Origin of the sequence: Campylobacter sp. CFSAN093238, assembly GCF_012898015.1 — a bacterium.
GTDB lineage: Bacteria > Campylobacterota > Campylobacteria > Campylobacterales > Campylobacteraceae > Campylobacter_D > Campylobacter_D jejuni.
In genome coordinates this window covers 690,260-747,930 of sequence record NZ_CP040611.1, presented here as the reverse complement: position 1 = coordinate 747,930, position 57,671 = coordinate 690,260, and the positions used below count along the sequence as shown (strand labels likewise).

Below are 57,671 nucleotides of genomic sequence, written 5' to 3'. Positions count from 1 at the left end.
ACGAAGTGCAAGTATTTGGGATATAACCTGCGATAGCGATGGAGAAATTTCATACTCTAAAGATAAACCTTTATTTTTGCACGATGTAGATGTAGAAAAAGAAAATTATTTTCTAGGGTTTTTTCTTGTAGGTGCCTATCAAGAAGTACTTGGAATGAAACACAATCTTTTTACTCATCCTACTGAAGCTATTATAAGCATCAATGAAAAAGGCTATGAAGTCGAGGGGATTATAGAAGCGCAATCTATACTTGATACCTTAGAAGATTTAGACTATGATATACACGCTATCATGGATATACTTAATGAACGCATAAGTAATTCTAAGCTTGTAAATGATAAGCAAAAAAAGCATATTTTAGGCGAACTTTATCTTTTCTTAAATGATAATGGTTATTTAAAAAGCATAGGAGTTTAGATGAATTTTTGGGGTATTATAAAAGAAGATTTTTCTCAGCCAAAGGCACAAGATCCAGCTTTTAATTCTTGTATAGAACTTTTTTTTAATTACCCTGGAATGTGGGCTATAGTAAATTACCGCTTTGCACACTTTTTTTACATAAGAAATTTTAAACGCATTGCCAGAATAATTAGCGGAATTTCACAATTTCTAACTGGGGTAGATTTACACCCTGGCGCAGAACTTGGAAGGCGTGTTTTTATAGATCATGCCAATGGAGTGGTTATAGGCCAAACAGCAATTATAGAAGATGATGTTTTAATTTATCAAGGCGTTACTTTAGGTGGAACAAGTCTTGAAAAAGGTACTAAACGCCATCCAACCATAAAAAAAGGAGTGATCATAGGTTCAGGTGCAAAAGTACTTGGCAATATCACCATAGGAGAAAATGCCAAAATAGGCTCAAATGCTGTAGTGGTTAAGGATGTAGGTGCAAATTTAACTGCTGTTGGAATTCCTGCTTATATTATTGAAGAGCGTAAAAATAAAAATATTAGAGCCATAGATGCAAATTGCGATGACAAACTAGAAAAGCTAGAAAAGAAAATTTTAAAACTTGAAAATCTTATATTAAAACAACATGAATCACAAAAATAATAATTTTTTATAATACATAAAATTATATGTATTATTATGCGTATTAATTTTTCCTAAAAAATTAATACAAATTTTCACATTTATTAAAATTTATAACTCATTTTTAAATTAAATTTATTGTAAAAATGCAATTTTCTGCTAAAATTAAACAAAAACTATTAAGGATTGAAAAATGCTTACAAAAAGATCTCAAGTTTTAGAAGAATCTATCACTTTAGCCATCACTGCACTTGCCAATGAACTTAAAGCTAAAGGCGAGGATATCATTAGTTTTTCAGCGGGCGAACCTGATTTTGACACACCACAAACTATCAAAAATGCCGCTATAAGTGCTATTGAAAAAGGATGTGGAAAATACACTGCTATTGCGGGAATTCCTGAAGTATTAAAAGCTATTCAAACCAAATTTAAAAAAGATAATAATCTTGATTATGAAACAAATGAAATCATCAGCAATGTAGGTGCAAAACACTCTCTTTTTGAATGTATAGAATGCTTAGTAGAAAAAGATGATGAAGTCATTATCCCTAGTCCTTACTGGGTAAGCTATCCTGAAATGGTAAAATTTGCAGGTGGAAAACCTGTATTTATAGAAGGCTTAGAAGAAAATGGCTTTAAAATTACCGCTGAACAATTAAAAAAAGCTATCACAGCTAAAACCAAGGTTTTAATGTTAAATTCTCCTTCAAATCCTGTGGGATCGATTTATTCTAAAGAAGAATTAACTCAAATTGCTAAAGTTTTAGAAGGAACGCAAATCACTGTTTTAAGTGATGAAATGTATGAAAAACTTCGCTATGATGGTTTTGATTTTGTAGCTTTTGCAAGTGTAAGCAAAGATGCTTTAAAACGCACTGTGACCATTAACGGACTTAGCAAATGTGGAGCTATGCCAGGATGGCGTTTTGGCTATATGGCAAGCAAAAATAAAGCCCTAATTTCAGCCGTTAAAAGACTTCAAGGACAAAGCACTTCAAATATTTGCTCCATCACTCAACATGCAGCCATTCCTGCTTTAAATGGAGAATGTGATAAAGATATAGAAAAAATGCGTCAAGCCTTTGAAAAACGCCGTAACTTAGCCTTAGACATACTTAAACAAATCCCAAATATCAGTGTTTATAAACCAGAAGGTGCTTTTTATCTTTTTGTAAATATACAAAAAATAGAAAAAGATTCTATGAAATTTTGCCAAAAATTGCTTGAACAAGAAAAAGTTGCCGTTGTTCCAGGTATAGGTTTTGGAATGGATGGATATTTTAGGCTTTCTTATGCCACAAGCGATGAGCTTATCAAAAAAGGTTTAGAAAGAATAGCAAATTTCATTGCTTCTTATTAAGCCCTAAAGCCTTAAAATTACTTTAAGGCTTTTTAAGCACAGCATTTACCCTTTGAACACTATCTGATTTATTTAAACTCAATCTTATTATAGAATTTTCCAATCCACCTAAAGAATGCGCTACATTTGCCTCTAGGCTTATCATATCTAAAACATTTAATTCAAATTTTTCCTTTTCCACTTCAAACCAAATTTTACCGCTTAAAACTTGAACATGTATAGCAAAAGGAGCTTTATGCTCTTTCATCACGCTATCTTTAGCTAATAAAATTTGAATTTCTTTACCTTTTTCATTGTCAATTAAAACATTGATTTTCACTTCTTTTGGGCTAAATTCTGCTCCATTCCATTGAATGATTTTCACAAAATCTCCTTTTTTAGTTTTATAAAACTATAGCAAAAGCCAAAATATAAATTATAAACTTGTGTTAATTTATTCTTCTTTCCACCAAAAATCCTGTTTAAATTTAGCTCCTACTTCATAAGCCTCGCCCATTTTTGGTGTGATAAGGGGTAAATCTAAATTTTCATAAAGAAATTTTACCACCTCATTCCACGCATGAGTTCCTGCTAAAAATCTCCCCCAATGTATAGGCATGACAGCTTTTGCATTAAGATCTTTTGCTTCTTTTAAAATTTGCTCAGGAAAAGAGTGTGAATATGGCCAGGCGATATTAAATTGTCCGCTTTCAAGACAAGCTAAGTCAAAATCTCCAAAATACTCAGCTATTTTTTTAAAATGCGTAAAATACCCTCCATCTGCGCTAAAAAACACTCTCTTATCTACACTTAAAAATTCCATCACAAAAGAAGCCCAAAGGGTTTTGTTTTTACCATCTCCCCTACTTGAACTGTGCTGTGCAGGTGTTGCAATGATTTTTAAATCACCAAATTCTATTCCACTCCACCAATCAAGCTCTATGATTTTTTTCTCGCTCACCCCATAGCTTTTTAGATAATTTCCCACTTTTAAAGGTGTGATAAAAAATCGTGCTTTTTCTTTTAAAGCTTTTACACTCTTAGCATCTAAATGATCAAAATGCGAATGCGTGATAATCACAGCAAAAATTTCATTAAAATCATTTATATTATAAACAGGAGCATTTTTAAAAGCCTTGTTGATAAAAGAAATGGGCGAAGCATGAGTGTTAAAAATAGGATCAATCAAAATTTTATACTCTTTAAAACTTATAAAAAGCGAAGAATGGCCAAGCCAAGTAATATGTGGGGTGCTAAAATCACTCAAATCAGGCTTAAAAAAAGGTAATTTAAAAGAAGGAATGGCATTTTTAGGATAAAGATAATAATACCTCAAAATTTCTTTAAAAGACACTTTAGGAGTTATAAGACTTTGCTCATTTTCATTAAGAAAAATTTCATATTTTTTACCCTGCACTTTTTTAGCTTTTAATCTTTCATTATTTGAAATATCAAAGGTTTTAAAAAAATCTACACTCACAAACATTTATCCTTTTTTGACAATTTTATACTTTAAAAATCATTACAAACCATATTAAACATGGTATTTGCTATCTTGTCTTTAAATTCTATATTTTGATTAAATTGTTTAAAAAGTTCTAAATTTAACTCCAAGATATCTTGAATTTTATCTTTTAAAAGCGCATCAAACTCGATACGAGAATTTTGTATATCGGATTTGCTAAAAGTTTCACGTATTCTTTCATTTTTTGCTATATCATCTTTTATATCATATAAGATTTTAGCAATTTTATCGCTTTCATTAAAGTCTATATTTGCGTATTTGTTATTAAAATCTTTGATGATGTTTGAAAGTTCTTCTAATTCAGCTTCAACACTTTTGCTCGAACCATCTGCAAACGAAGGCTTTAGCTCTCCATTTCCTTGTAAAACGATGTCTTGTGTTTTATCAAGTTGCAAGCGATAACTATCAAAATCCACATTATCTAAAATTCCTTTAGCTAAATCCTCTGATTTAGGCAAGATGATCTTACTAGCAAGTTTTTTAAGTAATATATAGAGTTTTTCAAGCTCTATGTCTTCATAAGGCAATATTTGTGCAAGAAAAGAATACTCTTTAAGATAAGTTTTTGCTTTATTATAAAAATCTAATTTTTCATCATCACTTTTTTGATTAAATCTATCTAGCATTATGTCCAATTTTGCATGAATGATATTTTCTTTTTCTTTTCTTAAAATAGCATTTGCAAAATCATCTATTTCTTCTTGGGTATAAATTTCATACTCATTTAGATTTGCCTTTAAATCAAAAATTCTATTATCATCTGTGGCTTCACTTAAATAAGTTTGCTCATAAAACACACTAAAAGATTTTGCTATATCTTCATGAGTATTTACAAAATCTAGCACAAAAGTGTTTTCTTTGTTTTTGCAAGTTCGGTTTAGTCTTGATAGAGTTTGTACTGCACTTACCCCACTTAATGCTTTATCCACATACATAGTATGTAATAATGGCTCATCAAATCCGGTTTGGTATTTTTCCGCAACGATTAAAAAACGATACTCATCTTTTTTAAACTCATCTTTTAAAACATTTTCCGCAAAACCATTTAAAGCACTTTCGCTATAAATTTCACCTTCTAAATTTACTTCACCTGAAAAAGCTACAATGGCTTTAAAATGTGGATAATTTTTTCTTAAATATTCCCTAAAAACAAGATAATACTTCACAGCATTCTCTCTTGAACTTGTTACGATCATAGCTTTTGCTTTACCTTTTATCTTTTTAAAGCTGTTTTGGAAAAAATGCTCGCACATGATTTGTGATTTTTGCTCGATTGTTCTGATATTGTTTTGCACATAAGCTTTTAGTTTTGCGTTGGCTCTTTTTTTATCGTATTTTGGATTATCATTTGTACAAGATATGATTTTATAATAACTTTTATAGGTTGTATAACCTTTTAGTACATCAAGTATAAATCCTTCTTCTATGGCTTGTTTCATCGAGTAAAGATGAAAAGGGATAAACCTTTGTTCTCCATTAACATCACAAGGCATACCAAACATTTCTAAGGTTTTTGGCTTAGGCGTAGCGGTAAATGCAAAATAAGAAGCATTACTTTGGAGTTTTTTATTTTTTATGATTTCTAAAATTTCATCATCTAAATTTTGACTTTCATCGCCGCTTTTATCCCTTATGGCTTCTGCCATTTTTTGAGCATTGCTTCCGCTTTGACTTGAATGAGCTTCATCGATAATGATAGCAAAAGTTTTGCTTTTTAAAGTTTTGATTTCATCTAAAATAAAAGGAAATTTTTGTATGGTTGTGATGATGATTTTCTTACCTTCTTCTAAAGCATTTTTAAGCTGTTTGCTTCCATGAGTGATAACTTCTACTAAATTTTTTGTCTGCGAAAAGGATTTTACATTTTCTCTTATTTGACTATCAAGCACTTTTCTATCGGTTACTACGATGATAGAATCAAAGATATTTTTTTCAAGTCTATGCAAGCTTACGAGATTATGTGCAAGCCAAGATATAGAATTACTCTTGCCACTTCCTGCACTATGCTGGATCAAGTAGCGTTGCCCTGTGCCGTTTTCTTTTGCATGGGCGAGTAGCTTTTCTACTACATCGAATTGATGGTATCTAGGAAATATGATGATTTCTTCATTTTTCTTTTTTACAACTTGCACAAAATTAAAAAATAAATTTAGCAAAGTATCTTTTTTAAAGATTTTCTCCCACAAATAAGCTGTTTTTATACCATCACTTGAAGGATTACCTGCTCCATTTGCTAAGCCTATTTTGCCACTACCATTATTTAAACCAAGGTTAAAAGGTAAAAATGTAGTCGCATCTTGATCTAATTTCGTACTCATGTAACAAAGATCATGATCTAGCGCAAAATGCACTATCGTATAGTTAAATATAGCTTCTTTTGGGTTTCTGTCTTTTTTATACTGCTTTATAGCGTGAAAGACATTTTGTCCTGTGAAATGGTTTTTAAGCTCTATGGTGATAAGAGGCAAGCCATTTAAAAAGATCACTATATCAAGGGAGTTTTTATTTTGCGTGCTATAGTGAAGCTGGCGTATGATAGAAAGGCTGTTTTGCTCGTATTTTTTCACGCTTTCTTCGTTTGCATTGGTATTTGGCTTGGCAAAGGCTAGGTAAATTTTGATGCCTTTGATCTCTACATAGCCTTGCAAGGCTTTAACTATGCCTTTGGTTTTAATCTGCGAGAAAATACGATCAAAAAGTTCTTTTTTATAGTTTTGTCCGCAACGCTTTTTAAGCTCTTCAAGTGCTACACTTTGCGTAGCTTGTAAAAAATTTTCAAAAAGCTCTACATCTAAACATAAATTTTTATCGTAATTTTCATTTGTTCTTTTGATATAGGCATGGTTTTCTAACAAGTAAGACTCTATGAAATTTTCTAAATCTTTTTCTTGGTAGTTAGTCATTGTTAGTCCTTAGTATCTTTTGTGAAATCAAATAAAGTTGGTTCTAAACTTTCTTCTTTTTGTTTTCTTCTTTTCTGGCCAAATTTTGTAATTTTAGAAATATCATTAGCTTGTATACTATAAACTTTTTTTACTCTATATGATGTTTTAATTTCTTCTCCATAATCATCAAAAGTTTTACTGATTTCCAATTGACAATTAATAGTCGTTCCATTAATAAAATTATATTCTTGCCTAATGACAGCATTTTTAAAACCACTATCACCCATACTAAAATCAATTTTTTCTCCATTATAAATACCCCTCCATTTATATTTACCTTCTTTTAATACAGGTGATATGATTTCTATTTCAGCTTCTTCAATGGTTTCTATATCTTTATTCTCTTCAATAATAAAAGATTTAAATTGTTCTCGTTCAATAATTAATTCATTTGAATTGTTAAATTGATATCCTATTTTTTTAATTTTTTCATAATTTTCTACTTTTTTATAAAAATTTGATAATAATCTATATATTTTATGATTTTCTTCTATTTTTTTAATATATTCATTTTGAGTTTTTTTATTTTTTAATTCTTCTTCTTTTAATTTCAAATCAAGTTCTTTTAGCTTAAGCTCAAGATCTTTTAATTTCAAATCTGCATTTTGTAACTTATTTTGTTCTGTTAAGTAAAAAGTTAAAATATTATTTACGGCCGGAGCAAAATAACATAAAGCGGACCCTATTAAACATATTATTATATTTTCCTTTAGCCCACCTTCTTCTCTTGCTTGACTTTCAAGTTTAATTTTAATATCTAAAATATTTCCTATTTCATTAATAAAATTTAAAAAATCTTTTTCCATAGCATTACGAACAAAAGCATTCATTGAATGAGAGTTATCATCAAAATAATAATGAATTTGAAAATTTTGTTTTATATATTCTAAATTATTTTCTTCCATATTTCTCCTTTTATAAATCAATCCTACCACAAACCGCTTGGTTTATGAGTGTGGTTTTGTATTCTTTTATGAGTTTTATTTGTTTTTTGGTTTTTTCTATAATTTTATCTATTTTAGAAATTTCAGAATCTAAAAATTGTGCGATTTGCTCTTGTTCTTTTAGGGGTGGAAAAGATATAATAAAATTTTTAATATCGTCTTGTGAAATTTGCCCAATTCCATTTGAAGCAGAAAAACTAGCAATAGATTTTCTTAACATATTTGTTTGAAAAATCCAATAAAAATAATCATTAAATTGACTTTTGATAATTGCTGTAAAAGCTCCAAAAGAAAAATATCCATCTTGAATTTTTGCTGTTTTTCCTAAAAGATTTTCACTACCATTTCTGACGCACATTAATAAATCTCCACTGGAGATAATTTGTTTTTTTCCAATTTGTTTAGACTTTATATAAATTAAATCTTGATAATCTATTTTTCCATTTTGAATATTATTGGCACGCAAAACTGGATATCCTTCATCAGGATTTTCAATAATATCATCTGGAGTATAAACCAATCCTATGTTTGTAAAAGCTACATATTTAAGCTTCACAATCCTCCAATGTTGTGGAATTTCTCCAAGCCATTCTATGCCACTATCTTTGAAATTTATATTTTTATCAAGTCCTTTTGTGATAGTTTCATTTATCAGGGCTTGTTTTTGTTCTTTTAAAAGTGTGATGAGTTTTTCTTTTTTCTCTATGAAATTTGCTATTTTTTTGCATTTTTCATCTAAAAAATTTGCAATTTGCTCTTGCTCTTTTAGTGGTGGAAGTGGAATTTTAAATTCCCCTATTTCTTTGGTTGAAATATTTGGTTGTGCAGATCCATTACAAGCAAGCTCAATAAGTAATGAAAATCCTCTAGTTAAAAAATAATATTTTACAAGTTTTAATTTACTTCTAACAATGGCAACTCTTTGATTGATATAAGCTTTATTATCAGTATCACAAAATGCTATTTTTCCTGTGGTTGCTCCACTTAAAGCAATTAAAATATCATTATTACTAATTAAAAATTGTTTCAATTTTTCTTTTTCTTTTGTTTTTAGGCAATTGTCATATAAAATTTTTTCCTTTTGCATATCTCCGATACGAATCACAGGAATTTCAAAAATTGGATTAAAATCAAAGTTTTCAAAAGCATATCCATTTACAAAAGTTACTATCTTGTTGATTTTCACCACTTCCCAATGCTCCGGAATTTCCCCAAGCCATTCTATGCCACTCTCTTTGAAATTTTTCATTGCACAATCTCTCTTAAAAGATCTTGCACTTCTTTTTCTAGCTTTTCTAATTCGTTATTTATCTCTTCTAGCTTTCTTGGTGGTGTGTAGGTATAAAAATATTTGCTAAAAAGTATTTCATAGCCCACACTTACACTCTCCCACGCTATCCAAGAGTTTGCTACATAAGGCTTTACTTCTGTGTCATAATAGCCTTGTATATTTGTTTTGAGTGGAATTTTTTCAGTATTGTTAGTTTTATCGCTATCAATGATGAGATTTTCTTCGCTTTTTTTGAGCTTTACGCCTAAAAATTTGATAAATTCTTCTCTGTTTTTAAAGTCTTGTGGATTTTGTTCTAATTCTTGTAATTTTTCTAAGATTTTATCTTTGTCTTTTAGTTTTGCAAATTTTTCATCATCTTTTAAAGCTTCTATGCTTTTTGGTTTTTCTATGATGATTTTAATATAGCCAAAGTCTTCATTATCCAAAATCTTGCAATCTTTATTACTTGCATTTTCTAAAAATAATTTAGTGATTTTTTCTATATGTTCTTTAGTCATTTCATTTTGTTTAGAGCCTAAAGACTTTTTCATTTTTGAAAAATATTCTTCATTTGTAGTGTTTATAAGCTGGACTTTGCCTTTTTTGTGTTCTGACTTTTTGTTGGTGATGATCCATATAAAAGTGGGAATTCCTGTATTATAAAACATATTAGTAGGTAGGGCGACTATAGCTTCAAGATAGTCGTTTTCTATGATATGCTTTCTTATAGCTACCATACCGCTATCTGAGTTAAAAAGTGAGCTTCCATTATGCACGCTTGCGATACGAGAACCCAAAGGGGTGTCAAATTTCATCTTGCTAAGCATATTAAGCAAAAACATCATTTGTCCATCGCTTTTGCTTGTAATGCCTACACTAAATCTTGGATCATTACAAGTTGAATTTGAACCTTTCTTTTCCACGCCTAGAATTTTTTGATCATTTTCCCAAGACTTACCATAAGGTGGATTGCTAAGCATGAAATCAAATTGTAAGTTTTGTTGATCATTGCTTAAGGTAGAACCAAATTTTATGCGCTCTGGATTTTCGCCTTTTATCAGCATATCTGCTTTGCATATAGCATAAGTTTCAGGGTTGATTTCTTGTCCGTAAAGATAAATATTTGCCTTTGACTGTATAAGTCCTTCAGGATCTGTGATGAATTCTTTTGATTCTGTTAGCATACCACCACTTCCACAAGCATTATCATAAATAAGCCATGTTCCTTGTTTGATCTGCTCTTTTACAGGCAAAAATACAAGATGAGTCATAAGCTCTATAATCTCTCTTGGGGTAAAGTGCTCTCCGGCTTCTTCATTATTTTCTTCGTTAAATTTACGGATAAGCTCTTCAAAAACATACCCCATGCCAAGATTACTCAAGCCTTTATGGATAACATTACCTTTTTCATCTAAAATATCTTCTATACCGAAATTTACCTTAGGCGAGCAAAATCTTTCTATAACACCAAAAAGTATATTGGATTCTTCTAGGGTATCGAGTTGGTTTTTGAATTTAAATTTTAAAATGATATCTTTGATATTTTCACTAAAACAATCAAGATAATTTTCAAAATTTATTCTTATGTTTTTTGGATCGTTTAGAAGGGTTTGTAGATTAAATCGAGAATAATTAAAAAAGCCTAGTTTATTCCCTTGTTTTCCACCTAGCAAAGATTCTAAATTTTCAAATTCATCTTTATAGGTATTGTAGGTTTTAAGAACTTTATCTTTTGTAGGCTCTAAAACCGCATCAACTCTTCTTATGATTGTCATGGGTAAGATAACATCGCGGTATTTGCCCTTTACATAAACATCACGAAGCAAATCATCTGCCACACTCCATATAAAGTTGACAATGGGCTGGAATTGGCTTTGTTCCATAATGTGTTCCTTATATTTTTATTAATAATATATTATATAAAATCACTACTAAAAAATTTTTAAAAATTAAATAAGATAAAATAGAATTGAGTTCAAGCCTTTTAACAAGGCTTGAATGAAGATTTTAGAAGATTACTCAACTTCAGCGTCGATTACATCGTCATCTTTTTTCTTTTTATCATTTGCTGTGTTTGGCTCATCTTTTTTATACATATTTTCAGCTAACTTATGAGAAACTTCACTTAAAGCTTTCATTTTACCTTCAATCTCTTCTTTGCTTGCATTTTGATTTTTCAAGGTCTCACGCAAATCATCAAGAGCCTTTTGGATATTTTCTTTATCAGCAGCGGCAACTTTTTCACCCAACTCACTTAAAGATTTTTCTACTTGATGAGCCAAGCTATCAGCTGCATTTCTAGCATCTACAGCTTCTTTGCGTTTTTTATCTTCTTCTTTGTGAAGTTCAGCATCTTTTACCATGTTGTTAATTTCTTCTTCGCTAAGTCCGCTCGAACCTGTGATTTTGATCTCTTGAGCCTTACCTGTTGCTTTATCTTTTGCACTAACAGTTAAAATACCATTTGCATCGATATCAAAAGTAACTTCGATTTGTGGCATACCGCGTGGTGCTGGTGGAATTCCTTCAAGGTTGAAATTTCCTAAAGATTTATTATCACGACTAAATTCTCTTTCCCCTTGTAAAACATTGATAGTTACAGCACTTTGATTATCTTCAGCGGTTGAGAAAACTTGCTCTTTTTTAGTTGGAATAGTTGTACCTTTTTCGATAATCTTAGTCATTACCCCGCCTAGAGTTTCTATACCCAAAGAGAGCGGAGTAACATCAAGTAAAAGCACATCTTTTACATCACCTTTTATAACCGCACCTTGAATCGCCGCACCGATAGCCACAACTTCATCAGGATTTACAGACTTATTAAGATCTTTATTAAAGGCTTTTTTCACTTCTTCTTGCACTAAAGGAACACGAGTAGAGCCCCCTACCATAACGATTTCTTTGATCTCATCTTTTTTAAGCCCTGCATCGCTTACTACTTCATTGATTTTAGTGATGGTTTCAGCCACTAAAGAATCAATCATACCTTCAAATTTAGCTCTAGTAAGTTTTTTAACCAAATGTTTTGGCCCACTTGCATCTGCTGTGATAAATGGTAAATTAATTTCAGTTTCATTAGCTGAGCTTAATTCTTTTTTAGCATTTTCTGCTGCTTCTTTCAAGCGTTGCAAAGCCATAACATCATTTTTAAGATCTATGCCTGTTTCATCTTTAAATTCATTAGCTAGAAAATCTATAAGTTTATTATCAAAATCATCACCACCTAAGAAAGCGTTACCACCTGTTGCTAAAACTTCTACTACATTATCGCCAGTTTCAAGCACAGTAACGTCAAAAGTTCCCCCACCTAGATCATAAACCACAATTTTTTCACTATCTTTTTTATCAAGTCCGTAAGCTAGAGCTGCTGAAGTAGGTTCATTGATAATTCTTAATACATTAAGTCCTGCTATCGTTCCCGCTTCTTTTGTCGCTTTTCTTTGCGCATCGTTAAAATAAGCAGGCACAGTAATCACCGCATCTACAACACTTTCACCCAAAAAAGCTTCTGCATCTTCTTTTAATTTCATCAAAACTTTTGCTGAAATTTCTTGTGGGGTGTAAATTTTACCTGCGATTTCTATTGCGCACGCACCATTTCTTTCGGTGATGTGGTAAGGAAGTCTATTTTTAGCTTCTTTAGCCGCATCTTCATTGATCATTAAACCCATAATTCTTTTGATAGAATAAATGGTTTTTTCAGGGTTGGTTACCGCTTGGCGTTTTGCACTATCGCCTACTAAAACTTCGCCTTTATCTGTAAAAGCTACCACTGAAGGAGTTGTGTTTTTTCCTTCTTTGTTTGGGATTACTTTGCTCTCGCCGCGTTCATACACAGCAACACAAGAATTGGTTGTTCCTAAATCTATACCTATAACTTTACTCATTTTTTTATCCTTTTATTAAAATTTATTTTGCTACACTAACTTTGGTTGGGCGGATCACGCGATCGGCTATTTTATAACCTTTTTGAAGCACTTGAACCACTTCACCACTTTGATGGTTTTCACTATCTACATGAAACATTGCTTCGTGTAAATTAGGATCAAACTCTTTTTCATTTTTGATAAGAGCCACCCCATGTTTTTCAAGTTTCTTAAGAAATAAATCTAAAGTATTTTGCACTCCTTCTTTGATTTTTAAGCTAATTTCATCTTGGCATTCGACATTAACAGCAGCTTCTAAAGCATCTAAAACATCGAGCAAATCCTTAGCAAAGCTTTCATTTGCATAAGCCATAGCGCTTAACTTTTCTTTTTCCATTCTTTTTTTAATATTTTCAAATTCAGCGTTTGCACGCATATATTTATCTTTTAATTCCTCTAATTCTTTTTGTAATTCATTTGTTTCGTTTTTTTCATTATCTTGCAAATCATCCTGCAAATTTTCAGAATTTTGTGCATTTTCATTTTCAATTTCTTGCTTTTGTTCGCTCATGCCGCCTCCTTTATGTATTGTAATATCTTTTTATAATCCGTATAAACACTACCTGCTAAGATAATATTTACATCTTCGCCCAAAAACTGCGCATCTACCTTAAGCCCCATAAAACCTTCTTTAAATAAAGGTTCAAATTCAAGACTTTCTTTAAAATGACGGTGAATTTGACAATCTAAGAGCTTAACAAATTCATCATTTTGATAAATTTGATAAGCTCTTTCTTCATTGCTTCTATAGCAAATCAAATTTTGTCTTAAGCTAGCTATTTTTTCTACAAGATCTATAAAATGAACTCTCAAAGCTATTTTTTCTATACTAGAAAGATCAAGCCCTATAAGACTTTGTAAAAAATTCCACGCTTCTTTTTCGTATTTTAAAACCAGCTCTTCATCTTCAAAATCAAGCACTATAAATTTAGTATTAAGATCTAGTACTTCTTTAAGTACTAAACTTCTACCTCCATAAACAAGACAATAAATTTCAAATTCTTTACTTAACTCTTTCAAAAAGCTTTCGTTTTTGATATGGATATTTTTATCTTGTTCTTTTTCCCAAAAACTTTGCCAATAATTTTGCATCGTTAAAATAGTAGGAATTCTACCACTACTTATATGAAGCTGAGTGATCAAACCCTCATCGCTAAGTCTTTTAAGATAAACGCGTATAGTCGAAGCAGGTATACAAAGGTTTGAATTTAATTCATTAGAACCAATAGGTGCATTATCCAAAAGATAAGTTTGGATAATAGACTCTAAAATCAAATCCTTTTTATCTCGACTTTTCATCATGTTTTCCTTTATATCTAGCACTCTATTTTTTGATTGCTAGATATATTATACAACATTGAGTGTTATTTTGTCAAGTATAAATATAAAAAAATATACTTAATTTTATTTAGTCTATATAACTAAAGTTTTATTAGTTACTTTTTTATAAGGATAGGATATATTTCAATATTGGTAAACAGGGTGATAATTAGATAAGAAATTTTAAATAGATTCGATAATTTAACTTTTTTAAAAGCACAAGATGCTATAAACAAAAAACCAAAGAAGCCTTTACAAGCTCTTTGGCTTTTCTATCAAAGCTTAAAAACTACCATTAATGGAAATATATATTCTTCTTCCTTCTTCTATGCGATTGTAAGTATTGACCCAAGTAGTAGTACTGCTATTTTGATAAGATTCCCAACCATCTGTAAAACTTTTGTTAAAAAGATTATAAATAGCTGCGTTGATACTCCATTGCTTATTGATATCATAACGCACACCCATAGAAGCTAAAAAGATATCCTTATAATATTCCCTATTTATATTAGTATCACCCATATAGCGATCTATTTGCCATTCGCCTTTTATCCAAGGGGTAATTTTATTATAGAAGCTGTATTCAGTTTTCAACATAATATTATGTTTTAAACTATCCTGCTCAGGTTTACCTATCACACTTTTATCTTGTGCTTCTTTAACCTCACTATCAAGATAAGTATAAGCAAAATTTACATTTAAATTATCAAGAGGGCTTATCCCTGCTCCAAGCTCTACACCTTTGTACTCAACCTTACCATGATTGATCGCTCTAAAACATCTATCAGCATTACAAGTACCAATTCCTGGAATCATATTATTTTTGTCATATCTTTGGGTTGAAATTTTATCTTTAAAATTTGTTAAAAAACCTGTCGCAGAAACATAAAACAAATCATTATTGTAAATAGCTGCTATTTCATAATTTAAAGATGTCTCTTCTTTTAAATCAGGATTTCCATATATAGGGAATCTACCTTGACCACTATAATTATAAGCTCCATTTATCAAACGATTTGCATAAGGAGTCCTAAAACCCGTAGATACACCGCCTTTTAAAGTAAGTTCATCAGTAGGATTATAAACCAGATAAGCTCTTGGCGAAATATTATTTCCAAAAATTTCATGATGATTGTATCTTGCTCCAAAAGTCAATCTTAAGTTATCTTTTATGCTGTACTCATCCTCTGCAAATATTGCCAATAAATACTGATCAAAATTGGTCGGATTAGCTATTTTATCTTGCATTTTTTCAAGCCTATATTCACCACCTGCGCTTAAAATATGATTCTGTCCTAAAGGAATGACAGATTTTGTATCTAAGATAATATCTTCTGCGACTATATCTCTATTTTCTCCCAAAAATGGCTGCGTTGCTTGTCCTACAACTTCGCGACCATTATTGCTTACTCTATTGTATTGCAAAGTCGAGGTAATAGAAAAATTTTCATAAACACCCTCATGACTTAAGTAAGTCACAAATTTATCAACTTCCATAATATCTGCATAACCACCCGTTAAGCTACCTTGTGTACTACCTGGACTTGTGATGGTTCCTAATTGACCTTGTTTATTGTCGTAATGATTTCTTGAAAAATCTATATCAAATATAAAAGTATTATAATCATTAGCTAAATAACTAATTCTTGTTCCTATGTTAAAATTATTTGCCTTTGTAGGACTTTGAGCTTGATCCCCTTGAACTCTTTGCCCGCTTCCATTTGTAAATTCAACATTAGATTGCTGTCTATAAAATTCTCTAAAACGAAGCGTTAGACCTAATTTATCATTCATCAAAGGACCACTAGAATAAATACTTGTTCCATAAGTATTGCCCCAATCTTTATTTTCATTTAAAAGAGCGTCCAAGCTTACAGAAGTTTCCCATTTATCACTTACTTTTTTGGTAATGATATTTACCACCCCGCCTAAAGCTTCGGAGCCATATAAAGTACTCATAGGACCTTTTATAACTTCTATTCTTTCTATGCTAGAAATTGGAGGCAATAAAGAATTTGAAATTTCATTAAAGCCATTAGGACCAACTTCCCCACCAATACCCTGACGGCGTCCATCAATCAAAACCAAAGTATATCCCGTAATACCTCTCATAGTAATATTATAAGAACCTGTTTTTCCCTTGCTAGCATATAAATCAACGCCTGGGATATCTGCGATAGCCTCTGCAACATCTCTATAAGGCTTACTTTGTAATTCTTTTTTACTGATAACATTGATAGTAGCAGGAGCTTCTTTAATATCTTGAGTAAAGCCAGAAGCACTAACGATTGAGCTATCTAGTTCTACATTTTGCGATATGGCATTGGAGCTTAAGAGACCAATGGCGCAAACTGATAGACATATTTTTTTCATTTTTCTCCTTTTGTTAAATATTGATTTAGAAATCAAAATATTATGATAATAATTATTAATTTAAGATAAATTTTGTATCAATTGTGATAATTAGTATTAATTAAAAATTTATTTTTTCTTGCTATAATTCTTAAAAATATAAGTTTTTTTAGAGAAGTAAATAGCAAAAATTAAATATCTTTTAGATACAAGCTTGATTATTTGATTGTTATTTTTCTCTGTGAAATTTGTTTCAAAATTTATCTTTTTAAACAATTTATCATAGAATGTGTTTAAGAAATAAAGATATTTAAATCAAAAAATAAAATCATAACGGAGTAAAAGATGAAAACATTTATAAGCAATCATAAAAACCAATCTTCTTTTATCACTTTATTTGTTTTTACACCTTTATTTTTTGTTTTTCTTTATTCTAAAGATTTTTTACACATACAACCCAATGAAACTATTAAAGAAAATAAATTTAATATGGCAATCAAACATTTTGTACAAAATTCCTCCGATATGAAACCGACACAACCTACACAAACTATACAAGAGCCTTCGAATGTGCAACCCAAAGAACCTGTGCAAGAAATAAAAAAAATAAAACCGAGAAAAGAAAAACCTATCGCTAAACCTAAAAAAATAATCCCTCCAGCAAATGCAAAGGCAATAAGTCAACCCAAAAAAGATACAAACATGCAGCAACAAACTCCACAAGCCAGCTCTTACCAAAGCGTATCTTTAACTAGTAATAGTGAGCTTTTAAAAGAAATAAAATCAGCAATCGATGAAGCCCTAATCTACCCTAGACAAGCTAGAAAAATGCGTATGAGTGGGGAGGTTCTTGTAGAATTTACCTGGACAAAAGAAAAGAAATTAGAAAATTTAAAAATACTTAAGCCTTCAAAATATGATTTTCTAAATAAAAGTGCTTTAGAAACTATACGCATAGCTTCTAAAAAATTTCCACAATATGAAAAAACTTTTCATATAAAAATACCATTGGTATATAAATTAAGCTAAATCTTTCACAATATACTCTATTTTTAATACAAATCACTCCAGCTTTGCTAACGCTTAGAAGTAGAAGCTTCCTAGCTAAAGCTAACTAGTATTAGCTAATTCGAAAGGCTTTGAGTTTATAGTCCTCAAGGCTAATTCCTAACCCAAACGACTTTAATCCACGCTTTAAGATATTATTTGCAGCATTAATATCTCTATGTAAAGTATTGCCACATTTTTCACAAAGATACACTCTATCTTTAAACATAAGATTTTTTTTGATATTTCCACATACACTACAAGTTTTGCTTGTATATTGTGGATTGACTTTTATAAAGAATTTGCCATTATGCTTTGCTTTATACTCTAGATATTGAGAGAATTGATAGAATGAAGTATTAAGAATAGATTTATTTAAACCACTTTTAGCTTTTATATTCTTTAATTTAGCTCTTTTACACATATTCTTAATTTGCAAATCTTCAACTGCTAGCAAGTCAAATTCTTGTATGAGTTTTGAAGTTATCTTGTGATAACTATCCTTTTTGATATTTGAACTTTTTTCATAGATTTTATTTAATTTTAATTGTGTTTTTTTGAAATTATGGCTTAACTTTGTTTTCTCCTTTTTTGTTTTTAATATTCTCCTGCTTTGTTTTCTTTGCAATCTTTTAATATTCAGCTCTACTAAGTAGCTTTAATAACTCTCCACTGCTTAAGGTAATCTCATTGATATTTAAATCAATGTCAACTGCTTTTTTAATATCAAAATCTTTGCTAGATATTAAAGAAACATTTGATTCATCATAAATGATACTAAAAGCTAAATAGTATTTATTGTGATTTTTGATAATAGTGATTTGATTAAACTTATAAGTATTTGGTAAATCTCTGTGATAACGCATTTTAAAAAATGTATTCATAAGTCTAAATATCTTAAACTTAGTAGTATCACTATCTTTGATTTTGTAGGCTTGATTATTCCAATTAAAGCTTTGCTTTGCAAATTTAGAGTTTTTAAATTTGGGAAAGCCTTTTTTTTATCTCTAATTGCTTGCTCTAAGGCACGAGAAGATTAATCCTTGCTTGTTGGGTTACAACACTTTTATAGCTTAATTCTCTTGCTTTTATAAGGCTAGTTTTATTGATTATCTATCTTACTTGCCTTTAAATAACTCCTATCTTTTTTATCTAAATTCTTATTTTTATCCCACTGCTCTTGCTGTAAATTTAAACAAATATTATAGGCTTGATATAGATGAAACATTGATGATTAATAAGCTTTTGTTGTTCTTTGTTTAGGTAGAATTCTATATTTAAAACCTTTGGTTATTTGCATTGCTTTGTTCCATTAGGGCTTTTTTTCTTTTTGGTTATATATTTTTTCTTAGGGTAATTATCTTCTATGCCTTGATTTTCTGCATATTTTTTAAGAGTTTCTAGCATTATTCCGCATAGGTATTCTATAAAAATACTGATTATGTCAAATACCTAACTAGAGCCGTACAACTAACACTGTAAGCAATTCATCTCCCACTTAAGAAGTGAGAGTTTTATTGAATAAAAAAAGATAAATTTAAAGCAAGTAATCTTTTTTTAGACAACACTAAACCCTTGCATGTATTTACAGCAATATTTATTTCATCATAAACAACCCCCAACCCATAAAACCTCAATAAACACTATAAAATAAACTTGAGTGATTAAAAATCCAACCCAATTATTGAATAAACCCAACCTACATAATAAAATATAAACTAGACATATAAAGAACAATTGACACATAAAAATAGATTGAATAAATAAACCTATACAAGTAAACATAAAAGATTAATTATTGATACAAAAGATTCAATAAATAAAAAGAATAATTGAGATATAAAAACATATAAACTAAGCAACTCAAACAACCATTAAATTAACCCAAGCTAATTAAACCTATAAACATAAAAAAATAATTAAATATAAAAACAACGATTGACATATAAAAACTAAGATTTTAAATCTATAAGAATAAGATAAAGCAGAATTAACAAGTCCGCAATGAGCTACTTTCCCCCTGCCAGTAAGGCGTAGTATCATCACCCACGATGTGCTTAGCTTCTTGGTTCGGGATGGAGCAAGGCGTTTCCACATCTGTATAATCACGGACATTGTTATTTAAATATTCTTTGAAAGATTGAATTTAAGAATAAAACTTAATCTTTTATTCTCTTTCTTCTTTTCTTATCTTTTATCTTTGATAAGTTTTTATATAAAATACTTAAAAAACAATGTTAAGAGCAAGTTCTAATACAAACTTTACTTGAAAGATTTCTATTAAACTCTAAATATTATCTATATTCAAAGTCTTCTTAAAAACCTTAACAAGGAAGTGATGCTTTATTAAAGATAAGCCAAACGCTCTATTAGTACTGGTCAGCTAAAGGACTTTCATCCATTACACACCCAGCCTATCAAACTAGTAGTCTTCTAGAGAGCTTAGAGAAGATTCATCTTAGAGTTGGCTTCACGCTTAGATGCTTTCAGCGTTTATCCTTTCCAAACTTAGCTACGCTGCGATGCTCTTGGCAGAACAACAGCTACACCAGTGGTTTGTTCAACCCGGTCCTCTCGTACTAGGGTCAAATCTCTTCAATCTTCTTACGCCCACGGCAGATAGGGACCGAACTGTCTCACGACGTTCTGAACCCAGCTCGCGTACCGCTTTAAATGGCGAACAGCCATACCCTTGGGACCTGCTCCAGCCCCAGGATGCGATGAGCCGACATCGAGGTGCCAAACCTCCCCGTCGATGTGAGCTCTTGGGGGAGATCAGCCTGTTATCCCCGGGGTACCTTTTATCCTTTGAGCGATGGCCCTTCCACACAGAACCACCGGATCACTAAGACCGACTTTCGTCTCTGCTTGACTTGTATGTCTTGCAGTTAAGCTGGCTTATACCTTTATACTCTACGAACGATTTCCAACCGTTCTGAGCCAACCTTTGTAAGCCTCCGTTATTATTTGGGAGGCGACCGCCCCAGTCAAACTACCCACCAGACATTGTCCCACTTGAGGATAACTCAAGCTGGTTAGCTACCCAAATAAGAAAGAGTGGTATCTCAACAATGGCTCATATACAACTGGCGTCATATACTCAAAGCCTCCCACCTATCCTGCACATTCTTATCCAAGTAGCAGTGTCAAGCTGTAGTAAAGGTCCACGGGGTCTTTCCGTCTTGCCGCGGGTAGGAGGAATTTTCACCTCCACTACAATTTCACTGGATCCCTCTTTGAGACAGCTCCCATCTCGTTACGCCATTCATGCAGGTCGGTATTTAACCGACAAGGAATTTCGCTACCTTAGGACCGTTATAGTTACGGCCGCCGTTTACTCGGGCTTCGATCAAGAGCTTCGCTAATGCTAACCCCATCAATTAACCTTCGAGCACCGGGCAGGCGTCACACCCTATACATCCTCTTACGAGTTAGCAGAGTGCTGTGTTTTTGGTAAACAGTCGGGAGGGACTCTTTGTTGTAAGTTTCCTTGCTTTCGGAGTAAATCCTAATACAAAGCTAACCACACCTTATACCGAAGATACGGTGCTATTTTGCAGAGTTCCTTAAAGAGAGTTCTTCCACGCGCCTTAGAATACTCATCCCACCCACCTGTGTCGGTTTACGGTACGGGCAACATTAGCTAAACTTAGAAACTTTTCTTGGCTCGACGGCATCAGGGGTTCTTCTATCCATCCGAAGACTTCAAAAAGCCTTTCAGTTCTCGGAGTATTGTTATACGGATTTGCCTGTACAACCTCCTACGACCTTAGACTAGCACTTCCATCCGCTAGCCCCCTTAGCCCTAAGCGTCCTTCCATCGCACACTAATGTTGGTATTGGAATATTAACCAATTTGCCATCGTCTACCCCTTTCGGACTCGACTTAGGACCCGACTAACCCTACGATGACGAGCATCGCGTAGGAAACCTTGGGTTTACGGCGTTAATGATTCTCACATTAATTATCGCTACTCATGCCTGCATGCTCACTTCTATTCGCTCCAGCACTCCTTACCGGTATACCTTCGACGCAAATAGAACGCTCTCCTACCACTTAGTAAACTAAGTCTACAGCTTCGGTACTTACTTTAGCCCCGTTATATTTTCCGCGCAAAATCACTAGACCAGTGAGCTATTACGCTTTCTTTAAAGGATGGCTGCTTCTAAGCCAACCTCCTGGTTGTTTAAGTAACTTCACATCGTTTTCCACTTAAGTAAGATTTAGGGACCTTAGCTGGTAGTCTGGGTTGTTTCCCTCTTGACGACGGATTTTATCACTCGCCGCCTGACTGCTGTGATTACATATAAGGTATTCGGAGTTTGATAGGGTTTGGTACATTGGTGTATGCCCTAGCCCATTCAGTGCTCTACCCCCTTATATTACGACACAACGCTATACCTAAATATATTTCGGAGAGAACCAGCTATCACGAAGTTTGATTGGCCTTTCACCCCTATCCACAAGTCATCCCGGGGCTTTTCAACGCCTATGGGTTCAGTCCTCCACTAGTTCTTACACTAGCTTCAACTTGCTCATGGATAGATCACTTCGTTTCGGGTCTGCAGCATCTGACTAAGCGCCCTATTCAGACTCGCTTTCGCTACGGCTTCGCGTTTGCTTAACCTTGCCAGACACCACAACTCGCAGGCTCATTATGCAAAAGGCAGTCCATCACCCTGTATTGCTACATAGGGCTCTGAATGATTGTAAGCAAATGGTTTCAGGTTCTATTTCACTCTGATCACCTCAGTTCTTTTCACCTTTCCCTCACGGTACTTGTGCACTATCGATCTGGTATTAGTATTTAGGGTTGGATCGTGGTCGACCCGGATTCAGACAGGATTCCTCGTGTCCCGCCCTACTCAGGATACTGCTAGCTAAGGTTTGTTTTTCGCATACGGGACTATCACCCTCTATGGTTATACTTTCCAGAATGTTCTGCTAAACTTACCTCTTGCACATTGCAGTCCTACAACCCCCAGTGCAAGCACTGGGTTTGCCCTCTTGCGCTTTCGCTCGCCGCTACTGACGCAATCTCTATTGATTTCTTTTCCTGAGGGTACTAAGATGTTTCAATTCCCCTCGTTCGCTCCTATATAGGTAATGTATATCTCTATACATTGGGTTGCCCCATTCGGAAATCTACGGATCAAAGCTTCTTGACAGCTCCCCGTAGCTTATCGCAGTCTAGTACGTCCTTCATCGCCTTTACCAGTCAAGGCATCCACCATTCGCTCTTAGTAGCTTACCTTTTTTACCTTTTATTATTGATTCTAAAACGCATCACTTCCTTGTTAAAGTTTTTATGATAAGACTTCTTTATCTTAAGACGGAAAGCATTCAAACACTTAATATAAAACTAAATGATTTAGTCTCAACTAAGCAGTGAGTTTGAAACTTGTCTTTAATTTATAATCCTTAAATCTAATATTCTCTTTATTCATAGAAGAGAAGACAGCTAAAAGTTAAGTTAAACTAAAGAAAAGATAAATAGGTTTTATCCTTTAACAAGTCCTGTAAAATTGTTTTTATTAAAACTTGCTTGTGACTCTTAACAATGATAATTAAAAAGAACATTTAGGTTTAAAACCTAAAGGAAGTATATATATTAACATAATCATTATAAATATAAATGCATAATGTATATGCTACTTATATCTATTAAAGTATATTCTTTTATAGTTAAAGATAAAAATAAATCTAAGTATAGAGTTTATATTTTATATTTAATCTATTTTATATACTTGCTTTAGATTTTAAAGCTTCTTTATTCAAATCTTTTTTATGGTGGGCCTAACAAGACTTGAACTTGTGACCTCACCCTTATCAGGGGTGCACTCTAACCAGCTGAGCTATAGGCCCTTAATAAATGGTGGAGAATAGCGGGATCGAACCGCTGACCTCCTGCGTGCAAAGCAGGCGCTCTCCCAGCTGAGCTAATTCCCCATAAACAATTAGCTTTATCATCAATCTTTGAAATCTAAACAAGAATCAATTGAGTTTATATATTGAAGTAATAGTTGTGAGACTTATTACTTTGTACTCTAGAAAGGAGGTGATCCAACCGCAGGTTCTCCTACGGTTACCTTGTTACGACTTCACCCCAGTCGCTGATTCCACTGTGGACGGTAACTAGTTTAGTATTCCGGCTTCGAGTGAAATCAACTCCCATGGTGTGACGGGCGGTGAGTACAAGACCCGGGAACGTATTCACCGTAGCATGGCTGATCTACGATTACTAGCGATTCCGGCTTCATGCTCTCGAGTTGCAGAGAACAATCCGAACTGGGACATATTTTATAGATTTGCTCCACCTCGCGGTATTGCGTCTCATTGTATATGCCATTGTAGCACGTGTGTCGCCCTGGGCATAAGGGCCATGATGACTTGACGTCGTCCACACCTTCCTCCTCCTTACGAAGGCAGTCTATTTAGAGTGCTCGGCCGAACCGTTAGCAACTAAATACGTGGGTTGCGCTCGTTGCGGGACTTAACCCAACATCTCACGACACGAGCTGACGACAGCCGTGCAGCACCTGTCTCTAAGTTCTAGCAAGCTAGCACCCTCTTATCTCTAAAAGGTTCTTAGGATATCAAGCCCAGGTAAGGTTCTTCGCGTATCTTCGAATTAAACCACATGCTCCACCGCTTGTGCGGGTCCCCGTCTATTCCTTTGAGTTTTAATCTTGCGACCGTACTCCCCAGGCGGTACACTTAATGCGTTAGCTGCATTACTGAGATGACTAGCACCCCAACAACTAGTGTACATCGTTTAGGGCGTGGACTACCAGGGTATCTAATCCTGTTTGCTCCCCACGCTTTCGCGCCTTAGCGTCAGTTGAGTTCCAGCAGATCGCCTTCGCAATGGGTATTCTTGGTGATATCTACGGATTTTACCCCTACACCACCAATTCCATCTGCCTCTCCCTCACTCTAGACTATCAGTTTCCCAAGCAGTTTAATGGTTAAGCCATTAGATTTCACAAGAGACTTGATAATCCGCCTACGCGCCCTTTACGCCCAGTGATTCCGAGTAACGCTTGCACCCTCCGTATTACCGCGGCTGCTGGCACGGAGTTAGCCGGTGCTTATTCCTTAGGTACCGTCAGAATTCTTCCCTAAGAAAAGGAGTTTACGCTCCGAAAAGTGTCATCCTCCACGCGGCGTTGCTGCGTCAGGGTTTCCCCCATTGCGCAATATTCCCTACTGCTGCCTCCCGTAGGAGTCTGGACCGTGTCTCAGTTCCAGTGTGACTGATCATCCTCTCAGACCAGTTAAGCGTCATAGCCTTGGTAAGCCATTACCTTACCAACTAGCTGATACTATATAGTCTCATCCTACACCGAAAAACTTTCCCTACTCAACTTGTGTTAAGCAGGAGTATAGAGTATTAGCAGTCGTTTCCAACTGTTGTCCTCTTGTGTAGGGCAGATTAACTATACCTTACTCACCCGTGCGCCACTAATCCACTTCTAGCAAGCTAGAAGCTTCATCGTTCGACTTGCATGTATTAGGCACGCCGCCAGCGTTCACTCTGAGCCAGGATCAAACTCTCCATAAAAATTATAGATAGTTTAATCTTTTTCTTCAAAGAAAAAGTTATGAAAGATTAAAAGAAAAACTTTTAATCTTTTTAATTATTAGATTGAATAGATTTTACATAATTACTTATGCCTAAATCTTTCTGGCTCAATCGATCACTTATTTAGATTTCAAAGATTGACTAATAAGATTTGAATAACAATACTAAGTTAAAAGAACAAAACAAAAAATCATTTTTAAAAGAAAAGTTTTTAAATTAAAAAACAAGATTTATAAAAAAGCTTTTAGTTTATAAGACAAAAACCAAAAGAGTTAATTTATAAAATCTACTAAGCTAGTGAAACTTTATAATTTAAAAGATTTTAAGTCCTTTTTTCAAAAAAAGGAAATGAAAGTATAACCAATTAAACTTAAAAGTGTATTAAACAAAGGATTAAATAGTATAAATATTTGTGTAAGTATTTATATAAGTATTTGGTGGGTTTAAAAATGGGGGGGGGGGGATTTTCCAATCACCCCAAAGTTAAAAGTATTTTTCTAGGCTTGCATAAACTCTTGCTCGATGTTCTCCATCGTGTTTAAACCGATGAACAGCTCTTGCAGCATCCATTTTTACATAAAAATTAGCACTTCTTGTATAGAGTATTTGTATACCCATTGCATCCATAAGATAATGATTTTCACTTTAATATTTTTTATTTTCATACCAAGAATACCCTATATCATAAAAAGGAGTCGAGTAAAGCCCTTCTAAAGGTGTTTGAAATCTTATTCCCAAGGCGCCAGAAACAACATTATCCGCACTTCCCTCACCTTCTAAACAAACACATATACCACAAGGTCTACCTAAAGATACGGATTCACTACTATCTAAAACAGCATCGCTGATAACTTTTTGATAATTAAGTTGAAAAATGTGAGTTAAGCGTTCTTAGAATTGATATTTGTTGCTTAAATTTAAATTCATTTTTCCAAAATTTCCTAAATTTACTCCATTAAATCCAGAAAAATCACCATCATTTTCAACATTACCATATATAAAATTTAAAGTATAACTTAGGACATTATTCTCCAAACCTCTATAAGTTCTTTCTATGCCCAAATTTACACTATTTCTCGCTTTTTCATTGCTTACTAAACCATCAAGATAATAATCTTTAATCTTTTTATGAGTAAAACCCGAAACAAGATATAAAGAATACTCAGTATATAAAAACACAGGATAAGAAAAATTTACTCCAACATTCATAGAGTCCCTATAAAAACTAAGATTTCTATAAATTCTGCCAGGAATATAATGTTCTTGAGTTGCAAATAGAGTAATTTTTAAATTCCCTATAAAAGTACTATAATTAATCCCATAATCTGTTTGATTTTTATCACTATCTTGAAGATAAAAATTTAAGTTATCCCCTTATCTTGCTATATTGTTTAAACTTTGACTCATTCCTGCTCTAAAACGACCTGTTTCTTTAGTCCCATAGTTGTTAGAATATAAAGTTAAAGTTACACTATCTCGCCTTTGTTTACTTCTATAATAACATCGCTTTCTCCACAACCATCACCTGATTGTAAATTAGCATTGGTTTGGATTCCGTATATTTCATTGATTTTATAAATTTCATTTTCCACATTTTTAGTTGTGATAACTTTCCCTTTAAGATTTTTGTTCAATTTACTCTCTAAAGCATAATCTCTGACACCTAAGTTGTTTTTAATGATTACTTTTCCTAAAAGTTCCAAAAGCTATGTTAATTTGCACTTTGTTAGAACTTAAATCTTGCGGTGGTATATAAGCAGTTGCCGAAGGATGGCTACTTAATTGACAATAATAAGCTATAATGTTTGTTATATCTTTTAAAATTTGTAAGCTTAATTCTTGGTTGCGATATTCAGCTATTGCATCTTGAATTTATTTTTCGCTAATTCTTAATTTTTTAAATGTCAAATCTTTATTATCGATATGCAAAACATACTCTCTTACAAAAACCTTAGCTTCATTTTGATCAGTTTGTAAATTTGCAATATTTGTAGTATTTTGCTCTTTAAAATTTACAGGGCTTTTTTGATTTTTTAATGTATTTTTTAATTTTTATTTTGTAGTCCATTTGCTTCAGAAGAGCTTTCTATAAGCTCTCTTATTTTATTATTATTTAGCTCTTCAGCATGTGAAAATACTTGCAATAAGATTAAATTTCTCATTTTTATTTCCTATTTTGCATTTACACAAATGTTCATTGTCTTAAAATTATCACTTACAATACAACGCAAACCACTACTTCTAGCATCTGCTTCTCCTATGTCCACTTGATCATCATCTTCTTTTTTTTGTGTCTACTTTAGTTTGAATTTTTATAGGAGCTTCTACAACCTTTTCAGGAATTTCAGGCGGCAATACAGAAGGTTTGTCTGGATCTTCACCCCCTCCCTCTTTTTTTTGTTTATCTGGCTCATAGATAGATATATTTGATTTTTCTGGCAATGAGGCTAATTTTCCTTCAAAATTATATTTTCCAGTGTACACTTTACCATCTACATCGCTTCCATTTATAGCAAAACCTTGAGAATTTAGAATCTCATTTTCAAGCTTATAGTGAAATCCTTCATTTCCACTAAGATCCGCAAACTGCTTTTCAAGAGCTTCTTTTTGTTCTAAAAGTTTTGCATACATAACTCTAAGCGTTTCATCGCTAACTAAGCCTGATTCTTTGATTTTTTCATAGTTTTTATTTTCTTTGTCAAGTTGAGCTAAGGCTTCTTGGTATTTTTGTAATTCTTCTTTAAAACTAGCGAAACAACCTTTGCCGGTTTTGATTTTATCCATAGCAGTTTTCTTTTGCGTCCATTTTTCATAAAGATTGGTATAATTTTTATAACTTTGTTCTTGCGAACCTTGCCATAACTTTAAAAATTCTTGTTCTACTCCAGTATCTTTAAATGTATTTAAGAAATTTAAACTTTGAGTGATCTCACTGGCTTCATTTTCCCCTGCCACACCCTTGCTATCTGCGTAAATCCAAGTTTTGGTATCAAAATCATAAGTGTATTTTCCATTCATCAAATCATCTAAAATTCTTTGAAGCAATTTAGGGTCAAAGTCGTCTTTGGATAATTTCACAGCATCTGTTACCTTGGTAAAAGAATCAGCAAAAGCATAAGAATTATTATCAAGATATTTTATATCGTTAAATTTCTTTCTTACAGCACTATCAAAATCTTTTTTTTCTGTTACTTCATTATTATATTGCACAGACTTAAAAAATTCTGTCCTTCATCAATGTAACCATTTTCTAAATTATGATAAACATAAATATTACTAAAATTATTATTTACACTAATCCAGGATCACCAATAACTTTTCCAGCTTGTGTTTTATAGTTTCCAGCGCTCAAAATTGCTCCATTTTTATAAAAATAAGTAAGCATTATTAATCTTTAAATTTCCAACTTTTCCAGTAAATCCTCCTGTTTTACTATCATTCCCAGAAGTTATAAGTTTTTCTATGTCATTAACCACAACATTATTAAAATTACCACCATCAATTTGTCTGCCTATGCCACCCACATAAGAACCTTCTTTTGCTACTATACTTATATTATTAATAGCAACATTTGTAAAATTGATAGTGTTATTCCCTCCACTACCATTTCCCCAGCCTATTATTCCGCCAACTTTAGTATTTACAGCTGTATTAATAACGAGATCATTAACAGTCACATTTTCAAAACCCGTATAACTGTTTGCAATATTTTGCCCTACTATACCTCCAACATAAGCATCATAACCAGTTGAAGCAATTTTCAATCCTTGAATATTAAGGTTTCTTATATAGCTATTTTGAACAACTCCAAAAATTCCTACATATTGATTTGATGAATTAATATTAACATTTTTTAAAGCATAACCAGAACCATCGAAAGATTTAGCAAAAGCATTGCTTGTATTATCACCTACTATGTATGTTTTCACGCCACTAAAATCAATATCATCAATCAAACGAAAATGATCAAAAGCTGTTCTAAATTTTTCTTTATTTACATTCCAAAAATCAGCAAATTTATTCCATTCTGTTGCATCCGCAATACTTCCATATTTAGTCCAGTTTTTAACTTTACTACTATCATCAAAACTAAATTTACTACTAGAATTACCCAATAAAGCTCCATTTTCTTCAAAACTTGTTATGCTTTGTTGAATGATAACTTCTTGCTCTGCTTTGGCTACGATATTTTTTGTATCTTTTACCACTCCAGCATCAACATAAACTTTATTACCTTCAAGTTTTAATACATCCAAAGTAATTTTTCCTTTATTGATTTCAACCTTATTTCCTATTAAAACAATATTATCTGCATTGATCTTTCCAAGATTTATAATATTTCCTTGTTTGCTTACATCAAATGCCGGAGAGAAACTAGCTCCTTTCTCTAAAAAAGTTTTGACATTATCATCGCTTAAAGCTGTTGTGCTAGCTACAAATTTTCCCGCAGTAATAGTTCCTGTTTTGCCAATCAAAACTCCCATAGGATTAACTAAAAAGATATTGTTATTCCCTCTATTTAAAGCTCCGTCTATCTTAGAAGCATCTTTTTGATAAGCAATGTTTAGGTAGTTTTGATTTTTGCCGTTAAAATTTACACTTTCATTTTGTCCTATATTAAAACCGCCACCCCATTGGATAACATGATTTTGTCCTTTTCCTGTAATCGTTACAGTATTGCCAGAGGTATGGATAGTCCCACTTGTACCATGAGTGAATTTACCTCCTTGTGGCAAAGCATAAGCTTGAGAAAAGAGCAAAGAACTCACCGCAAATGATAAAACTATATGTTTACTCATCTTTTTCATGTTACTCTCCTTTAAAGTATGTTGATATAAATTATTTTTGCATCATCTGAAACTTCAAAGCTAAAATTTACATTTTTCAATGTACTTTTAGCCAACTTTTCTATCTTGTTGTAATTAAATTTATTTTTATTATTTTTCATTTTTTCTAACAAATTTTCTAATTCTTGTTGATTTAACAATCTATTGTCACCATCATAAATTCCAACATCACTTTGTATGAGAATATATTTTCCTTTTGTTGGTTTATTTTTAGTAAGAATTTCCATACTTCCATTTGAAGGAAGATTTATAAGTTTTTCTATAGTCAAGATAGGATTTTTTATTTTATTTGATAAAATAAAAGTAAAATTTTCAAAGTTATTTACCACTTCTGATTTGACATCTTGAGTATCTATAATCAAACGATTATTTTTAGAAAAATCTTCTTGATGCGGTAGAATTTGAGTGATTATTTTGCCTTTTTTATTTACTTCATGAAAAACAGAACCAGAAAGCAAATCGATATTTACATCTTTAAAGAAATTTAACTCTCCACCTAAATATAAAGTATTGTTATAAGATTTAAAATTTGAAATATCCGAAGTTCCAGATGGAGCTAAAAATATAGCATCTTGATTTTTATACTCATCTATATTTAAATTAACAAGCTCCATGATATTATCATGAGAATTTGCAGACACTCCAGCTATCAACCCCACATAACCTTGTCTTTTATCTGAGGCAGTACTAAAAACTGTGTTGTTGATGATGATTTTATTAAAAGCACTTTCTTTATCTGCTTTTATGATGCACGAACTTTCCACGGCAGCCGAAGAACAATCTTTAAGCTTTATAAGATTGTTGTTTGCATTTTGAGTTGCTTTTAAAATAATTTTTGAGCCCTTTCCTAAAGAACTCGCTTCGGTTAAACTCTGAATGAGATTATAATTTATTTTATTATTTGAAACATTTTTAGCATTGATCATCAAACTTAAATTTTTAGATGATTTAATATTTTCAAAATTTACTTCATTATTGTTTGATTCATCAGCGATATAGTCTATACCATCTAGCGTAGTTTCACTTGTAATAAAAGCATATAAAGGCAATGAAATAACAGAATCTTTTATACTTAAGGTATTATTATTTGCTTTTCCACTTAAAGTTCTAGCTGCATATACAGTAAATTTATCAGAATAATTTTGTGGAACTTTTTCATAGGTTAAATCATTTTGTATATCAATAATATTAAAATTCGCACCCTCCGTAGCAAAACCTCCGTAAAGATTGTAATAATTTTTTCCATAAAAATTATTACTGATTTTTAAAGGTTTTTTAAGACGAAATACAATTTTATTTCCATTAGCTTCACCATCGTTAGAATACCCACCATAGAGGTTTAACGATGCATGTGTTTTAATGTTTTTATCAAGATGATCTAATGAGTTAAAATGATAAACTTCTATAGAATTTTTCTCTGCATTACCCTGTAATGTTCTTCCACCGTAAATTTCTCCAAATAAAACAGCATCATAAAAAGTTATTTTATTTTGCGAATTTACCATTAAATCTAAATTTAAATTTTTAATTATTACGGAATTTTTACTTACATTGTATTTTTTAAGATTATTTACATCAGCTAAAGCACCTAAAATTTCAAAGGTCGAACGAGCTGTATACTCACCATCTGGCCCATGAAGGACGATATTGGCTGAATCGATAAGAACTTTATTGTTTTGTAAATTAGAATTTATGCCAAAAGCTCCCATTAAACGAGTAATTCTTTCATCATAAATATCCTTACCTTCTTCATCTGAAAAATACTGGGAATTATGAAGGTCAATTTTTGTATTTGACTCTAAGATTAATTTATTGTCTTTAGCTTCACCATCAAAAGCTACAGATCCTGAAATATAAGGAGCTCCATTTAAGGGCAAGGTGTAGATATTTTCTACACCCATTATTGATATAGGAGTTTTCTTTTAAAATGGTTTGATTGTTAAATCCCCCTCCCTGTCAGTAAACGCCGCAGTAATTAAATACTTAAAACGATCGCCTTTTTGAGAATTATTAGGTACTCCACAATCCCCTATGCTTGGTTTGCAAAAATACACAGAAGATAATTCTCCATTTTCTAATATAAGTTTATTATTTGTTGCATTTGTATTTTGAGCATAAGCTGTTACAATAAAAGGTATAAAAGAACTAGGAACAGCTTGAGTATCTGAAGATACGGTTCCTAAAGTGCTAAAAGCTGTTATGATCTCTTCTTTTGAAGTATCCGGAGTTAAAATTTCAAGCTTGGATAAATTTTTATTTCCAGATTTAGGGTTATTATAAATCATAGTTAAATTTGATATAGGGTATTTTGACTTAGAAGCATAGAAATTTTTTCCATTAATTTTTTTAAAAATTTCTGCTTGAGGATCATAAACTTGATTATCCTTAAAAGAATGTTCAGAAATATAAAAATTTTTCCATCCTTGCTTGTAGCCTGAACCGCCGCAAAACAAACCGAAGAAGATAAAACCACACTACAAACGCCCAAGCTAAATTTTGCATTTGTCTTATTTGTAAAAATTTTAAAAATATTAAAATATTTTTTCATCTCATTTCTCACTAAAATAAAATCCCTTTGATTTATCGCAAATTGATCATTTGCAACACTATCCCGTATATCCTGAGTTGATTATAAAATATTAATTTGATATTTTATTCTTCAATATTTAAATTTAATGAAAATTTAACAAATTTTATATTAATATATTCTTAAATAAAATTTTATTTTAAATATTAAAAAAATACTTTTATAATTATTTAAATATCATCTAAAAGCACAACATTAATATAACTTTTCTAAAAATTGATCCAGACTTAATTAAATATAAATTTAAAATAAGTATAATTTTAAAACATTTTATATCAAAGGAAAAAAATGAAAAAAATATTAAGCATTGCTCTAGTTGCTTTAGTTGGTTTATTTTTAGGTGCTTGTAGTGATTCTAAAAATAAAGAATCAAATGCAAGTGTAGAATTAAAGGTTGGAACTGCTCCAAATTATAAACCTTTTAATTATAAAGAAAACTCAAAACTTACAGGTTTTGATACTGATTTGGTTGAAGAGATTGCCAAAAAAAATGGTATTAAAATTGTTTGGGTTGAAACCAATTTCGATGGATTGATTCCTGCTTTAAAAGCTGGCAAAATCGATATGATTGCCTCAGCTATGAGCGCAACTGATGAAAGAAGACAAAGTGTTGATTTTACCAAACCTTACTATATGAGTAAAAATCTTTATCTTAAGCTAAAAAACAACGACTCTCTTCAAACAAAAAATGATTTAGAAGGCAAAAAAATAGGAGTTCAATTAGGAACTTTACAAGAAAATACTGCAAAAGCTATCAAAAATGCACAAGTACAAAGCAATAAAGATTTAAACATAGCTGTTTTAGCACTAAAAAACAACAAAATCGATGCTATTGTAGCTGATCAAGATACTGCTAAAGGTTTTTTAGCTGAAAATCCAGAATTGGTAAGTTTCTACCAAGAAACAGATGGAGGAGAAGGCTTTAGTTTTGCTTTTGATAAAAATAAACAAAAAGATATTATTGAAATATTTAACAAAGGCATAGATGAAGCAAAAACTGATGGATTTTATGATACTTTAATTAAAAAATATGAATTAGAATAAGCGTGAATTTTCACGCTTATAGCTTAAAAAGTTAAAATTTCATATTTTCTCTCTTTTGCAATTTTTAAAATTTTTTCATCGCCATTACATACAAAGGCTTTGCTAACAGACTCTAGTAAAGGTAAATCATTGATAGAATCACTAAAAAAATAAGAATCTTTCATCCATTTTTCATAATCTTTACCCAAATATTCCTTAAGTCTTAAAACCTTGCCTTCCTTAAAGCTATAAATCCCGTAAGCTTTTCCACTAAATTTATCACCCACACGCTCACATTTTATGGCTATGCTTTCTCTCACTCCCAAAAAAGAGGCGATTTTTCTAACTAAAAATTCAGCCGTAGCTGAAATTATAATACACCTTTGATCTTGATATTTGATTATAAGTTCTTTAGCTTTTTCATAAGGTTTTATATAAATTTTTATAAATTCATCTACTAAAGATGAAATTCTATCTTCATTTTTACCCTTAACACTTTGAAGAAAAAAAGTCATAAATTCATCCATATCAAGCTTTTTTTCTTGATATTGTTTTTGATAAAAAACGATTTTTTCTAAATATTCTTGAGGTAAAAAACCTTTTTCAACACAAAATTTAAGCCAAAGTTTAGCACTATCGCCTTGTATTAAAGTATCATCTAAATCAAATAAAACAAGCTTCATTTTAACTCTTTTGCTAAAGAAAGATTGAATTTTAAAGCGATTTTATCACCTGCTTCATAAGTACTATGAGTGCTAAAATTTAAAGTATCTACCTTAAATTCAATTTCTTGCACTCTAACCCTATAGCGTATGATATTACCTAGCAATGATTTTTCTTTGATCTTAGCCTCTAAGCCTTCGTTAGAAATTTCTATGGTTTCAGGACGCAAGGCTATATCTTTTTTAAAATCGTGTTTTAAACCCAAGCTATCAAGCTCTTTAGGGCTTAAAATATTGTAATTTCCTATAAAGCTAGCCACAAAATGAGATTCTGGCAAAAGATAAAGATTGTTTGCGTTGGAATTTTGTATGATTTTACCCTCATTCATTAAAATAATCCTATCGGATAACTCTAAAGCTTCTTCTTGATCGTGCGTTACAAAAATAGTGGTGAGTTCAAGTTCTTTTTGAATTTCTTTAATTTGCACCCTTAAATGCTTACGAATTTTAGCATCAAGTGCCGATAAAGGCTCATCAAGCAAAAGTAAATCAGGTTTAGTCACCAAAGATCTTGCTAAAGCCACTCTTTGCATTTGTCCGCCTGAAAGCTTATGTGGATAAGTTTTAGCGTATTCTTCAAGCTCGACGAGTTTTAACATTTTTTTCACTCTTTTTTCTATGTCCTTTTTATCCATTTTTTTGATCTTTAAACCAAAAGCTACATTTTCAAAAACGTTAAGATTTGGAAAAAGAGCGTAATTTTGAAAAACCATACCTATATTTCTTTTTTGAGGACTTAATTTAGTAAGATCTTTATCATTTAAAGAAATTTTTCCTCCATTAATTTGGCTAAGCCCTGCTATACACCTTAAAAGAGTGGATTTTCCACAGCCACTTGGGCCCAAAAGGGTTATAAACTCACCCTTTTTAGCACTAAAATTAATATCTTCAAAAATAATTTTATCCCCATAAGCTTTTTTAAAATTTTTAATCTTTAAATAAGCCATTTTTTACTCCTTAATCAAACTAGCTATAAAAGTTGTTATAAAAATTAACACAAAATAAACTATTACCAAAGCACTAGAATAATGCCCACTTTGATTTTTGATATTATAAAGATAAACTTGCAAAGTCTCATAAGCACTTCCTACAAGAATATTTGCGTATAAAAATTCGCCTATTAAAAAAGAAAAACTTAAAAAAACTGCCACCAAAATTCCATTTCTTAAATTAGGCAAGACAAGCTTAAAAATCGCTCCCATTAAAGAACCTCCAAGCATAGCATTAGATGCGATGAGTTCATTTAAATTGACATTAGACATAGCATTATCTAAAGCCCTATATATAAAAGGCAAAGCTATAGTAAAATAAGTAAAAATGAGTATCCAAGCTGTGCCTCCTATATTGTCAGCATAAAGTTGCAAAAGCCCCACACAGCTAACTATAGGAGGTACAGCAAAAGGCATGATAATAAGTATATTTACAAAGGCTTTTAATTTTAAAAAATAATAATTTAGCACAAAAACCAAAGGAAAAACAAGAATCACAGAAAGTAAAATACTGCCCACACAAACAAGCAAAGAATGCCAAAGAGCAAGTAAAAATCTTTCGTCATGAAAAAGTTCTTGATACCATTTAAGCGTAAGATCATCAGGCAAAACACTTACACCCCAAGAAGTGGAAATAGAATATAAAAAAGTAGCCATTAAAGGCAAAGCTAAAAACAAAAAAACCAAAAACAAAACTGCATAATGATAAATTTTAGCTTTTAAACTCAAATTTTCATTCATTTAAAGCACCTTAAAATTATATTTTTTAGAAAGGAAATTGGCTATAAAGGTAACAACAAGCATGATAATAGTTATAATGATACTTAAAGCACTAGCCATATAAGGATCAAGATTGATATCGCCTGCAATTAAAGCAGCGATTCTTACAGGAGCGACATTAAAATTTCCCGAACTTAAAGCATAAATAGTCGCATAAGCTCCAAAAGCATTGGCAAATAAAATCACAAAAACACCAAACAAAGCAGGAGCGAGCAAAGGCAAAGCTATTTTTAACCAATATAAAAAATTGCCTCCACCTAACATTTTACAAGCATTTAAATGTGAATTTTCAAGACTTTTAAAAGCTGGAAGCAAAAGCAAGATCGCCAAAGGAATTTGAAAATACACATAAACAATATTTACCCCGAAATTAGCATAAACACTAACAAAAGGCTCTATACCTAAATTCTTCAAAAACACATTAACTACACCATTGCTTCCAAGAACTATAATGAAAGCAAAAGCTAAAGGAACTCCTGAAAAATTACTTATCATGGTATTTAAAGAAAAAAGAAATTTACATATTTTTGATGGAGCTAAAACAAATAAAGAATAGCTCGCCAAAAGCCCTATTAAAAGTCCAAAAATACTAGAAATAAAACTGATTTGTAAAGAATTTATAATGCTTTGTAGATAGAATTTGGACTCAAAAATATGTATAAAATTGGCTAAAGAATAAATTTCATCCTCTTCTACATAAAAAGCATTAAAAACAATCCAAATCAAAGGTGCTATCATAAAAAAAGTAAAAACTATAAAAAAAGGTAAAATACTTAAAAAGGCTAGAAATTTTTCTTTCATTTTTTGGCCTTTAAAATTTCATCATTATATCTCTTATCGTGTTTAAGTCCTAAAATTTCACAGATACTGCCACAAATTTCATCCTGTTTTATCTTGGCATTTTCATACGAAAAAGCACTACCAAAAGTGAAAAAAGGCACTAAAATTTCATCTTCACTTAAGCCTCCATGACTTTTACCCTCTGTCATACCATGATCGCTTGTGATGATTACATTAATACCTTGTTCTAACCAAGTAGGCAAATACTCAGAAATCAAAATATCAACTTTTTTGGTTTTATTAGCATACTCAATAGAGTGTGAGCCAAATTTATGTCCTGCATCATCTATATTCATAGAATGTATAAGAGTAAAATCTAGATTATATTTGTTTCTTAAATGCTCCCCATCTGCAAATAAATGAGAATCTAAATAATCATCTTCATAATAAAAATGTCCATAAGGCAAAGTTAAATTTTCATCTTCTATGTGGCGATGTAAAGAAGGAATAAATTCTTTTTTATTATAAAGCTCAAAAACCCAATGATAAGCTGCGCCTCCAGCTTTTAAGCCTTGTTCTTTGCAAAGGTCAAAAATGCTTGTTTGTTTTGAAAAACTCAATTTATTATTAATTATCTCACTTAAAACAGGCTTTACGCCTGTTAATAAGCACTCGTATAAAGGACGAGACATACTAGGAAGTTCGCATTCTAAAGAATAAAATTTGCCTAAATTCTCTTTGCAAAGCGCATTTAAATATCCCATATTTATACTAGCACTTTTGCAATTTAAGCCATCAAGCACAACTAAAATAACTTTGGACATCATTTACTCTTTAAAAAATCTTTTCCTTCAAGCAAAATAAACTCATTATCATCAGTCTTATTAGGTTCTCTACTTGAAGAATAAGGAAAGTTATTGTCATTTTCTATAACTATATGAGAGTCATCTACTATATCCACACCTTCTATGGTTTCAAAAGGAAAAACAAATTTATCATTTACCAAAGGCTTTTTAGAAATTTTATTTCTATCCTTAATATTTAAAAGATCTATATAAGAAATTTTTTGAGCTTCATGAGTTTTATCATCTAATTTAACCTTATAAATTCTTTTAAATTGAGCTACATTATTAAAACAATGCTTAGTATCTTCACCTTCTTTGCAAGCCTTATCTTTAGTGCCTTCTTTTTGATCTCTTTCTATGATGATGCCGTATTTATCATCTATCATGTTAAAATCACCTATGGAATGGCTTTTATCTTCTAAGAAATATTTATAAGTTTTTCCAGTGAATTTTTTATTTTTTACATCAAATTCTATGATTCTTAGATATTCTTTACCTTTTTCATTCTCATAAGCGTTGTTATTATAAATGCTTCCTTCTAAAAGCAAATAAAGTTTAGAACCATCTTTAGAGCTTGCCATAGCTTCAAAGCCTTTAGAACGCTTGATATTAAATTTCTCATTTTCTCCATCAGGCTTATCGCTAAATTTTAAACTTGGATTATCAGGAGAAATAAGTTTTTTACCCTCCACATACACATCAAAAACTTCTTTCAAATTCCCATTCTTATCAAAATGAAGCAAATAAGGACCAAATTCATCACCTATATAAAATTCATCATTGATAACCTGTATACTCTCAGTATCAAAATCAGCCCCACTTAAATACCTTTCTTTAGTTGTTTCGGTGGTTATAGGATAGGGGTATTTTTTATCACTATCTTTAAAAAAAACTGTTTTTAAAAGTTCGTATTTTGAGTTTTTAAAATCAAATTTAAACTCGTGAGCATAAAGCATAGAATCATAAGAATTATACTTTTTACCCAAGCCATTATCGCTAATTACCCAAAAAACATCTTTTTTTGAAATATATTTTATCCCACTATGTCCTTGTATAGGTTGATTTTTAAAAGGTAAATAAAAATCTGTTTCCCTGTTTCCCTTAGATTTAAAAGTTCCAATTTTTTCTTCTCTAGTGATATTTGCAAATTTCCCATAAGTTTTAAAAAAATCAGGAGCATCCTTAGGAGGTTTTACTGTACTTTTAGAATCTATGATAATATGCCCTGCTAAATTGGCCTCATACTCTTGAACTCCAAATAAAACACTGCAAAGCATAGCACTTGTTAAAATAACCTTTTTCATCCAATCTCCTTTATTTCATATCCACTATAACTTTTTCTTGCCAAAGTTGTGGTAGTTCTTTAGCGCTTTTTTCCCAAGCTTTTTGATCTTTGATTGCTCTTGCATTTTTGTATTGCTCACTTGGTAAAAGTTTGGCTTTTATATCATCTGGCAAGGTAATATGATCAATTCTTATTGGCCTTGCATAACCTTTTGCTAGATTGATTTGTCCTTTATCAGAAAGTATAAACTCACGGGCTAATTTAGCTGCGTTTGGATGTTTTGCGTATTTATTGATAATAGTTGTATAACCCGAAATAACACTACCATCAGCAGGGATTAAAACTTCATAACGATCTTTGCCCACTTTATCTCTATAGCCTAAACCATTAAAATCCCAAACTAAACCCACTTCAACTTCACCTTTTTCAAGATTGGCTATACTTACATCATTATTTACAAGTCTTCCTTGTTTGGCCAAAGTATTAAAAAAAGCTAAAGCAGGACTTAAATCTTTTTCATCCCCACCTAAGGCATAATTAGCTGCCAAAACTGCACTCACAGCTTGAGCCGCTACACTTACATCACCTAAGGTAATTTTATAATTTCCCTTAAGCAAATCTTGCCAAGTTTTAGGTATATCTTTTACTACATCTTTATTGACTATAAAAGCTATGGTTCCTGTATAAGCTAAAAGCCAATTTCCATCTTTATCTTTAGCCCAAGTTGGAATTTGATCCCAGTAACTTGTCTTAAAAGGCTGAGCCACTCCTTGTTTAACCGCTATCTCTCCAAAAGAAGCCCCTACATCCCCTATATCACCGCTTGCATTTTTCTTTTCGGCTTTAAATTTAGCAATTTCTTGAGCTGAACTCATATCTGTATCACTATGTTCTATGCCATAAAGATTTTTAAGATCTGCCCAAGTATCCTTCCAGTTTGCCCAAGTATCAGGCATAGCTAAAGAATTTACCCTACCTTCTGCTTGCGCAGCTTTAATCAAATTCTCATCAATAGCTTGTGAATTTGAAAACAATAAAGCAACAAGACCTAAACTTAAGAAAAATTTCTTACTCATTTTTTTCCTTTCAAAAAATATTTTGGAAATTTAATGAGTTTTAGAAACATTTTAGAAACAAGTTAATTTTTAAGCAAACAAGGTTATAATTTTAAAGTCATAAACAAGGAGCGATCATGCTTTATATTTATATCAAAACTCAAAATGCTTTAGTTCAAAGAATCAATTTTAATCTCGATAGTCAAGAACTACCGCAAAATATTTTATGGATTGACTTACTTCATCCAAGTGCAGCAGAAATTGCTTTTATATCAAGTGAATTTAATCTTGAGTTTCCTACAAAAGAAGAAAGGGAAGAAATAGAACTTAGCGCAAAATATTGGGAAGATAATGCGACAATAACCATCAATGCTCATTTTTTAGTAAGAGATCTTAAAAGTGATGAAGAAGATAGGAATTTAATCAAGCTTCGCACAGAAATTGTTACTTTTGCTACCGCTAAAAATATCTTATTTACTATAAGATATAACGAATTTAGCACTTTTGAAGAAATTCAAGCAAGGATTTTAGCTAGTCCAAAGAATTTTGAAGATGGTTTTGATATTATTGATAAAATGTTTGAAGTGCGCGTTGAAAAAGATGCAGATTTACTAGAATGGATAGATAAAGAAGCAAGACGCTTAAGAACAAGTGTTTTAGAAAAAAAAGATGAATATAGTTATGATGAAATGCTAAAGGATATTTCAAGTTTACAAGAGCTTAATATGCGCGTAAGAGATTCTTTGTTTGATAAGCGTCGCGCTATGACTTCTTTGCTGAAAAGCGATAAAATCGATAAAGATATAAAACAAAATCTCACTATAGTTTTAAAAGACTTAAATTCTTTGGTTGAATTTAGTGTTTCGCAACTTAATATCTTAGATAATATCCAAACCATTTTAGCCAGCCAAATCAACATAGAACAAAACAAAATCATTAAAATTTTCACCGTTGCAACTGTTGCCATGATGCCACCTACTTTAATAGGAACTGTTTATGGTATGAATTTTAAATTCATGCCCGAACTTGAACTTCACTATGCTTATCCCATAGTGCTTGGCGTGATGGTAATTTCTATCATTTTACCTTTGGTTGTTTTCAAGAAAAAAGGATGGTTATAAAAATTTATTAAGGAGAAATAATGGATACAATAAACATAGGAATTTTAACCCTAAGCGATAGAGCAAGTAGTGGTATATACGAAGATAAAGCCACTGCTGAAATTGAAAGAGTGTTAAATTCATATATAAAAAATGATATTATTTATCATAAAGAATTAATCCCCGATGATTATGATTTGATCATTAAAAAATTACTTTATCTAGCAGATGAAAAAAAATGCGATTTGATTGTTACAAGCGGAGGTACAGGTCCAGCACTTCGTGATGTAACCCCAGAAGCCACGGAAGCCGTGTGTGATAAAATGATGCCAGGTTTTGGAGAACTTATGCGCTTAGAAAGTTTAAAATATGTCCCAACAGCTATACTTTCAAGACAGAGTGCAGGAATTCGCAATAAATCTTTTATCATTAATTTACCAGGAAATCCTAAGGCTATAAAAGAATGCCTAGAGCCTGTTTTTCCGGCTATACCTTACTGTATCGATTTGATAGAAGGTGCTTATATAGAAGCAAATGATGAAGTTATTAAGGTTTTTCGCCCTAAGAAAAAATGTCAAAATTAAAATTTATTAGCTCTGATAAGTCTGCTTAATTGTCTAGCAAGCAGACTTGCCGAAGCTTCATCTTTGCTTATCTTTTGCACTTTATTTTTAAACTTACAAAGTCTGTCATCTAAAATCACATCATTGATTGGAATTTTAGGCTTTTCTTTTTGTTTTTGTGAAATCTTTTTCTTAAAAAACATTCTTTAATCCTTTTTTTATAAATATACACCAACTTAGTTGAAAAGAATATTATTTTAGATTTTAAACTATTAACTTTATTTCATTATTTTAAGCTAGAATTCGCAAAAAAACCAATCAAGGAAAAATAATGACTTTAATTGCAATTTTATGTCTTTACACAGCACTTTTATCTTGGATTTCCTATGCTCAAATTCGTTTCTTAGAAAGAGAAAAAGACAAACAAGCTCAAATTTTAAGCGAAAAAGACTATCAAAATGCAGCAGATATTGCCATCGAAAATGAAAAATTTAAACTATTTTCCAATTTTTATAATTTAATCATCAATATTGCATGGATAGGTTTTGGATTTTTATATCTTAAAGAATTGCTTATCTTAAACAACACTCGTTTTGAAAATACTTTATTTTTATTATCTTTTTTAATAATCACAAGTATTTTAAATCTACCTTTAAGTATTTATGAAAGTTTTATCAAAGATAAAGCCCATGGTTTTTCAAATATGACTGTAAAACTTTTTATCAAAGACACTATGAAAAGTCTTATTTTAACTTTAATATTTGGATTTTTAATCCTTTATGCTTTGCTTTTTTGCTATGATTTTTTTGGAACTTTTTGGTGGATTGCGGCCTTTATTTTTGCCTTTTGTATTATAGTGATTATAAATCTCATCTACCCTACCTTAATAGCACCTATTTTTAATAAAATGAAAAAACTAGACGATGAAAATTTATTGAAAAAAATCAGCTCTTTAATGAAACAATGCGGGTTTAGTGCAAATGGGGTTTATGTTATTGATGCAAGCAAAAGAGATAAGCGTTTAAATGCTTATTTTGGTGGACTTTTTAAAAGCAAAAGAGTGGTGCTTTTTGATACATTATTAAAAGCCTTAAATGAAAGAGAACTTTTAGCTGTTTTAGGACACGAGCTTGGACATTTTGTTCATAAGGATATTATCAAAGCTTTATTTAACGGCGCTATAACTATGTTTTTACTTTTTTTTGTTTTTGCAAATTTACCTGAATTTGTTTACTTAGAAAGTCATCTAGAAGGAGTAAATGGCGGTGTGTTTGCTCTTTTATTTATCTTGGCAAATATTTTTAACTTTTTAATCTCTCCTATGCTTAATGCCTTAAGTAGAAAAAATGAATTTGCGGCTGATCAACACGGAGCTAAAGTTACAAGCAAAGAAGATATGAAAAATGCATTGATAGCCCTAGCAAGAGAAAATAAAGCTTTTATCAAAACAAGTAAAATATATGCATTTTTTTATCTCAGCCATCCAAGTATTAGTGATAGAATCAAGGCTCTTTCTTGACTATAAAAAATGCTCTTATGGAAGCTAAATCTAGCTTAAAAGGTTATGAAAATGAAGCAGTATTTATACTCTGTGAATATCTAAAAAAAGATAAAGCTTGGTTATTTTTAAACCAAGATATACAAATAGATCATGAACCTTATTTTAAGCTTATAAGGCGTTTTAAATCTGGAGAACCTTTTGAATATATATTTGAAAAAGTGGATTTTTGGGGCTTAGAATTTAAGATAAAAAAAGGCATTCTAATCCCTCGCTACGATAGTGAAATTTTACTTTTTCAAATTTTAAATTTATGCAAAAAAAATACTTTTAATGGGATTTTAGAAATAGGATTTGGAAGTGGAATTTTAAGCATTATTTTAGCCAAAGAACTTGGGTTAAAAATCACAGCCTGCGATATCAATCCCAAAGCCTTAGAATTAGCTTTAGAGAATGCCAAATTACACAAAGTCGATCACTTGATTGACTTTAAACTTTGTAATTTTAAGCAAATTAAAGAAAATTATGATTTTATTTTTTCAAATCCACCCTATATTAAAAATTCATATCCTATAGATATTTGGGTGCAAAAAGAACCCAAAGAGGCTTTATTTGGAGGAGAAAAAGGATATGAAATTCTAGAAGAAATCATACATTTTTCCCTTGATAAAAAAGTTAAATTTTTAGCTTGCGAATTTGGCTATGATCAAAAAGAAATTTTGGAAAAAATTTTATATCAAAATAATTTCATTGTTGATTTTTTCAAAGATGAACAAGGTTATAATCGTGCTTTTGTAGCTAAATTTACAAATATGCGTTATGATAAAAAATAAAAGGAGAAACTCTTGAAAGCTGTTAATTTATTTTTACTTGCCTCCATCATAGGGATTGAACTCATACTAGGAATAGTTGTTGCACCAACAATTTTTTTTCCTCAAAATCTTATAGGAGAAGGAGTGTTGAGCCATTTTCAAAGTGGCTTAATGATGACGCAAATTTTTATTAAGATGGGATATTTGCTGATTTTTGTTTCAGTGGTTAATTTTTTATATGAAATTTATTCTCTTATAAAAGATGAAATGAAATTTCAAATAAAATTTTCAAAATTTATGCTGAGTTTGCTTATTTTGATTTTAAGCTTAATATTTGTTTTTTATTTTACTAATACCATAATTGAACTCCAAAACTTAGGCGAAAACACTACAAAAACTCAAGAATTTATCAGCATCCATAATGCAAGTGAAGTGGTGATTAAAATCATCTTGATAATGCAAGTTTTTTTATATTTCTTAAGCTTTAAAATAGCAAAAAAATGATAAAATATTAAATAAATCCAAAAGAGAAGGAGTAGGCCATGATGATCTCTGATGCAACTATGATGCAACAAAATTATTATTTAAATAATGCACAAAAAGCTAGCGATAAAGCTTTAGAAAATATTGCAGCTGTTCGCGCAATAAGTGGAGTTGATAGTGCTAATTTAGCTATTGCTGATTCTTTAAGATCTCAATCAAGCACTATAGATCAAGGTGTCGCAAATGCTTATGATGCTATAGGGGTTTTACAAATTGCAGATGCTAGCCTTACCAATATCTCTCAAAGCGCAGATAGACTTAATGAACTTTCAGTAAAAATGAACAATGCTGCACTTAATGATTCTCAAAAAGGAATGCTAAGAACAGAAGCAACACGCATACAAGAATCCATCAATGATTCTTTTAATAATGCAACTTATAATGGAAAAAATGTCTTTCAAACTATGAATTTTGTAGTAGGTAGCGGAACTGAAACTACAAATTTAAATCCATTAGCAACAGATGGATTAAGCATAGATAATCAAGATAGTATTACAAATTTTATGGATCAACTTGGAAGTTTAAGAAGTGAAATAGGCTCAGGTATCAATGCCATCACATCAAATATTAATGCAAGTGTTCAAAATAGCATCAACTCAAAAGCAGCTGAAAATAATTTACTAAATAATGACATGGCAAAAAATGTCAATGATTTTAATGCCAATTATCTAAAAGAAAATGCTGCTGCTTTTGTTGCTGCGCAATCCAACATGCAGCTTCAAAGCAAAATTGCTAATTTATTACAATAAAATAAGCCCTAAATAGGGCTTATTTTTTATCAAAATGACTTTAGAGCAAATTTTAGAAAAAACCAAAAACGTTCGTCTTGTAGCCGCAAGCAAGTATGTCGATGCAAGTATAATTGAAAAGCTTTTTGATCAAGGTATAGTAGAATTTGGAGAAAATCAAGTCCAAGCTCTAGCACAAAAAAAAGAAAATCTTGATGAAAAAAAACTAGACATAAAGTGGCATTTTATAGGAACGCTACAAAGCAACAAAATCAATCTCTTAATCAAACAAAAACCTATATTATGGCACTCTTGCAATGGTATTAAAATAGCTAAAGCTATGGACAAAAGACTTGATTATAAATTAAATACTTTATTAGAAATCAATAGTGCAAATGAAAATAGCAAAAGCGGTTTAGATCCAAATCAAGCCGTAGAAGAATATTTACAAATACAAGAAGAATGCTCTAATTTAAATCTTTGTGGCGTAATGAGCATAGGATCACACAGTCAAGATAAAGAAAATATTATAAAAAGCTTTGAAACTACATTTAAAATTTATGAAATTCTTCAAAAACATGGGGCTAAGATTTGCTCTATGGGGATGAGTAATGATTTTGAAATTGCTATAAAATGCGGATCCAACTTGGTAAGACTCGGAAGCATTTTATTTAAAAATCTCAAGTAAAACAATCTTACTTAAGCATATTTATTAGAAATTTCCTCTACTATACTATCAGAGATAATAAAATCTGTATGATAAAGCAAGCAAGATCCCGCACTAATAACTTTTAAAACAAGTTTTTTATTATTTTTTTCATTAGGATTATGTGCATTTCTAGCAATTTCATGAATTTCATAGATTAATTCTCTATTCAATCTTGTCAAATCTAGCTCTATGATATTTTTTTCAAATTCCTTAGGTTCTGCGGTAAAATGATTTTCTTCTTTATTTTTAAAATCTTTTTTTGCTCCAAATTTTTTTATAGCTTTAATCTCGCCATCTTCAAGACTTTGCAAATCTTTAATTGCTTTTAAAAAAAAGCTAGGCTTCTCCCCTCCTTCAGCTTTAAATCCCAATACAAAACCATAGGCATTATTTTTTAAATTTTCATCTTTGATGATGTTTTCTATTTCTTCTACATTGCTTTCAAATACAGTAGCATCAAACGAAGAATAATAATCCAAAATTTCAATTCTACCATAACGCTTATTATTTTTACTCATCATGGATTTGAAATCTTCAATTTTACCTATACTTAAAATTTCTCCATTGTTTTTTAAACTTTCAAAATCTAAACTTTTAACATAATCTATGGCATTAATTTGTTCATAAAATCGATCTAAAGGATGGCCTGAAACATAAATTCCTAAAATTTCTTTTTCATATCCTAATTTTTCCATCACTTCAAATTCTTCATTTTTGGGAGTAAAATTTACTTGAACACCTGAAGTTAATTCCTCTTCACCAAAAAGAGAACTTGCAGCATTTTTTCTTACTTCAGCCATTTTACGCGATGCTTCGCTAAGATTTTCCATATTATCAAACAAAGCTTTTCTAGTAAAACCAAACTCATCAAAAGCCCCTGCCTTAATAAGACTTTCTAATGTTCTACGGTTTATTTTGGTGGGATCTATCTTACCTAAGAAATCATTAATATCCTTAAATTCTCCATCTTGTCTTGCTTCAAGTAAATTTTCAACTGCAGGAATACCCACACTTTTTATAGCCCCAAGTCCGTATATAATAGCATCCTTGCCATCTTGCTCTAAAGCACTAAATTCACGGATCGCTTTGTTAATCGATGGAGGTAAAAGTTTAATATTCATTTTTTTCATCTCATCAATATAAACAGCAATTTTATCCACATTGTTTTCTTCGCTTGTTAAAAGCGCTGCCATAAATTCACTAGGATAATAAGTTTTTAAATAAGCTGTTTGAAAAGTAATCAATGCATAAGCCGCAGAGTGAGATTTATTAAAACCATATCCTGCAAATTTTACGATAAGCTCCCATAAATCCTCAGCTTTTGCTCTATCATATCCTTGTTTTTCTGCTCCATCTGCAAAATCAGTTTTAAGCTTTTTCATCTTCTCAGGATCTTTTTTACCCATAGCACGACGCACTACATCAGCACCTCCTAAAGAAAAGCCACCTATAATTTGAACAATTTGCATAACCTGTTCTTGATAAACAATAACCCCATAAGTAGGCTCTAAAACCTTTTCTAAACTGTCAAAAGGATATTCTATACTTTTTAAACCATGCTTTCTGTCGATAAAATCATCAAGCATTCCTGATTCCATAGGGCCTGGACGATAAAGCGCAAGAACCGCAATGATATCTTCAAAACGCTCTGGTTTTAAGCGTGCATTTAAGCTTTGCATACCGCCTGATTCGATTTGAAAAATTCCCAAAGTATTTCCACTTTGTATGGTTTTATAAACTTTGCTATCATTTACATCTATAGTTTCCCAAATAATGTCTTTATTGTAACGCTTTTTAATAAGCTTGATCGCATTATTGATTACTGTTAAGGTTTTAAGACCTAAAAAGTCAAATTTTATCAAATCCACATCTTCTAAATGATCTTTAGAATACTGCGTTACCAAATGTCTTTCATCATTTTTACTTTGTCTAAAAAGCGGAGTTTTCTTCCATAAACTTTCATTAGAAATTACAACACCTGCTGCGTGCATACCCGCATTGCGATTTAATCCTTCTAAAGCTCTTGCATACTCCCAAACTTCAAGACCTTTAGGATGACGATCGATAAATTCTTTGATTTTAGGTTCTTTTTCATAAGCAGCATCAAGAGTGATTTTAAGCTCTTCAGGCACAAGTTTAGCAAGCTCATCAGCATCTTGAATACTCATATCACAAACTCTAGCCACATCACGAATCACCCCTTTAGCCAAAAGTTTACCAAAGGTAATCACCTGTGCAACCTTATCCGCTCCATATTTATCAATCACATAATCAATCACTTCAGCACGTCTGTCTTGACAAAAATCCACATCAATATCAGGCATGCTCACACGCTCAGGATTTAAAAAACGCTCAAAAAGTAGACTATAAGGAATAGGATCTAAATCCGTAATCCTTAAACAATAAGAAACCAAACTTCCTGCAGCTGATCCTCTTCCAGGGCCTACTGGAATACCTTTATCTTTAGCCACTTTAATAAAATCATGAACAATAAGCATATAACCTGAAAATTTCATATTTTTAATGATGTTAATTTCTACTTCAAGTCTTTGTTTGTATTCTTCATGCTTGCTTTCATCGATAAATTTTAATCTCTCTTCAAGTCCCTTTTTACAAAGTTCTTCAAAAACTATGTCATCATTATCAAAGCTAAATTCTTTTGTTTCTTCAGGTAAGATAATATTATGATCTTTAGCATATTCTCCTGTAAATTTAAAATTCGGTGGAGTGGGATTGCCAAGATTAAGCTCTAAATTACATTTTTGCGCGATTTCTTGTGTATTTTCTATAGCTTCTGGAATATCTGCAAAAAGCTCACTCATTTGCTCAGGGCTTTTAACATAAAATTCATGCACACTATGACGCATTCTATCAGGATCGTTAAGTTTTTTTCCCATGGCTATACACATAAAAACCTCATGGGCAGCCGCTCTTTCTTTAAAAGTATAATGCGTATCATTTGTAGCAATGATTTTTATATTTAATTCTTTAGAAAGTCTGATAATATCATCATCTATCATTCTTTGATCGCCTATACCATGACGCATGATTTCAAAATAAAAATCATCTTTAAAAACTTTTTTATACCATAATGCCGCTTCTTTTGCTGCTTCATAGCCTTTTGCACCAAAACGCACATTTCTTTCACTATAAGTATTTAAGTGCCAATTTACTTCACCTTGCAAGCAAGCAGAAGAGCAAATAAGACCTTCGCTATGATCTTCCAAAAGCTTTTTATTGATACGCGGATAATAATACAAACCTTTAATATAACTTTGAGAACTTAAATACATTAAATTTTGATATCCGATCTCATTTTTTGCATACAAACAAAGGTGAAAACGCTGACGAGAACTTTTATCATCTAATTCATCGTGATTATGTAAATACGCTTCCATACCAATGATAGGTTTTAAACCTTGTGCTTTCATTGTTTGATAGAAATCAATTGCCCCAAACATATTTCCATGATCTGTCATAGCCACACTTGTAGCACCCTGCTCTTTTAAAGTCAAAGCTAATTCTTTAAGCTTATTGGCTCCATCAAGCAAAGAATATTCTGTATGTAAATGCAAGTGTGTAAATTGACTCATTTTCTTCCTTTAGTTTTTTAAGGCTTATTATAATTTTGATAAAAATTATAAATTTTTCTCGCTGAATTTGAAAGAAATTGACCCTAAATTTCAACTTAAATTTTACAAAAAGGCAAAAATTCAGCCAAAATAAACTATAATAAAATCTAAGATTTTAATCTTAATAAAAAGAACTTCTCAAAGGATGAAATGATGAAAGTAAAAATTGCTTATTGCAATCTTTGAAATTATCGCCCACAAGCTGCAAGGGTTGCAGAAGAACTACAAAGCGATTTCAAAGATGTTGAAGTAGAATTTGAAATTGGCGGCAGAGGTGATTTTATCGTTGAAGTAGACGGAAAAGTTATCTTCTCTAAAGCACAACTTATTAATTGCGAAAGTGAAAGATTTCCATATCAAAATGAAATTAATCAATTAATAAAAAATAGAGTGTAATCAAACACTCTATCATAACATTTTCTCATATTCCTTACCAATATATATGTTTTGCTCATACTCGATAATAGGACGCTTAATACAACTTGGATTTTCCAATACAATTTTTTCAAGTTCTTTTTCATTTAAATTTTTAACTTTTTCTTTGTTTAAGCCAAGTTTTTTAGAAGTTAATCCAGCAGTATTGATAAGTTCTTCAAAAGATTTTTGTTTTAACCATGTGTATAAAATATCTTGATTAATCTTTTTAATATCCATAAAATCAAACACAATACCTTTTTGTGTTAAAGCATCCATAGCTTTCTTTACAGAATTGCAATTTTTAATACCATAAAGTTTCATTTTCTAGCCTTTTTTACCAAATCTGCGATTAAAAAAGCAAGTTCTAATGCTTGATCCGCATTAAGTCTTGGATCGCATTGAGTCTCATAACGATCTTCCAAGCTTTGAGCAGTAACATTGCTTGCACCACCTGTGCATTCTGTTACATCTTTCCCAGTCATTTCAAGATGCACTCCACCTGGATAAACCCCTTCGCTTATTGCAATCTCAAAAAAAGATCTCACTTCTTGCATAATTTTATCAAACTCACGTGTTTTAAAATTGCCTGCTTTTACCGTATTTCCATGCATAGGATCTATGCTATATACTAAATTTAAACCTTCACTTTTAAGTTTAGAGAAAATTTTTGGCAAATTATTGATAATTTTATCTGCACCCATGCGGATAATAATATTTAATCTTCCTTCTTCATTATTTGGATTTAAAACATTTGCTAAAGCTATGATATCATCAGCACTTGCACTAGGTCCTATTTTAACCCCTAAAGGATTTTTTACTCCACTTAAAAAATGCACATGAGCTTCATCAAGCGCCCTTGTTCTTTCACCTATCCAAAGCATGTGAGCTGAACAATCGTAAATTTCTCCACTTAAACTATCCACTCTAGTTAAAGCTTCTTCATAAGGCAAAAGTAAAGCTTCATGTGAAGTATAAACACTAACTTCTCTTAGACTTGGAGTATTACTTGTATTAATTCCACAAGCTTCCATAAAAGCTAAAGCTTGTGAAATTTTTTCACTAATATCAGTATATTGCTTATGGAGTTCACTCTTTTTTAAAAAGCCCAAATTCCAACGATGTACTTCATGTAAATCTGCTAAACCACCCTTAGCAAATCCACGCAACAAATTTAGCGTTATTGCGCTTTGATAATAAGCTTCAAGCATTCTATGTGGATCAGGAATGCGTGCTTGTTCACTAAATTCAAAACCATTAATAATATCACCACGATAACTAGGAAGACTTATACCATCTAACTCTTCAAAATCACTACTTCTTGGCTTGGCAAACTGCCCTGCAATACGACCAATTTTTATAACAGGACATCCACCAGCAAATGTAAGTACTATAGCCATTTGAAGTAAAATTTTAAACATATCACGGATATTTACAGCGCCAAAATTTTCAAAACTTTCAGCGCAATCTCCACCTTGAAGTAAAAAAGCTTCTTTTTTACAAACTCTTGCTAAAGACTTTTGAAGATTTCTCACTTCTCCAGCAAAAACCAAAGGAGGAAGTTTCTCAAGTCTTGCTAAAACTCTATTCATTTCCTCTTGATCTGGATAGATAGGTTGCTGTTTTATAGGATAGTTTTTCCAAGAATTCTTAGCCCACATGGTTTTTTCTTTCGTTTTATTTATCAGCTTCCTCTATAAGTTGAATAACCAAAAGGAGAAAGGGTTATTGGAACATGATAATGTTTCTGATCTTTAGAAAGCTCAAAACTTACCTCTACAAAAGGATAAAAAGTATTTATTTTGTGTGATGTGTAATAGTCTTTTGTAAAAAATTTAAGCTTATAAATTCCAAAAGCCCTATTTTCAGCTTTTTCATATGGTAATAAATCTCCTATTCTACCATTTTCTTCGGTAAATTCTTCACTTACTTTTTTCCACTGTTGATTTGCTTCCAACTTATAAAGCTCAACTTTTACTTTAGGAGCAGGTTGTCCAGAAGTAATATCCAAGACATGAGTACTTAATTGATATTCAGTAGCACTCAAAAACATTGGCACGCTTGCTAGTATTAATAAAGTTTTTTTAATAGAAAACATTTTCTCTCCTTGTATAATATTTACAAGGAATATTATACAAGAGTATTATTAATAATTAAAATCAAATAAATAATAATTATAAATTAATTATAATTATTTAATTGTTAGACTTATAATAAAAATAATTATAAATTATTTTTTAAGCTCTTTAATACGCGCTGCTTTACCGCGTCTATCTCTTAAGTAGAATAATCTTGCACGGCGTACACGACCACGACGCAAAACAGTAATACTTTCTAAACTTTCACTATAAATAGGAAAAATTCTCTCAACGCCAACATTATTAGCGCCAATTTTACGCACGATAAAAGTTTCACTTACGCCATTACCTCTTCTAGCAATACAAATACCCTCAAAATTTTGGATTCTTGTTTTATCTCCTTCTTTGATGCGAATTGCAAGCTTTAAAGTATCACCAGCACGAAAATCTGGAACATTTTTACCTTCAATTTGTTTTGCTTCAAATTGTTCTATATATTTATTTTTCATAAAAAATCCCTTATTTTTTGCGTTCATGCTCTAAAAATAAATCTGGACGAAAAAATTTCGTTTTGCAAGACGCCAAAGTAGTTTTTAAACTTGCAATTCTAGCGTGATTACCCTTTAAAAACTCTGAAGGAGTATAAAATTTTTTATTTTTTTTCTCAAAAATAAAAGGTTTTGAAAAAGCAGGCGCTTCGAGTAAATTATTTTCAAAGCTTTCTTCTTCCAAACTTTCCATATTTCCTAAAACCCCGTTAACATTTCTTAAAATTGCATCACACATTACAAGCGCAGGTAATTCTCCTCCAGTTAAAATAAAATCCCCTATACTAAAAACTTCATTCGCAAAAATTTCAAGCACTCTTTCATCTATACCTTCATAGCGCCCACATACAAAAACTATATGTTCTTTTTTACTTAAGCGTTTGGCGTCTTTTTGATTAAAGGTTTTACCACTTGGATTTAAAAAAATAAAATAGGGATTTTCTTTTTTTTCTTGAATACTTCTTAGCACCTCATACATAGGTTCAGCTTGCATCAAAAGTCCAGCTCCACCACCTATTTTATAATCATCGACTTTATGATAAGAATTTTTAGAAAAATCTCTTGGATTATAAAAATTAAGTTTGAAAAGTTTTTTTTCTTTTGCTCTTGCAAGTATAGAATCTTGAAAGTAAAATTCCATAAGATTAGGGAACAAAGAAACGAAACTAAATTTCATGAATTTTCTAAAATTAAAAAAGCATCTTGCGTGCAAAAAATCTGTCGTTTTTCTATATCTATATTTTTAACAAATTTATCCAAATATGGAATAAAAAATATTTTAGGATATTTTTTTTCAACCCATTTTTCATCACTTTGAATTTCAAATAAATAAGAAGCTCCAGTTTCCAAGATATCAACCACTTTACCTAATCTTTTATCTTCTTCAAAAACTTCACACTCTAAAATATCAAAATAAAAAAACTCATCTTTTTTTAATTTACAAGTTTGTCTGCTTTTCTCGATACTCTGAAAAAGAATAAGATTAGTTAATTCTTTGGCCTTTTCTATATCTTCATAATTTTCAAATAAAACAGTAGAATTGTTTGCATTATAATGCTTAATCTTTAACATTTCTTTGGTGTTTTTTATAAAAAAAGTAGCATCTTTTTTAAATTGAGAAGAAAAGTCGCTCAGGTTATGCAATTTTACATAACCCTTAAGACCCACAGTTTTACCAAGTTTTGCAACTTGAACAAAATCTTTTTCACTCAAGTGCTTTTACCGTTACTCTATAAGAACTTGCATCCTTGCTCTTATAAGCAGAGATTACGGTTTTTATAGCATTGATCATTTTTCCATTTTTACCTATAAGCTTACCTGTATCAACCTTATGTGCAAAAAGAACAATCTCAAAAAAATTTTCACTTAATTCAATTTTTTGAGTATCAATCTGTTCAGGATAATCTGCAATTAATTTTGCGTATTCTCTAAGAAAATTCTCTACCATGATTATTTGCTAGTGATAGAAGCAACTTTATCGCTAAGTTTTGCACCAACACTTTTCCAATAAGCTAAACGCTCTGCATCAACTTTAATTACCTCAGGTTCTACCATAGGATTATAATACCCAATACTTTCTATCCAACCACCATCACGACGTTTTCTACTGTCTGTAACTACAATACGATAAAATGGTCTTTTGGTTCTACCCATTCTTGTAAGTCTAATAACTGTCATTTATACTCCTTAAAAATTAAAAATTTTATTTATAGATACTATAAAAAGTATTTATAAATAAAATTTAAAATTGCCTTCTAGCTTGACTCATCATCTGTGTTAAACTTTCCATTCCTTTTTTACCTGAAAATCTTTTTGCAAGTTTTGCTGCATTGCTAAATTGTTTTAAAAAACGATTGACTTCTACCTGAGAAAGACCTGCTCCCTCTGCTATACGACGCTTTCTAGCATTATTTAATAAATCAGGATTTTCTCTTTCTTTTGGAGTCATTGAAGAAATCATTGCTTTAATGCGTATGATTTCTTTAGAATTATCCAAATCTATATCTTTTACCACATTTGCCATTCCGCTAAGTCCTGGTATCATACCGATTAAAGACTTCATACTTCCTAATTTTTTAATACTTTCCATTTGATTAAGAAAATCATTAAAATTAAATTCACCTTTTTTAATTTTTTGATTGAGTTTTTTAGCCTCTTTTTCATCAATAATCGCAGCAGTTTTTTCAGCTAAAGTTGCCAAATCACCCTCACCCATAATACGACTTACTATACGATCTGGTATAAAAACTTCTAAATCTGCTACTTTTTCACCCACACCAATAAATCTTAAAGGAATACCGATTTGTTTTGCTATACCTAAGGCTACTCCACCTTTAGTATCTGCATCAAATTTTGATAAAATTACCCCACTGATACCTAAAACTTCATTAAAACTAGCAGCGGTCTTAACCCCATCTTGACCACTCATTGCATCAGCAACATAAAAAATCTCATCAGGATTTAAGACATCCTTAACTGCTCTTAACTCATCCATCAAAGCTTCATCTATAGCCAAACGTCCAGCAGTATCCACAAGCAAAACATCCACCATAGAACTTTCAGCCTTTTTTAAAGCCTCTTTAGCAACCCTAATAGGATCTTTTTCATTTTCTATGAAGAAAAGTTCAATTTCATTAGCTTCACAAAGTTGTCTTAGTTGCTCCACTGCTGCTAAACGCTGCAAATCACAAGCTGCAACTAAAACTTTTTTATTGCGTAATTTTAAATAATTTGCGAGTTTGATAGTGCTTGTAGTCTTACCGCCTCCTTGCAAACCTGCCATTAGAACTACTGTTGGGGGTTTAGAAGTAAAAACAAAACCTTGATTCTTACCATTGACACTTAAAATATTTTCTAAATTTATTTTAATGGCATTTAAAAATTGTTTTTGACCTATGCCATTTTGTTTTACATCTTCTTCTATTAAAGTCAAAAGCTCTTTAGTTACCTTATGATGAACATCTGCTTTTAAAAGAGCTTTTTTTAAGGTTTCTAAAGCGTTCTTAAGTGCTTTTTCATCATCAACAAAACGTAATTTATTAATCGCTGATTTAAAAGATTCGCTGACTAACTCAAACACTTTATCACCTTTCTATAAAATTTTTAAATTAAACCTTGCATTATACAAAATTTTTTCTTAAATGGCTTTAAAAATCTAAATTTTTTATCTCAAAGCCAACTTTTGCAAAACTATTATCTAGCTCAGCCTTAAAATAATAATCAAAAATTTTAATTTCATAACTATGTAAATACATTCTATCGCTTGAAATTTTAGCATATTTTTCATCACCTACAACGCCATGTTTTATAAATTTAGCATGCACTCTGATTTGATGAGTTCTACCTGTTTGAATGACTATTTTTGCTAAGGTTTTTTTTGACTGCATCATGATAGGAGTAATGATACTTAAGGCACTTAAACCATCTTTTGAAACTTTACTTAATGCCCCACCTTTTACTTTTATAGTAAAAATAGGTTCATTCACTTCAACCTCTTCAGCCAAAACCCCATCTAAAACCGCAATATAACTTTTATAAACCCTGTGTTTTTTAAATTCTTCTATACAAAGCTTTCTAAAATCTTCATCTTTACAAAGCAAAATCACACCACTTGTTTCTTTGTCTAAACGATTTAAAAGCTTGGCATTAAATTTTTTCTCTAAATCTTCACTCACATAAGCATAAGGTTTATTAATAGCAATAATCTTATCATCTTCAAAAATAATTTGAGGATTTTTAGCTTTTATCACATTAAATCTTGCCTTATCGCTCATCAAAGCTCTAGCAACCACAACTTTTTTTCCATGTGAAAAAACACAACCCTTATCAATCAAATCTTTAGCTTCACGATTTGAAATTTTTTCTTGCAAAGCTAAGAGTTTATAAGCTTTTTCTTGCATCAATTCCCTTTTGTATAGTTTGTATGATAAGATCTAAATTTTCTTTTTTGGAAATTTTAGCTTTTAAATTTAAATAATGAATTTTATCATTTAAATCTTTTAATTTTTCACAAAAATATACATTTTCCACTTCTTCAAACAAAACCTTTTGATTGTGAATAAATTTCCCACTGATTAATACATTGTTAAAATATGCCGCTTCTATAGGATTATGTCCTCCTATGCCTTCTATGAAAGAACCTCCAAGCACAACAACATCAGAAATTGCATAAAAATTTACAAGCTCCCCTAAAGCATCTAAAAGCAAAATTTTTTTAGAAAATTTCTTATTTTCATCTTTTAAAGAACTAAATTTTTCAAATTCTAAACCTTTGTTTAAAAGCAAATTTTCAACTTCTTTAAAACGTTCAGGGTGTCGTGGGGCGATAATGAGTTTTTCATTTTCTTCTAGTTTAAAATGATCAAGCAAAAGCTCTTCTTCATCCTTATGAGTACTGGCAAAAATGATAAGTTTTTCCTTAGGTTTGGTATAAATTTTATTATTTTTAATTTCTAAATTTGCCTTAATATTTTTAAAAATTTTAACATTTTTAGCTCCCAAACTTTCAAGTCTTACTTTATCTAATTCACTTTGAGCAAAAACTTCATCAATATAAGAAAAAATTTTTTTATAAAAAAAAGAAAATCTTTGATAAGAATGATAAGATTTATCAGATATTCTCGCATTAAGCAAAATAATCTTAGCCTTATAAATACGTGCCATAAAAACAAGCATAAGCCAATATTCTGCTTCAAAAATTACCAAAACCTTACAAGGATTAAACCAAAAAGGCAAAAAATTTTCAAAAGCAAGATAATTTACCTTTTTACAAAATTCTTTTGCACATTCAAAACCTGTTTGAGTAATAGTAGTTATTCTTGAATCAAATTTCAAAACCAAA

At 31.3% G+C, this 57,671-nt stretch carries 51 protein-coding genes, 2 tRNA genes, 3 rRNA genes and 2 pseudogenes (2 of these 58 running past the window's edge); 13 read left to right on the top strand and 45 right to left on the bottom strand.

All coding sequences use genetic code 11. The features are described 5' to 3' along the window. The 3 genes from speA to FBF21_RS03925 all read left to right on the top strand — a co-directional run. A protein-coding gene (gene speA, locus FBF21_RS03935) for a biosynthetic arginine decarboxylase (protein WP_010891885.1) crosses the window boundary here: on the top strand, positions 1 to 418 show its 3' portion. The gene continues 1,418 nt to the left of window position 1, outside the view; the window shows 418 of its 1,836 coding nt (coding positions 1,419–1,836); its start codon lies off the left edge, out of view; the stop codon is at positions 416 to 418. Further along, positions 419 to 1,057 carry a serine O-acetyltransferase gene (gene cysE, locus FBF21_RS03930; RefSeq protein WP_168985441.1) on the top strand — a complete coding sequence of 213 codons (639 nt, stop codon included), beginning with the start codon at positions 419 to 421 and terminating at the stop codon, positions 1,055 to 1,057. Between the two features lie 172 nt (positions 1,058 to 1,229). Continuing rightward, positions 1,230 to 2,396: a pyridoxal phosphate-dependent aminotransferase gene (locus FBF21_RS03925; protein ID WP_002876105.1), complete on the top strand. Its 1,167-nt coding sequence runs from the start codon at positions 1,230 to 1,232 to the stop codon at positions 2,394 to 2,396. Positions 2,397 to 2,418: 22 nt separating this feature from the next. Here FBF21_RS03925 and FBF21_RS03920 read toward each other — a convergent pair whose 3' ends face one another. The 10 genes from FBF21_RS03920 to cfrA all read right to left on the bottom strand — a co-directional run bounded on the left by FBF21_RS03920 (position 2,419) and on the right by cfrA (position 16,681). After that, on the bottom strand, positions 2,419 to 2,760 hold the full coding sequence (locus tag FBF21_RS03920) for a cupin domain-containing protein (RefSeq protein ID WP_002859799.1): 342 nt from the start codon (positions 2,758 to 2,760) through the stop codon (positions 2,419 to 2,421). A gap of 69 nt (positions 2,761 to 2,829) precedes the next feature. Beyond that, positions 2,830 to 3,861 (bottom strand): MBL fold metallo-hydrolase, encoded by a 1,032-nt coding sequence (locus tag FBF21_RS03915; RefSeq protein ID WP_002876106.1) that lies wholly within the window; start codon positions 3,859 to 3,861, stop codon positions 2,830 to 2,832. Between the two features lie 26 nt (positions 3,862 to 3,887). Further along, positions 3,888 to 6,803, bottom strand: coding sequence for a DEAD/DEAH box helicase family protein (locus tag FBF21_RS03910; RefSeq protein WP_002913376.1), 2,916 nt, complete (start codon positions 6,801 to 6,803; stop codon positions 3,888 to 3,890). A gap of 2 nt (positions 6,804 to 6,805) precedes the next feature. Further along, complete coding sequence (locus tag FBF21_RS03905; RefSeq protein WP_002882532.1) at positions 6,806 to 7,750, bottom strand: hypothetical protein; 945 nt, start codon at positions 7,748 to 7,750, stop codon at positions 6,806 to 6,808. A gap of 10 nt (positions 7,751 to 7,760) precedes the next feature. Next, positions 7,761 to 9,038 carry a restriction endonuclease subunit S gene (locus tag FBF21_RS03900; protein ID WP_002882530.1) on the bottom strand — a complete coding sequence of 426 codons (1,278 nt, stop codon included), beginning with the start codon at positions 9,036 to 9,038 and terminating at the stop codon, positions 7,761 to 7,763. Further along, positions 9,035 to 10,945 carry an N-6 DNA methylase gene (locus tag FBF21_RS03895; protein ID WP_002913373.1) on the bottom strand — a complete coding sequence of 637 codons (1,911 nt, stop codon included), beginning with the start codon at positions 10,943 to 10,945 and terminating at the stop codon, positions 9,035 to 9,037. The genes FBF21_RS03900 and FBF21_RS03895 overlap by 4 nt, the downstream gene beginning before the upstream one ends. 132 nt (positions 10,946 to 11,077) lie before the next feature. Beyond that, entirely contained in the window at positions 11,078 to 12,949 is a 1,872-nt protein-coding gene (gene dnaK / locus FBF21_RS03890) for a molecular chaperone DnaK (RefSeq protein ID WP_002875867.1), read from the bottom strand. A 22-nt stretch (positions 12,950 to 12,971) separates the two neighbouring features. Next, positions 12,972 to 13,499 (bottom strand): nucleotide exchange factor GrpE, encoded by a 528-nt coding sequence (gene grpE / locus FBF21_RS03885; RefSeq protein ID WP_002914514.1) that lies wholly within the window; start codon positions 13,497 to 13,499, stop codon positions 12,972 to 12,974. Continuing rightward, positions 13,496 to 14,290 carry an HrcA family transcriptional regulator gene (locus FBF21_RS03880; RefSeq protein ID WP_011049776.1) on the bottom strand — a complete coding sequence of 265 codons (795 nt, stop codon included), beginning with the start codon at positions 14,288 to 14,290 and terminating at the stop codon, positions 13,496 to 13,498. The genes grpE and FBF21_RS03880 overlap by 4 nt, the downstream gene beginning before the upstream one ends. 300 nt (positions 14,291 to 14,590) lie before the next feature. Continuing rightward, positions 14,591 to 16,681 (bottom strand): TonB-dependent ferric enterobactin receptor CfrA, encoded by a 2,091-nt coding sequence (cfrA, locus tag FBF21_RS03875; RefSeq protein WP_002914513.1) that lies wholly within the window; start codon positions 16,679 to 16,681, stop codon positions 14,591 to 14,593. A gap of 324 nt (positions 16,682 to 17,005) precedes the next feature. Here cfrA and FBF21_RS03870 point away from each other — a divergent pair, with 324 nt between their 5' ends. Next, positions 17,006 to 17,689, top strand: a complete 684-nt coding sequence (locus FBF21_RS03870) for an energy transducer TonB (protein ID WP_002859789.1) — start codon at positions 17,006 to 17,008, stop codon at positions 17,687 to 17,689. A 91-nt stretch (positions 17,690 to 17,780) separates the two neighbouring features. Here FBF21_RS03870 and FBF21_RS03865 read toward each other — a convergent pair whose 3' ends face one another. The 15 genes and pseudogenes from FBF21_RS03865 to FBF21_RS03795 form a co-directional block, all read right to left on the bottom strand. After that, positions 17,781 to 18,335: an RNA-guided endonuclease TnpB family protein gene (locus FBF21_RS03865; RefSeq protein WP_002780048.1), complete on the bottom strand. Its 555-nt coding sequence runs from the start codon at positions 18,333 to 18,335 to the stop codon at positions 17,781 to 17,783. 4 nt (positions 18,336 to 18,339) lie between these two features. Further along, positions 18,340 to 18,591, bottom strand: coding sequence for a hypothetical protein (locus FBF21_RS09175; protein WP_002796993.1), 252 nt, complete (start codon positions 18,589 to 18,591; stop codon positions 18,340 to 18,342). Between the two features lie 428 nt (positions 18,592 to 19,019). Continuing rightward, positions 19,020 to 19,114 (bottom strand): annotated as a pseudogene (locus tag FBF21_RS03860) (hypothetical protein). Between the two features lie 589 nt (positions 19,115 to 19,703). Continuing rightward, a 5S ribosomal RNA gene (rrf, locus tag FBF21_RS03855) occupies positions 19,704 to 19,820 on the bottom strand. A 235-nt stretch (positions 19,821 to 20,055) separates the two neighbouring features. Next, positions 20,056 to 22,962: ribosomal RNA gene (locus FBF21_RS03850) — 23S ribosomal RNA — on the bottom strand. Positions 22,963 to 23,496: 534 nt separating this feature from the next. After that, a tRNA-Ile gene (locus FBF21_RS03845) sits at positions 23,497 to 23,573 on the bottom strand. Positions 23,574 to 23,581: 8 nt separating this feature from the next. After that, positions 23,582 to 23,657: transfer RNA gene (locus FBF21_RS03840), tRNA-Ala, on the bottom strand. Between the two features lie 102 nt (positions 23,658 to 23,759). Next, positions 23,760 to 25,272, bottom strand: a 16S ribosomal RNA gene (locus FBF21_RS03835). Together the 16S, 23S and 5S rRNA genes with 2 tRNA genes alongside form the textbook arrangement of a ribosomal RNA operon. A gap of 504 nt (positions 25,273 to 25,776) precedes the next feature. Further along, complete coding sequence (locus FBF21_RS03830; RefSeq protein ID WP_164071403.1) at positions 25,777 to 25,920, bottom strand: hypothetical protein; 144 nt, start codon at positions 25,918 to 25,920, stop codon at positions 25,777 to 25,779. 264 nt (positions 25,921 to 26,184) lie between these two features. Beyond that, the gene (locus FBF21_RS09170; RefSeq protein WP_002858604.1) at positions 26,185 to 26,502 is read right to left on the bottom strand and encodes a hypothetical protein; all 318 of its coding nucleotides are present in this window, start codon (positions 26,500 to 26,502) and stop codon (positions 26,185 to 26,187) included. A gap of 257 nt (positions 26,503 to 26,759) precedes the next feature. After that, on the bottom strand, positions 26,760 to 26,927 hold the full coding sequence (locus FBF21_RS09165; RefSeq protein WP_002864369.1) for a hypothetical protein: 168 nt from the start codon (positions 26,925 to 26,927) through the stop codon (positions 26,760 to 26,762). Positions 26,928 to 27,567: 640 nt separating this feature from the next. After that, positions 27,568 to 28,503, bottom strand: a complete 936-nt coding sequence (locus FBF21_RS03810; protein ID WP_002870269.1) for a hypothetical protein — start codon at positions 28,501 to 28,503, stop codon at positions 27,568 to 27,570. 155 nt (positions 28,504 to 28,658) lie between these two features. Beyond that, on the bottom strand, positions 28,659 to 30,101 hold the full coding sequence (locus tag FBF21_RS03805) for a filamentous hemagglutinin N-terminal domain-containing protein (RefSeq protein ID WP_002874703.1): 1,443 nt from the start codon (positions 30,099 to 30,101) through the stop codon (positions 28,659 to 28,661). Between the two features lie 11 nt (positions 30,102 to 30,112). Next, complete coding sequence (locus tag FBF21_RS03800; protein ID WP_002870266.1) at positions 30,113 to 32,041, bottom strand: hypothetical protein; 1,929 nt, start codon at positions 32,039 to 32,041, stop codon at positions 30,113 to 30,115. Next, positions 31,971 to 32,688 (bottom strand): annotated as a pseudogene (locus FBF21_RS03795) (hypothetical protein). The gene FBF21_RS03800 and the pseudogene FBF21_RS03795 overlap by 71 nt, the downstream one beginning before the upstream one ends. Before the next feature lie 327 nt (positions 32,689 to 33,015). On the opposite strand from FBF21_RS03795, the gene FBF21_RS03790 reads away from it, so the two are divergent. After that, positions 33,016 to 33,771, top strand: coding sequence for a basic amino acid ABC transporter substrate-binding protein (locus FBF21_RS03790; protein ID WP_002854837.1), 756 nt, complete (start codon positions 33,016 to 33,018; stop codon positions 33,769 to 33,771). A 23-nt stretch (positions 33,772 to 33,794) separates the two neighbouring features. Here the strand turns inward: FBF21_RS03790 and FBF21_RS03785 are convergent, their stop codons facing one another. The 7 genes from FBF21_RS03785 to FBF21_RS03755 are packed head-to-tail and all read right to left on the bottom strand — an operon-like array spanning position 33,795 to position 40,227. Then, on the bottom strand, positions 33,795 to 34,433 hold the full coding sequence (locus FBF21_RS03785; protein WP_002781807.1) for an HAD family phosphatase: 639 nt from the start codon (positions 34,431 to 34,433) through the stop codon (positions 33,795 to 33,797). After that, complete coding sequence (locus FBF21_RS03780; protein WP_002776579.1) at positions 34,430 to 35,419, bottom strand: ABC transporter ATP-binding protein; 990 nt, start codon at positions 35,417 to 35,419, stop codon at positions 34,430 to 34,432. Before FBF21_RS03780 ends, FBF21_RS03785 begins: the two co-directional genes overlap by 4 nt. Positions 35,420 to 35,422: 3 nt before the next feature. Further along, the gene (locus FBF21_RS03775) at positions 35,423 to 36,202 is read right to left on the bottom strand and encodes an ABC transporter permease (RefSeq protein WP_002781812.1); all 780 of its coding nucleotides are present in this window, start codon (positions 36,200 to 36,202) and stop codon (positions 35,423 to 35,425) included. Then, the gene (locus FBF21_RS03770; protein ID WP_002784190.1) at positions 36,203 to 37,042 is read right to left on the bottom strand and encodes an ABC transporter permease; all 840 of its coding nucleotides are present in this window, start codon (positions 37,040 to 37,042) and stop codon (positions 36,203 to 36,205) included. Beyond that, positions 37,039 to 37,848: an alkaline phosphatase family protein gene (locus FBF21_RS03765; protein ID WP_072222991.1), complete on the bottom strand. Its 810-nt coding sequence runs from the start codon at positions 37,846 to 37,848 to the stop codon at positions 37,039 to 37,041. The genes FBF21_RS03770 and FBF21_RS03765 overlap by 4 nt, the downstream gene beginning before the upstream one ends. After that, positions 37,845 to 39,170, bottom strand: a complete 1,326-nt coding sequence (locus tag FBF21_RS03760) for an esterase-like activity of phytase family protein (protein WP_002842826.1) — start codon at positions 39,168 to 39,170, stop codon at positions 37,845 to 37,847. The genes FBF21_RS03765 and FBF21_RS03760 overlap by 4 nt, the downstream gene beginning before the upstream one ends. Before the next feature lie 10 nt (positions 39,171 to 39,180). Beyond that, positions 39,181 to 40,227, bottom strand: coding sequence for an extracellular solute-binding protein (locus tag FBF21_RS03755; protein WP_002842824.1), 1,047 nt, complete (start codon positions 40,225 to 40,227; stop codon positions 39,181 to 39,183). A gap of 116 nt (positions 40,228 to 40,343) precedes the next feature. On the opposite strand from FBF21_RS03755, the gene corA reads away from it, so the two are divergent. Next, positions 40,344 to 41,327, top strand: coding sequence for a magnesium/cobalt transporter CorA (gene corA, locus FBF21_RS03750; protein ID WP_002799370.1), 984 nt, complete (start codon positions 40,344 to 40,346; stop codon positions 41,325 to 41,327). A gap of 20 nt (positions 41,328 to 41,347) precedes the next feature. Next, a complete protein-coding gene (mog, locus tag FBF21_RS03745; RefSeq protein ID WP_002842823.1) occupies positions 41,348 to 41,890 on the top strand; it encodes a molybdopterin adenylyltransferase in 543 nt (180 codons plus the stop codon). Here the strand turns inward: mog and FBF21_RS03740 are convergent. Continuing rightward, on the bottom strand, positions 41,887 to 42,072 hold the full coding sequence (locus tag FBF21_RS03740; protein ID WP_002825403.1) for a hypothetical protein: 186 nt from the start codon (positions 42,070 to 42,072) through the stop codon (positions 41,887 to 41,889). The genes mog and FBF21_RS03740 overlap by 4 nt on opposite strands. 128 nt (positions 42,073 to 42,200) lie before the next feature. On the opposite strand from FBF21_RS03740, the gene FBF21_RS03735 reads away from it, so the two are divergent. The 5 genes from FBF21_RS03735 to FBF21_RS03715 are packed head-to-tail and all read left to right on the top strand — an operon-like array spanning position 42,201 to position 46,138. Further along, positions 42,201 to 43,388 carry a M48 family metallopeptidase gene (locus FBF21_RS03735; protein ID WP_002869835.1) on the top strand — a complete coding sequence of 396 codons (1,188 nt, stop codon included), beginning with the start codon at positions 42,201 to 42,203 and terminating at the stop codon, positions 43,386 to 43,388. Further along, entirely contained in the window at positions 43,385 to 44,200 is an 816-nt protein-coding gene (locus FBF21_RS03730; protein ID WP_002869834.1) for a HemK/PrmC family methyltransferase, read from the top strand. The genes FBF21_RS03735 and FBF21_RS03730 overlap by 4 nt, the downstream gene beginning before the upstream one ends. 12 nt (positions 44,201 to 44,212) lie before the next feature. Continuing rightward, positions 44,213 to 44,683, top strand: coding sequence for a DUF4149 domain-containing protein (locus FBF21_RS03725; RefSeq protein WP_002869833.1), 471 nt, complete (start codon positions 44,213 to 44,215; stop codon positions 44,681 to 44,683). Positions 44,684 to 44,721: 38 nt separating this feature from the next. Next, entirely contained in the window at positions 44,722 to 45,471 is a 750-nt protein-coding gene (gene flaC / locus FBF21_RS03720) for a flagellin C (RefSeq protein WP_002867846.1), read from the top strand. A 34-nt stretch (positions 45,472 to 45,505) separates the two neighbouring features. Continuing rightward, positions 45,506 to 46,138 (top strand): YggS family pyridoxal phosphate-dependent enzyme, encoded by a 633-nt coding sequence (locus FBF21_RS03715; protein ID WP_002852054.1) that lies wholly within the window; start codon positions 45,506 to 45,508, stop codon positions 46,136 to 46,138. Between the two features lie 11 nt (positions 46,139 to 46,149). Here the strand turns inward: FBF21_RS03715 and dnaE are convergent, their stop codons facing one another. Beyond that, positions 46,150 to 49,752, bottom strand: a complete 3,603-nt coding sequence (gene dnaE / locus FBF21_RS03710) for a DNA polymerase III subunit alpha (RefSeq protein WP_002869832.1) — start codon at positions 49,750 to 49,752, stop codon at positions 46,150 to 46,152. A gap of 192 nt (positions 49,753 to 49,944) precedes the next feature. On the opposite strand from dnaE, the gene FBF21_RS09375 reads away from it, so the two are divergent. Further along, entirely contained in the window at positions 49,945 to 50,187 is a 243-nt protein-coding gene (locus FBF21_RS09375; protein ID WP_257406925.1) for a SelT/SelW/SelH family (seleno)protein, read from the top strand. Positions 50,188 to 50,199: 12 nt separating this feature from the next. Here FBF21_RS09375 and FBF21_RS03700 read toward each other — a convergent pair whose 3' ends face one another. The 11 genes from FBF21_RS03700 to waaA form a co-directional block, all read right to left on the bottom strand. Continuing rightward, positions 50,200 to 50,529 carry an ArsC/Spx/MgsR family protein gene (locus FBF21_RS03700; RefSeq protein WP_002854966.1) on the bottom strand — a complete coding sequence of 110 codons (330 nt, stop codon included), beginning with the start codon at positions 50,527 to 50,529 and terminating at the stop codon, positions 50,200 to 50,202. Then, positions 50,526 to 51,866 (bottom strand): 3-deoxy-7-phosphoheptulonate synthase class II, encoded by a 1,341-nt coding sequence (locus FBF21_RS03695; protein WP_002869831.1) that lies wholly within the window; start codon positions 51,864 to 51,866, stop codon positions 50,526 to 50,528. Before FBF21_RS03695 ends, FBF21_RS03700 begins: the two co-directional genes overlap by 4 nt. A 23-nt stretch (positions 51,867 to 51,889) precedes the next feature. Continuing rightward, on the bottom strand, positions 51,890 to 52,303 hold the full coding sequence (gene uraH, locus FBF21_RS03690) for a hydroxyisourate hydrolase (protein WP_002852246.1): 414 nt from the start codon (positions 52,301 to 52,303) through the stop codon (positions 51,890 to 51,892). 132 nt (positions 52,304 to 52,435) lie between these two features. After that, positions 52,436 to 52,792 (bottom strand): 50S ribosomal protein L19, encoded by a 357-nt coding sequence (gene rplS, locus FBF21_RS03685; RefSeq protein WP_002852307.1) that lies wholly within the window; start codon positions 52,790 to 52,792, stop codon positions 52,436 to 52,438. A 10-nt stretch (positions 52,793 to 52,802) separates the two neighbouring features. Beyond that, a complete protein-coding gene (trmD, locus tag FBF21_RS03680; RefSeq protein WP_002868040.1) occupies positions 52,803 to 53,507 on the bottom strand; it encodes a tRNA (guanosine(37)-N1)-methyltransferase TrmD in 705 nt (234 codons plus the stop codon). Next, positions 53,504 to 54,043: a ribosome maturation factor RimM gene (gene rimM, locus FBF21_RS03675; protein ID WP_002852323.1), complete on the bottom strand. Its 540-nt coding sequence runs from the start codon at positions 54,041 to 54,043 to the stop codon at positions 53,504 to 53,506. Before rimM ends, trmD begins: the two co-directional genes overlap by 4 nt. Beyond that, entirely contained in the window at positions 54,036 to 54,278 is a 243-nt protein-coding gene (locus tag FBF21_RS03670; protein WP_002852144.1) for a KH domain-containing protein, read from the bottom strand. Before FBF21_RS03670 ends, rimM begins: the two co-directional genes overlap by 8 nt. 2 nt (positions 54,279 to 54,280) lie before the next feature. After that, positions 54,281 to 54,508: a 30S ribosomal protein S16 gene (rpsP, locus tag FBF21_RS03665; RefSeq protein ID WP_002852274.1), complete on the bottom strand. Its 228-nt coding sequence runs from the start codon at positions 54,506 to 54,508 to the stop codon at positions 54,281 to 54,283. 64 nt (positions 54,509 to 54,572) lie between these two features. Continuing rightward, the gene (gene ffh, locus FBF21_RS03660; RefSeq protein ID WP_002871929.1) at positions 54,573 to 55,910 is read right to left on the bottom strand and encodes a signal recognition particle protein; all 1,338 of its coding nucleotides are present in this window, start codon (positions 55,908 to 55,910) and stop codon (positions 54,573 to 54,575) included. A gap of 67 nt (positions 55,911 to 55,977) precedes the next feature. Next, positions 55,978 to 56,730, bottom strand: a complete 753-nt coding sequence (locus tag FBF21_RS03655) for an RluA family pseudouridine synthase (RefSeq protein ID WP_002876293.1) — start codon at positions 56,728 to 56,730, stop codon at positions 55,978 to 55,980. Beyond that, a protein-coding gene (gene waaA / locus FBF21_RS03650) for a lipid IV(A) 3-deoxy-D-manno-octulosonic acid transferase (protein WP_002876292.1) crosses the window boundary here: on the bottom strand, positions 56,711 to 57,671 show its 3' portion. It continues 197 nt past the right edge of the window; 961 of the gene's 1,158 nt are visible here — the last part of the coding sequence; its start codon lies beyond the right edge, outside the window — the gene reads right to left on this strand; it ends in the stop codon at positions 56,711 to 56,713. Before waaA ends, FBF21_RS03655 begins: the two co-directional genes overlap by 20 nt.

Excerpts from the sequence above, each read along its gene's own strand:
- cysE (WP_168985441.1), top strand. The coding sequence starts at position 419 with ATGAATTTTTGGGGTATTATAAAAGAAGATTTTTCTCAGCCAAAGGCA.
- FBF21_RS03925 (WP_002876105.1), top strand. The coding sequence starts at position 1,230 with ATGCTTACAAAAAGATCTCAAGTTTTAGAAGAATCTATCACTTTAGCC.
- FBF21_RS03915 (WP_002876106.1), bottom strand. The coding sequence starts at position 3,861 with ATGTTTGTGAGTGTAGATTTTTTTAAAACCTTTGATATTTCAAATAAT.
- FBF21_RS03910 (WP_002913376.1), bottom strand. The coding sequence starts at position 6,803 with ATGACTAACTACCAAGAAAAAGATTTAGAAAATTTCATAGAGTCTTAC.
- FBF21_RS03905 (WP_002882532.1), bottom strand. The coding sequence starts at position 7,750 with ATGGAAGAAAATAATTTAGAATATATAAAACAAAATTTTCAAATTCAT.
- FBF21_RS03900 (WP_002882530.1), bottom strand. The coding sequence starts at position 9,038 with ATGAAAAATTTCAAAGAGAGTGGCATAGAATGGCTTGGGGAAATTCCG.
- FBF21_RS03895 (WP_002913373.1), bottom strand. The coding sequence starts at position 10,945 with ATGGAACAAAGCCAATTCCAGCCCATTGTCAACTTTATATGGAGTGTG.
- dnaK (WP_002875867.1), bottom strand. The coding sequence starts at position 12,949 with ATGAGTAAAGTTATAGGTATAGATTTAGGAACAACCAATTCTTGTGTT.
- grpE (WP_002914514.1), bottom strand. The coding sequence starts at position 13,499 with ATGAGCGAACAAAAGCAAGAAATTGAAAATGAAAATGCACAAAATTCT.
- FBF21_RS03880 (WP_011049776.1), bottom strand. The coding sequence starts at position 14,290 with ATGATGAAAAGTCGAGATAAAAAGGATTTGATTTTAGAGTCTATTATC.
- cfrA (WP_002914513.1), bottom strand. The coding sequence starts at position 16,681 with ATGAAAAAAATATGTCTATCAGTTTGCGCCATTGGTCTCTTAAGCTCC.
- FBF21_RS03870 (WP_002859789.1), top strand. The coding sequence starts at position 17,006 with ATGAAAACATTTATAAGCAATCATAAAAACCAATCTTCTTTTATCACT.
- FBF21_RS09175 (WP_002796993.1), bottom strand. The coding sequence starts at position 18,591 with ATGAATACATTTTTTAAAATGCGTTATCACAGAGATTTACCAAATACT.
- FBF21_RS03830 (WP_164071403.1), bottom strand. The coding sequence starts at position 25,920 with ATGGATGCAATGGGTATACAAATACTCTATACAAGAAGTGCTAATTTT.
- FBF21_RS09170 (WP_002858604.1), bottom strand. The coding sequence starts at position 26,502 with ATGAATGTTGGAGTAAATTTTTCTTATCCTGTGTTTTTATATACTGAG.
- FBF21_RS03805 (WP_002874703.1), bottom strand. The coding sequence starts at position 30,101 with ATGAAAAAGATGAGTAAACATATAGTTTTATCATTTGCGGTGAGTTCT.
- FBF21_RS03800 (WP_002870266.1), bottom strand. The coding sequence starts at position 32,041 with ATGGGTGTAGAAAATATCTACACCTTGCCCTTAAATGGAGCTCCTTAT.
- FBF21_RS03790 (WP_002854837.1), top strand. The coding sequence starts at position 33,016 with ATGAAAAAAATATTAAGCATTGCTCTAGTTGCTTTAGTTGGTTTATTT.
- FBF21_RS03785 (WP_002781807.1), bottom strand. The coding sequence starts at position 34,433 with ATGAAGCTTGTTTTATTTGATTTAGATGATACTTTAATACAAGGCGAT.
- FBF21_RS03780 (WP_002776579.1), bottom strand. The coding sequence starts at position 35,419 with ATGGCTTATTTAAAGATTAAAAATTTTAAAAAAGCTTATGGGGATAAA.
- FBF21_RS03775 (WP_002781812.1), bottom strand. The coding sequence starts at position 36,202 with ATGAATGAAAATTTGAGTTTAAAAGCTAAAATTTATCATTATGCAGTT.
- FBF21_RS03770 (WP_002784190.1), bottom strand. The coding sequence starts at position 37,042 with ATGAAAGAAAAATTTCTAGCCTTTTTAAGTATTTTACCTTTTTTTATA.
- FBF21_RS03765 (WP_072222991.1), bottom strand. The coding sequence starts at position 37,848 with ATGATGTCCAAAGTTATTTTAGTTGTGCTTGATGGCTTAAATTGCAAA.
- FBF21_RS03760 (WP_002842826.1), bottom strand. The coding sequence starts at position 39,170 with ATGAAAAAGGTTATTTTAACAAGTGCTATGCTTTGCAGTGTTTTATTT.
- FBF21_RS03755 (WP_002842824.1), bottom strand. The coding sequence starts at position 40,227 with ATGAGTAAGAAATTTTTCTTAAGTTTAGGTCTTGTTGCTTTATTGTTT.
- corA (WP_002799370.1), top strand. The coding sequence starts at position 40,344 with ATGCTTTATATTTATATCAAAACTCAAAATGCTTTAGTTCAAAGAATC.
- mog (WP_002842823.1), top strand. The coding sequence starts at position 41,348 with ATGGATACAATAAACATAGGAATTTTAACCCTAAGCGATAGAGCAAGT.
- FBF21_RS03740 (WP_002825403.1), bottom strand. The coding sequence starts at position 42,072 with ATGTTTTTTAAGAAAAAGATTTCACAAAAACAAAAAGAAAAGCCTAAA.
- FBF21_RS03735 (WP_002869835.1), top strand. The coding sequence starts at position 42,201 with ATGACTTTAATTGCAATTTTATGTCTTTACACAGCACTTTTATCTTGG.
- flaC (WP_002867846.1), top strand. The coding sequence starts at position 44,722 with ATGATGATCTCTGATGCAACTATGATGCAACAAAATTATTATTTAAAT.
- FBF21_RS03715 (WP_002852054.1), top strand. The coding sequence starts at position 45,506 with ATGACTTTAGAGCAAATTTTAGAAAAAACCAAAAACGTTCGTCTTGTA.
- dnaE (WP_002869832.1), bottom strand. The coding sequence starts at position 49,752 with ATGAGTCAATTTACACACTTGCATTTACATACAGAATATTCTTTGCTT.
- FBF21_RS03700 (WP_002854966.1), bottom strand. The coding sequence starts at position 50,529 with ATGAAACTTTATGGTATTAAAAATTGCAATTCTGTAAAGAAAGCTATG.
- FBF21_RS03695 (WP_002869831.1), bottom strand. The coding sequence starts at position 51,866 with ATGTGGGCTAAGAATTCTTGGAAAAACTATCCTATAAAACAGCAACCT.
- uraH (WP_002852246.1), bottom strand. The coding sequence starts at position 52,303 with ATGTTTTCTATTAAAAAAACTTTATTAATACTAGCAAGCGTGCCAATG.
- rplS (WP_002852307.1), bottom strand. The coding sequence starts at position 52,792 with ATGAAAAATAAATATATAGAACAATTTGAAGCAAAACAAATTGAAGGT.
- trmD (WP_002868040.1), bottom strand. The coding sequence starts at position 53,507 with ATGAAATTTAGTTTCGTTTCTTTGTTCCCTAATCTTATGGAATTTTAC.
- FBF21_RS03670 (WP_002852144.1), bottom strand. The coding sequence starts at position 54,278 with ATGGTAGAGAATTTTCTTAGAGAATACGCAAAATTAATTGCAGATTAT.
- rpsP (WP_002852274.1), bottom strand. The coding sequence starts at position 54,508 with ATGACAGTTATTAGACTTACAAGAATGGGTAGAACCAAAAGACCATTT.
- FBF21_RS03655 (WP_002876293.1), bottom strand. The coding sequence starts at position 56,730 with ATGCAAGAAAAAGCTTATAAACTCTTAGCTTTGCAAGAAAAAATTTCA.